Genomic DNA, 49,913 nt, shown 5'->3' on the forward strand with positions numbered 1-49,913 from the left:
AGCCAGGATTCATCCGTCATGGACAGCGCGTCAATGATCTTGCCTAGCAAGAGCGGGCCGACCAATCCAACACCAGTGGCGGCCATCAGCACCAGAGATGCCCGGATCAGGGCGGCATAGCGATCTCGCGCGAGGGCGGGAATTGAGTCACGGACAGCCTTCATTGAGGCCAATGCAATGGTTTCGGATTCCGGATGTTGACGGCTCATGAGTCGCTTAGCTCCGGTGACACAATTCGGCGATATTCACGGAGTCGTTCGGTAAGTTCCGCATGATGGCCAAGGTGGCGATTACCGTCGTGGTCGATAAAGATCACCTGATCAAGCGCCTGCAGCAAGGTGTCACTGTGGCTGACAATCAGCGTGGTTTGACCGTGGAGTGCCTTGAAGAACCGGGAAATAAACAGGGACTCGGTGTAGGCGTCGAGCGCGCTGGTCGGTTCGGTCAGTATGAGAATGTCAGGATTGGCGACCAGACACCGTGCCAGGGCCACGCGTTGGCGTTGCCCGCCGGACAGGGATTGTCCCCGCGTTCGGATGTGGCCATCGAGCCCGGGGCGTACGGCCAGCTCATCGGCAGCGACGGCCCATAGCGCTTCGGTGAGCGCCGAATCTGTGCGAGGTTGCGGCTGACCGGCCTGAAGGTTGTCGCGTAATTGCCCATGAAACAGGAACGCCTGAGTTTCGCTCAATAAGCTCAGATCCGGTCGTTGATGGGCCAGGTTCGCTTTGATTCGAGTAAGTTCAGGTTCCACTAGCGACGGATCGGCAAACACCAGTCCGGTTTGCCGCCCCAGCCAGTTAAGGTCGGACAAATGAGAATCGGAAGCTTGCGCCGGCTGCTTAGCCGGAGTGTTCAATGTGGTGCACAAGCGATTGGCGGCCGCCAGCGCCCGGGACCATTTATTGCCGACTTCGCCAAAGGTGGCCACCGGAACGACCAGAAAGCCTGCAAAACCAAAGGCTGTGATCAGTTCGCCGACGGACAAATGGCCGCTCAGAACCTGAAAACTGCCGACGGCGACAATAATGCTGACCAGAACACCGGGGATCAGTACGTTAAAGGCATCCCAGCCTGCGTCAAGCCGGGCCACATCGACTGCGGCATTGCGCACCACGCTGGCCTGTCGCCGATACCGGGCCAGGGCAATGGGTTCGGCGCCTAAGCCTTTGAGTATTCGAATGCCGCCGAGTAAATCGGCCGCCAGGGTAGTCAGGTGCGCCATCCGTCCCTGTTCATGCGTGGCTCGGGTTTCCAGCGGTTTCCACAACGGAACCATCAACAGGATCACGGGCGGTAAACCCAACAGGATGATCAATCCCAATGGCACAGAAATCTGCAACAGCAGAATGGCGACCACGATAAAGGTTACTACCGAAGCACTGCCGCGCAGCATTACATCCATGGCAACGCCAATCCGTTGCGCATCAAAGCTCAGATGGTTCATCAGCGTGCCGGGTGAAAACTGCTGTGTAATCTGACTGTTCGAACGCAGCACCCGGCTCATCAGTGTTTCGGTGATCAGGCGTTGGCTGTCGGCATAGAGCCGAACGGCCATCCAATGACGAAGCATACCGAACAGCGCCTCAGAAACGGCCAGACATGCAAACGCAGCTAACCAGAAGATAAAGGCGGCAGGATTAACGACGGCAATGGCGTCATCAATCAGTTGCCCCAGCACCCAGGGAAACAGCGCTTGTGACATCATCCAACCAGAACCCGCCAACATGCCGATGGGCAGTACATAACGGTGGGTACTGATCAGCCAGCGCATCAGTTGCCAGCCGTGGCAGGGCGACGATAAAGGCGCTGGGTAACGGGGAATGCGCTGTGAGGTGGGAGTAATGCCGGCGATCATAGGGTGACCGAAAGGTTATCAAAGCGGCAAGGCTAGCAGGGCGCCGAGCGTTAATCTACCGAAGTTCAGTTTTCTTCGGATGCCTGAGAGGCCTCCTGCTCTGTGGACGGTTTACTCTTTCGGGTCGACTTCACCCGATACATCGCGCGGTCTGCCTGCATCAATAACTGGTCGAGTGAGAGGGTGTCCGGTTCGGCCAGCGTCAGTCCGATACTGACACCGACATTGGCAACATGTTGTTCAACCTGTATGGGTCGTTTTACCGCCGACTCCAGACGGTCGCAAAGTTCATCGAGATCGGATGGGTGACCGGGTGCCGGGAAGACAATGACAAACTCATCGCCGCCAATGCGGGCAATGGCGTCGGTACTTTTCAGGCAGCCCTCAAAACGCTTGGCGATGATGTGCAGCACCAGATCGCCGATGGCGTGGCCGTACTGATCGTTGACCAGTTTGAAACCGTCGAGATCCAGGAACAGGCAGGCAATGGGGTGCTGTTGGTGGCACAGGTGCTGATACCGTTCACTGAGACCGATGCGATTGAGCAGGCCGGTTAATGGATCGGTGGTGGACTGGTTTTTCAGGTTGACCTGTTCAGTAATGTCACTAAGGCTGATCATTCTCAGTTCTTTTGGTGACGTAGAAACCAACGCGGTGCAGACATCAAAATACCGACCGGTCAGTTGAATGTTAGTCAGGCCATTGATGGTGCCCAGCCAACGATGAATGGGCGTACCGATCAGGTCATTCTCCGATTCATCCAGTAACAGGCATGCGGTTTTGTTCGCAAAGACAATGGTTTGCTGAGCATCAATCAGAAAAACACCTTCACGCAGATGTCTGGTCAGTTCCATGAGTTGTTGCTGGGTATGTTTAGTCAGTCGGTTGATGGCGGTCATCCGATAGAGGATGGCGAAAAAATTGATCAGCACGAGGACAAAGATGGATATCTGCGCGAGTCTCAGCCGGTTAATGTTGTTCAGTGAAATGTTTTGAGCATGAATGGTCAGGTCATTCATTAACTCGAGCAACTGGCGACTGCCGCTCGCCGCGAACTGCATCACTTTGTGGGAGTCAGGCACTTCACCCTTGGCAAAGCACTGTTCACAGTCGATGACCGGTTGCCAGATGGACCGGGCATCCGCAATCAGCTGTTGCGCATAATCGTCGGTCAGCGCGTCCAAAGTCACCGGTTTACCGGCGGCATCCAGTGTTTCTCCGCCGTTTTCAAAGGCGTCTAAGGTGTGTTCAAACAGATCAATGTTCGCAATGAGCTGTGTCCGGGAGGCATCGGTCAGCTCGGTATCGGCCATCGTGGTCAGAACGACGAGATCTTTCGCTATACGCTGACTGAGCATGCGCTGGCGACCGGCGAGATTGATCAGTTCAGTGTTGCTTTCCAGTCGTTGACTGAGCGTCAGGTTGATGAACAGCAGCGAAAAGTCGAGCACCAAGAAGGCGGCCACTAAGACAATCAGTGGCAGCTGAAACAGATGGCGTCTGCTGTTAATAAACATCACGGTTATCCCTGTGTTGATGGTTACGATCCGGTGGTGGCCGGCTAAGCCCTTGTTAGCCGGGGGTTTCCTCCAGTACCCGGGTAGTGAACTGATTGGGCAACAAAATCACTTCGATACGTCGGTTTTGTTGGCGTGTCTGAGCCGATGTTTCTTCCACCAAAGGTCTTGTATCGGCGTAACCTACCGCCTGCATTTGATCAGCCGGAATACCTTGCTTTAATAATTCACGAACGGCTGATGCGGCTCTGGCCGCGGACAGCTCCCAGTTGGTTGGGTATTTTTCTGCCGTGGCGGGCGCAATGGTTTGGCTGTCGGTGTGCCCCTGAATGCTGATCAGGTGATTTGGGAAACTGCTCAGCGCTGTCGCTAAGTTAGCCAGGGATTGTCGACCTTCGGCGTTAATGTCGGCCCGACCGGAAGCAAACAGAATGCTCTCAGGAAGTTTGATGGCGGTCGTGCCGTCTTCCAGTTGCGTGACGAGCTTTTCTTTTTCCTGATTCAGCTGACTCAGCTGTGTCTGCAACTGTGCCTCAAGGGCATTCATGGCCGCGGTCTCGGCCGCCATTTCCTGCCGCAGACGCTCGACGGTTTCACTGTAGGTTTCGTTTTCGGCCTGTTCCAATGCCAGTTGTTGACGCGCAGCGAGAAAGCGTTCCTCCGTGGTGGCCGCTTCGTCGAGTGCGCCCTGTTGCTCGGCGATGAGTTGGTTAGCGACCTCGAGATTGGTGTTGATTTCCTGAAGACGCGCTTCCGTTGCGGTCAAAGTGGCCTGAAGCTGTTCAACTTCCTGGTTTTTGGTACTGAGCTGCGCCTGGAGCTGAGATTGTTGGGATTGCACACTGTTTTGGGCGCTGCGCAGCTGATCGAGTTCATTCGTCAGTTGGTTGCGCGCCTGAGTCAGCGTCTGACGTTGCTGTTCCGCAGATTGCAACTGCGATCGTGTTTGTTCCAGTTGCTGTTCCAGACGTGAGACCCGGCTCTGGAGCGCCTGGTTTTCATTTTGTGTGTCGGTCAATTGCTGAGTCTGAGTCCAGTAGAACCAGCTCACTGCGGATCCGGCCACCAGCAGGATGAGACTCAGTGACCAGGCGATCCAGCCGCGTTGCGACGCATACTGCATGAAACACCCCGGAAAATTGGACTGAGATTTCAGTATAGGGGGGATTGGTTAAAAATGCAGCGCCTGTGTCCGGACGTTCGCCGTCTATTCTTTGTCGCAGGTCAGTTGTTCAGCCTTGCTTAACGCCTCTGGCGTGACCTCAGCACACTGACGACACAGGCAGCGGGCGTTGAGGTCGGCCTCCGGGATTTTCTGCCGTTGTGTCTCAGAGATGGTGACAGACATACACCAGCATTGAGTATCGCCCGTGCACTCGTTGGGCTGTTCACAAAGCGGACATTGTTGTTGAGTCATGGTGGTGTTGCCAGTCAGGTAAAACGGCAGTCCGACACGGGGCCGGACTGCCGTTGGATCACAATTGAAACGGGTATATAGAACCGACACCGGTCAGACGCGTCAGTTCATCCAGTGCGTTCCGGCTTTCAATTAACAACTGAGGGTCGGCCAGATCGGCTTGAGTCAATCGATCCCGATAATGACGGTCCACCCAATCGTTCAAGGTGCCATACAATGCGTCAGTCATGATGATGCCTGAATGCATGGCGGCAAATTCCGTCTCGTTGAGGGCGACTCGCAGGCGTAAGCAAGCGGGGCCGCCACCGTTGTTCATCGATTGTTTCAGGTCGAATACCTGTACCTCGTTGATCGGGTTGTCTGTCATGCCGATCAGTCGGTCGAGGTAGTCGGATACGGCGGGAATCTCGCGACACTCGCCGGGCACAATTAACGTCATACTGCCATCGGGCTGCGATAACAACTGACTATTGAATAAATAGGACCGTACGGCGTCGTGAACCGACACTTCGGCGGTGGGAACACAAACCGAAATCAGGTCAGCCCCAGTCAGCTTGCGGTTCAGCTCTTCCAGAACGCGATCGGTGTCGACAAAGGCTTCCTGATGGTAAAACAGCACGTTGCCATTGCCGACCGCGATGACATCGTTGTGGAATACGCCGGCGTCGATCGTTTCCGGTTTCTGCTGTGCGTACACCACGTGTTCGTCAGTGAGACCGTGCAGACGGGCAATCGCCTGACTGGCTTCGAGTGTCTGACGGGCCGGAAAGCGTGTCGGAGCCGGGCGACTTTCGTTGAATGCTTCTTTGCCATAGACAAAGAACTCGACTCCCGGCAGGCCATAACCGGCACAGAAGCGGGTGTGATTGGCGGCCCCTTCATCGCCGAAATAGTCAATGGCCGGCAGCGCCGGGTGGTGTGCAAAGTGGCGTTCATCACGGAAAATCGATTGCAGCATACGCGTGGTGGTTTCGTGCTCAATGGAGCGGTGAAACTTCGCGTTCAGGTTGGCCGCTGTGAAGTGCACCCGTCCGTCGGTCGTATCGGCACTTGGCGAGACGGTGCCGGCATTGGCGGTCCACATGCAGGACGCCGATGAAATGGCACTGAGAATGGCCGGGTTTTCTTTAGCAACTTTGGCCAGGATATCCGCGTCGCTGCCTGAGTATCCGAGCGACTTTAACGCCCAGATGGCGGGGCGTTCGTGCGGCAAGAGAATGCCCTGTTTAAACCCCATATCGGCCAGGGCTTTCATTTTCTGCAGCCCCTGCTTGGCCGCTTCTTTTGGGTTGGACACCGCCGCCTGATTGGACTTGGATGCAATGTTGCCATAGCTCAAGCCAGCGTAGTTGTGAGTCGGGCCAACGAGCCCGTCCAGGTTCATCTCAAAGGCGTTCATAGGTTCATCCCGGGTGACGTGTTGGCCGGCGCCTGCAGCGTTTCAGCTTCCATCGAGGCAACCGGGTAGGCGCAATAGTCCGCCGCGTAGTAAGCACTGGCGCGATGGTTGCCGGAGGCGCCGACACCGCCAAACGGAGCGGCGGAACTGGCTCCGGTGATCGGCTTGTTCCAGTTCACGATACCGGCACGGATGTCTTCCAGAAAAGTCTCGTAACGTTCACGCGAGTTCGACAATAAACCGGCTGACAAGCCAAAACGGGTGTCATTAGCCTTGTCGATCGCGTCTTCAAAGTCGTCGTATCGGTAGACCGACAACAGCGGCCCGAAGTATTCGGTATCGGGTACGTCGGTGGCATCGGTCAGATCAATGATGCCTGGTGTCAGTAAGGCCGTGCCTTCTTCCAATCGGGTCATTTCCAGCAGCATGTTGCCGCCTTTTTCAACCAGGTTTTGTTGTGCTTTCAGCAGTTGGTCGGCGGCGTGCAGAGACACCACGGCACCCATGTATGGCTGTTCTTCATCGTCGTATCGACCAACGGTGAGGTTCAACGTAGCGTCGATCAGTTTTTCCAGAAACGCATCGCCCTTTTCACCGTTCGGGATGAACAGCCGGCGGGCACAGGTGCAGCGTTGCCCGGCAGAAATAAACGCGGAGAACAGAACATGGTGCAGCGCACCGGCTTCGTCGATGTCTTCATCGACGATCAGTGGGTTGTTACCGCCCAGTTCCAGCGCCAGAATTTTTCCGGTATTGCCGCCATACTGTTTGTGAATCAGCTCGCCGGTGGGTACCGAACCGGTGAAGAACAGACCGTCGATGTTCGGGTGATTCGACAAGGCGATGCCGGTCTCGACGGCACCTTGAACCAGATTAATCACGCCATCCGGCAGGCCAGCTTCCGCCCACAGTTTCACGGTTTCTTCGGCCATTTTTGGCGTCTGTTCACTGGGCTTAAATACCACGGTGTTGCCGGCAATCAACGCCGGTACGATGTGACCGTTGGGCAGATGCCCCGGGAAATTGTAGGGGCCGAAAACGGCTACCACGCCGTGCGGACGGTGGCGCAGCACGGCTTGCCCGTCGGGCAGGTCGCTGGCCTTCGTGCCGGTTCGTTCGTGGTAGGCTTTTACCGAAATCTCGATTTTACCCACCATGGCACCGATCTCGGTGCGTGATTCCCATAAGGGTTTTCCGGTTTCACTGCCGATGACATCGGCCAGACGCTCGGTGTTTTCTTTCAACAGTTCGGCGAAGCGACGACAGATCGCGATACGCTCATCCAGGGAATGGCGTTTCCAGGTTTTAAATGCCTGACGTGCGGCTTTGATGGCCGCATCGACATCGTCTGCGGTGGCACTGGTGCCTTCCCAAACGGCCTGTTGAGTCACGGGATTCAGAGACTGAAAGGGTTCGCCGGCACCGGCAAGCCATTGGCCTGCGATGTATTGTGAAGGATGACTCATGATGCATTCTCCGTCGGTCGCAGCGATACCACGCGAACAGTATCGCCTTCGGTTACATTGAGGGTGGAGGCCTGTTTCTGCGTCAGCCAGAGGGTGTCGTCGCCGGCCGCACCGCGACTGACGAGCGTGACCCGAAAGTCGTCGAACTTACGGTTACTGACCAGCAGCAGGCCATGCTTATCGTTGAGATCCGGTAACGGGCCCCGTTCAGAAAGGCCGACTCGTTGGATGTGGCTTTCTTTGACGGCGCGAATGTCTTTGATCTTTGCCGACACGCTGGGCCCGGCATCGAAGATATCGACATAGCCGTTAAAATCGAAGCCTTCGCTTTTCAGCATGGCCAGCGCCGGCTCGGTATGCGGATGCACACGGCCAATGACCGACTGGGCTTCGTCGCTGAGCATGGGCACATAAATCGGAAACTTCGGCATCAGCTCGGCGATAAACGCTTTGTTGCCAAGCCCGGTTAAATAGTCGGCGTCGGAAAATTCCATCTGAAAGAAATGCCGACCGAGGCTGTCCCAGAACGGAGAGCGGCCTTCTTCATCGCTGTAACCACGCATTTCCGCAATGATGTACTCATCGAACAGCTCAGGAAATTCCGCCAGGAACAGATACCGGGAACGGCTCAGCAACTGCCCGTTCTGATCCTTCCGGTAGTCAGGCATCAGGAACAGGGTGGCAATCTCGGAACTGCCGGTCAGGTCGTTACTCAGATAAAGCGTTTGAGTGACTTTGTGCACGCCAATATCGCGTGAAGCGTGGACCGATTTACCGACATGAAAGTTGTACCAGACGTCTTCATGGCCGATGCTCGCTTCCAGAGCGCAGATGCCGGCCACGTCGTTGGTGTCTTCATCCACGAGTGCAAACAGATAGAGGCGATCTTCTTTGGCATTGCTTTGTTCGAAAGACATTAGCGCCTGTTCGAGCTTGGCCTGCATCTTTTGTTTGTTGTCCGGCAGCGAGGTCACGCCGACGCCTGAGTTTTTCGCCAGAATGGTCAGAGCGTCCAGATCGTGTCGCTGTACAGGTCGAATATACACGTCGCTCTCCTTACAGCGGTGAGTAGGCGATCTGATCGCCTTCACGGATGTTTAATGCTTGGCTGATGTCTAACGGCAAGCGGATGGTATCGCCGATACCGTCCACCAGCGTACCGATGACACAACGAAAATCGCTGGTCGATTGATTGCTGATCAGGTATTTCATGCCGCCAATCACCTCAGAAGGTTTGGCCTTTTTAAAGCGGATATTGCTGTAAGTATGGGTGTAGTTCAGCTGACCTTTGAGTACCGGCCCACCGTCAAACGGATCGATAAACTTGGACTTGTGGAAGCCTTCCCGATAGAGCAGCTGACAGATCCGGTTGGCGGCTTCGTGATTGCGTGCAATGTTGCCCGCCGCTTCAGCCGGCAACAGTGGTACGTACACCGGGTGCTGAGGAATCAGCTCGGACATAAAGGTTTTCGTTTTGACGGAGCAGTAGTAGTCCGCTGTCAGGAAATCGAGATCGAAAAACTTACGGCCGACCGCATCCCAAAATGGACAGACACCCTTGTCATCAAAAATGCCCTGAATTTCAACGATGAGTTCCTGATTGAACCGATCCGGGTCGGCGGCCATGTACATCAGCCGCGCACGAGACAGCAGTTCAAACCCGTCCGTATCACGCCACTGTGGATCAATTGAAAAGGAACGTAACAGTGTCCGTCCGGTCAGTTCGTGCGACAGAAACAACACCGGTACCTTGGATGAAATGTTCAGGTGATGCGACGCATGCACGACTTCATCGAGTCGGTAGTTGAAAAACGGATAGCCATTGCCCGCTGAGGCATCGATCCCCGAGGTGCCGACAACGGTGTTGCTGTCGGTATCTTCCAGCACAAAAAGAAAGGACGATGGGCCTTCGGCGCCACTGCGGAACGCGTCGTCAGACTCACTGATTTTCTCGGACAGTTTGTCGCGATCTTTCGGCAGCGTGGTCACCCGTGCGTCGGTTTCGTCGAGCAGACGCTCTATACCGGCCAGATCAACAAAGGTTGAAGGTCGAACGACGAGCATGTAATTTCCTTCTGATGATTAAAAGCCCCCGGCGTCAGTGCAGTCGACTGCATCGGACGTTGCCGGGGAAGTGTAGATGTCGTCAGGCAAGGTTGCGAAAGCGGATGCTTAGCGGCCCAGAACCTGAGCGATGGCGGCATCGAGCTTCGCCAGACCTTCGTCAATGTCCGCATCCGGAATGATCAGGCTGGGTGCAAAACGAATCACGTTCGGTCCAGCGACCAGCATCATCAAACCCTGCTCCAGTGCAGCGCCCAGGAAATCTTTGGCTTTGCCTTGCCATTCGTCCGTCAGTTCTGCGCCAATCAGCAGGCCCAGACCACGGATGTCTTTGAAAATGCCGTACTTTTCATTCAGGGCAGCCAGTCCGGCTTTATAGCGTTCAGACTTCGCCTGGACGGCGTCCAGTACCCCAGGCTTAGTCAGCTCGTCCAATACAGCCAGAGAGACCGAGCAGGCCAGCGGATTGCCGCCATAAGTCGATCCGTGCGTTCCGATGGCCAGGCTTGGGGCAACCGCATCGGTACACAGCATCGCGCCGATCGGGAAACCGCCGCCCAACGCCTTAGCGGTCGACAGAATGTCGGGTGTTACGCCGTAGTGTTCGTAGGCATACAGATGACCGGTTCGGCCAACGCCAGATTGCACCTCATCGAAAATCAGCAGGGCATCGTGTTCGTCACACAGCTGGCGAACCCCTTCGAGGTACTCTTGAGTCGCCGGAGTGACACCGCCTTCCCCTTGAATCGGTTCGACAATCACAGCCGCCGTTTTATCAGAGATCTGGTCGCGCAGCGCAGCGAGGTCGTTGTACGGTACATGGCTGATACCACCGGGTGTGGGTTCAAAGCCTTCTTTGTACTTGGCCTGGCCGCCAACGGAGACGGTAAACAGCGTACGCCCGTGGAACGAGCTGAGTGTGGAAATGATTTCGTGTTTGGCTTCGCCATGGTTGAGGAACGCGTGGCGACGCGCCAGTTTCAGTGCGGCTTCGTTCGCCTCGGCACCGGAGTTACAGAAGAAAACCTTGTCGGCAAACGTCAGGTCAGTCAGCTTTTTCGCCAGGGCAATGGCCGGTTCATTGGTCATGACATTCGACAGGTGCCAGAGCTTTTTGCCTTGTTCAGTGAGCGCATTGACCAGAGCCGGATGGGCATGGCCTAAGGCGTTGACTGCGATGCCGCCCGCAAAGTCTATGTATTCGCGGCCGTCCTGATCCCAGACCCGAGAGCCTTCGCCTTTCACCGGAATGATTTTCCCAGGGGCATAGTTCGGCACCATGACGTCATCGAATTGTTCGCGAGTATGTTCAGTCATCTGTAATTCTCTTTTCGAAAGTGGCTTTGCAGTCAAGGGCATCAGCGGACATTGACCGACTTGCCGTTATTCTAGGAAAAGGCGAATCGGAGTACTTACGCTGACGCGACAATCGATTATAGGCTAACGCCGGTCGATCTGTCCTGTGATCGTTTTTAGTGCAGTTCCCCGCCGGATTCCGGGCGATTGTGTCCGTTCGTGGTCATTAGTCAGAGGTTGAAGCCGCTCAGTTTGCGGAGGTTTGATCCTGAAGACAGGTTTTCAGGGCCGGAATGTCCAATGGCCGACTCCAGAAGTAGCCCTGGCCGTTGGCAATGTCGAGTTGGCGCAATGCTGCGAGCTCCGCCTGGGTTTCAACGCCCTCGACGACGACTTTCAAGCCGAGATCTTTGGCCAGGTTGGTGATGCCGCGCACCAGTGGTAACTGGTCCGGCCGTTCATGAATGTTCTGAATAAAGCTGCGATCGATTTTCAGCGTTTCGAACTGAAGCTTCTGCAGATGTCCGAGGTTGGAGTATCCGGTACCGAAATCATCCAGAAACAGGCCGAAACCGAGTTCGCGGATGGCCTCCACATTCTGGCGAAACGTGTCCATTGATTCGATGATCTGCGACTCCGTCACTTCCAGCTTGAGGTGCGGGGCAAGTTCGATGGCGCGCGGGGTCATGATTCGGCTGGTCAGTCCGGGAAAGCGCAGTTGCACCGGAGACAGGTTCACACTGATGTAGAAGTCAGGGTGAGCCGGCAGAATATCGGCCAGCAACGAGCAGGCTTCTTCTAGGACAAAGCGGGACAGGTCGTTGATCAGGTCGGATTTTTCTGCCAATGAAATAAACTGGTAAGGGGCAATCAGCCCCTTTTGCGGATGTTGCCAGCGAATCAGCGCCTCAGCACCGATGATCTGCTCTTGGTCCATTGAAACAATGGGCTGAAACTGAACCCGGAGCTGACGCTCGACAAGTGCCTGCTGCATGTCGTTCTGGAAGTCGACGCGGTCCTGCAGATCCTGCTCCATGTCCGGATTGTAAAAATGAAAACAGTTTTTGCCGCTTTCTTTAGAGCGATACATGGCGATATCGGCTCGTTTGACCGCCTCCTGGTAACTGTCTGCATCGGTCGGTACGACGACCATACCTATGGATCCGGAACAGTTGATTAATCGCTCATCGACCGTAACCGGCAAGGAAAGGTTGGCGCGCAGTTTTTCGGCAATGGTCACTAAATCGTCAATCTGTTTGATGTTTTCAAGAAACAGCAGAAACTCATCGCCGCCAATCCGGAAAATCTGATCGGTGGTACGCAGCGCTTCCTGCAGTCGGTCAGAGACCTGAACCAGGTACTGATCGCCAACATCGTGGCCTAAGGTATCGTTAACCTCTTTAAACTCATCCAGATCGATAAAAAAGACTGCGGCCAGTGTATCTTCCTGACGGCCCAGCCGTTTGGTCATGGCGTTGAACGCCATTTCAGCGCTCGTCCGATTCGGCAGTCCGGTCAACACATCGTGGTTGGCCAGATAGGTCATTTCCTGATGCGACTGTTCGACCTTGACAATCTCTGTCTGCAGGCCCTCCACCAGTCGGCTGTTGTCTCGAGACATGACATAGGTACCGAAGGCACACAGTAACAGGATGGCAATGATATCGAACGCCGATGATAAACTGTGGCTCGACAGCGACGGATTGAACCACGCGAGTTCACTCAGCCAGCCCATCAGGAATACGTTAAACAAGACGATGGCCACCAGTGGAAAGTAGTATCGATGCCCTCCGATCAGCGCGACAAAGACAAATAAACCCGGCAGGGCAACGACCGCATTATTCTTGATGCCACTGGATGTCCACATGATCAGAATGACCAAGAGGGTCAGTAGTATGGCGAAGACACCGGACGCTACTGTTTGGTGATTGTGACGGATCAGCACCGGAACCGCTGTGGCCAGCAGGCCGATAATGGTAATGAGAGCCATGTCCTGCGGGTCTTGTTCCAATATCCCTTTGCCCAGCATGACAACCAGCAGAAGCTCGGTGGCCCAGAACAGTTGAATAAGGCGGCGTCGCTGAATGTCTACAATGTGGAAAGTCATGGGCGGAGCGTTGTCTTCATCAATGTCATCCGGGAAAGTCTAGCTGAGGCCGGTGAGTCGGCAATTTACAGCGACTTTCGTTTACTTTTCGAGCTGCATTTTCTGATTCAGGCTGCGATCTTCAGAGGGGGTTAGCCCATACTGGTTACGGTAGGCCGTGGAAAAGTGAGCGCCGGATGAAAATCCGCAGCTCAGACCAATATCGGCGATGCTGTCATTGCCTTTAAACAGACGGCGTCGGGCTTCTTCTAAACGGATCTGCAGGTAATAGCGGCTCGGAACCGCATTCATGTGTTTTTTGAATAACCGTTCGAGTTGGCGACGGCTGATGGTGACATGAAACGCGATGTCGTCGGTCGTCAGTGGCTCTTCAATGTTGTTTTCCATCAGTTCGAGCGCTTCGGCCAGCTTTGGCTGTTCTGCCCGCGTTCGTTCACTGAGTTCACGCGGTACCGCCGAGTTCGGAACGCCGAGCCGTTCATTCACGAAATGTTTGGAAATGGCTTCTGCGGTGTCGGCGCCAACGGTTTTTGCGATCCACATCAGCATCAGATCCAAACTGGACGAACCACCGCGGCAGGTCAGGCGATCCCGGTCGATGCAGAACTGTTCACTCGCCAGTAAAATCGATTTGTGTTTTTGTAGCAGCTCATCATAAGACAGCCAGTGCACCACACCGCGATAGCCGTTCAACAAGCCGAGATGGGCAAGCGTGTAGCTGCCGGAGGCTAACCCGCCAAGTGCAGCAGTGCCCTCGCGGGCGAGCAAAAAGGCGTCCAGCTCGGGTGCCGGTGGATGGCGAGCCGGTGTTGTGCCGGCAATGATCCAGACGTCAGCCTTCGGGGCATCATCGAGGGAGTAGTTGGTGTCAATGGCGTTGCCCAGGCTGGACACCGTTTTCCGACCCGCCAAGGCGACCGTGAAGGTCTGAAAAACCGGTTCACCCATCAGCTCGTTACACATAAGCAACGGTTCCATGGCCGAGACATAGGTCATGGATGAATAGCCGGGCAACAGGATAAAACCAATAGACTGTGTCACGTTACAACTTCCTCGTTATTCAAACGTCCCGACTTTGGTCAGGTTGCCATCTTGCATGAACCATTGCCCACCAGCCATCACGCTCTGCAGGGTTAAGTCATCCGGGTTCAAAACCAACAGGTCGGCATCGGCGTTTTCGGCAATCCGGCCTTTGCTATCCAGCTTGAGTATCCGCGCCGGATTGGCGGTCACCGCCTTCAGCACTTGCGACAGGGGCAGCTGTTCGATGAGAACGGCATCGCGCACCTCGTCCAGCAGTGAAGTCATGGAGCCGACCTTCAGACTTTCCAAAACGCCGTCACTGTTGAAATGAGGCAGGCTGGCGTGACCGTCGGTGCTGAAGGTAATTTGTTCGTCGCTGACTCCCTGCTCCAGAGCGAGTTTAAAGGCCTGCGCACATTTCAGCTCGCCGCTGGCCAGAATTTCCGGGGTGCTGCTTGCGGTGAGGTCGAAGCTGCCGCCAAGCGCCGCAAAACGAACGGCATCGTTGAGCAACGCTGGACTGCGGTTAATGTGCGTCGGATAAAACTGACTGAGCGGAATGTTGCTGTGTTCAGCCACGTCAAACAGGGTGCTGAGCCGGTCATCGCCATCACCGACATGGACGCTGACGATTCCGGCTTTGCCCGAACAAAGCCCGCCTACGCGCGCATCGGCCGCTACCCGCGCCAGTTCCCGCCAGCTCATCTGACTGCCACGGTGATCGGCAATGGCAATTTCACCGATGCCGATGCATTCGTCGATGAGCATGATGTCTTGTTGCACCGAGCCGGTCAGCGTCTTCACCGGGTAATGATAGTTGCCGGTGTAGAAATAAGCCGATAAGCCTTCGTCCCGCAGAGCTTTGACTTTGGCGACCAGTTCCTGATGTGTGCGGCAGACCGCATCGGTACCCAAGGCGCCGGTGACGGTGGTCACGCCGCCTTTAACAGCGTCGCTGACCTGCATTTCCGGCGTACGGGTGGCAAAACCACCTTCACCACCACCACCGGTAATATGCGTCAGGGTGTCAACGAAACCGGGGCAGACGATGGCCTGCCGGCAGTCGGTTTCGGTAATCGGCAGGTTCTTTGGCGTTTGGATGTCAGGTGCAATGGCGAGAATGACGCCACCGCCGATCAGAATGTCCTGACAACCCAGGTCATCGGGTGCATAGACGCGCGCATTACGCAGCACATGCATAGTCATGAATCGGTCCTAGAATCTCTCTATCGGGGGCGGGGTATGGCCCCTCGGTATTATTATCGGGAAACAGGCCGCAGATCATAACAGGCCGGAGACAATAACCAAGCCAAGTGAGGCGTAAGGGCGCATATTTGTAGATGGATGTCTGTCAGCTGGGCAACCCGTTCAGCGAACGGGTAAGCCGTGTTGATCGGCCAGTGCACGCATGTCATCGGCGTGGGCCCGATCACAAAAGACGCCACGGACTCCCCAGGTCAGCAATCGCTCAAAGGTCACCGTGTCGTTCACGGTATAGCAATAGAGCGGCCAGTGCCCGATGACGGCCTTGGCCTGTGTTTCGGTTAAGCGGGACTGATCACAGTGGATGCTTTGCGGCTGAATGTCCTGCACGACGGTGGCGATATCGGCGGGTAAGTCTTCAAACAGAACGCCCAGCGATATCGCTGAATCGCACTGTCGCAGCAGAGCCAGAGCGCTCAGATCGAAGCTGGAAATCAGCAGACGGCTGTGTTTCAGGGGTTGATCGTTGAGGGTTCTCAGGACGGCATTGACCTGGTCTTCCGTGTCCAGATCCGGATGAACTTTAATTTCCAGATTAACGTTTAACGCCAGCTCGTCAGCCAGCTTCAGAAAATCGGCGAACAGGAGCAGGGGCTCACCGGCGAACGCCTTCGAGTGCCAGGAGCCGGCATCCACTTGCATCAGCTCCGCTTTGGTGAGTTCGGTGAGTGCTCGATCGGATTGGCCGAAACGAGACAGAGTGAGGTCGTGCATCATCACCAGCGTGCCATCACCGGCCATGGTGACATCGACTTCGATCCAGCTGATCCGGTGTTCTGCGGCACACCGTACGCTGGCGGCGGTGTTTTCGGGCGCCAACAGAGGGAGTCCTCGGTGGCCAATCAGGGCTGGCATGGGTTGAGACATCGGCAATCCTTTACGCTGTTAAAAATTGATACTAATGATGGTTTGTTAGTGGGAAAGTATAGTATCAATAGTCTCATTTTTCAGCCGTATCGAACGGCTTTGCATTCTGTTTGCACTTGCCTCAGTTTTCACGCCAGCTGGGGTTTGTCAGAGCCGTTAAGACGTGATCGGCCCATTCGCCGTCAACGCGCAGATAATCACGTGCCATGCCTTCGCGTACAAAGCCCAGTTTTTGCAAAACCCGCTCACTGGCGACATTGTCGGGGCGGTAGTTGGCCATCAACCGGTGCAGGTTGAGTGCGGAGAAGGCAAAGGCGACGATTTCTTCCAGGGCTTCGGTCATCAGCCCCTGTCCCTGACAATGCTCCGCCAGGTTGTAGCCAAGGTAGGCGGCCTGAAACGCACCACGAACGATGTTGCTGATCCCGGCAACGCCAATCAGCTGTTCCTCCTGTAACAGAAAAAACCGGACTTCCCGGCCCTCCTGAACCTGGGTCAGCCAGTTATCCCGAACCGCGCGCACTTCTTCCGGGGTTTCCGGTACGCGACCGCCGGCAAAACGCAGGTGTTCGCGGTTCAGGGTAAAATAGTCGATCAGGTCGCGGGTATTGATATCGCTGATACCAACAATTGTCAGCCGAGATGTGTGCAGCAGCAGGGAGTGTGTCATGATATTTTTAAAATATAGAGAAGATTGATGCGGAGAGAGTTTAATGTGGAATACACCCGATATCTGTGATGATTACCCGACTCAGGTGACCCCGTTGGCGCCACTTTACCAGAATTTTGGCGGCGTAAAAGCGTTCAGCGGCGAAGTTGAAACCGTTAAATGCTTTGAAGACAACTCGCGGGTTAAAGAGTTGCTGTCCACACCGGGGCATGGACGGGTGCTGGTGGTCGACGGTGGCGCATCGCTGCGCTGTGCATTGATTGGCGATCTGATCGCCGCCAGTGCCATTGAAAACGGCTGGTCGGGTATCGTGATCCGCGGCTGTTGCCGTGACGTGCATGAGTTACAGACGATGCCTTTTGGTGTTCGTGCACTGGCGTCGATTCCGCTGAAATCCACGCGTAAAGGCGCCGGAGAAAGTGGTGTGACGATCGATATGGATGGCGTCGAAGTGCGACCCGGCATGTGGTTGTATGCCGATGAAACCGGCATGCTGATCAGCGATGAATCGCTGCCGATCGAAACCGGTCACCGCGACTGATTTGGATGTTCAGGCCTTGCGCTTGGACAGCCAAACCCCTCCGATGATTAATCCGAGCCCTGCAAAGGTTTGCCATTGCAGAGGCTCTTTCAGTATCCAGCTGATCAGAAACAGGCTGATCAAGGGCGACAGGAAAATCAGCGTCCCGATTTGGGCCGCTCGCTGAGTCAGCGACAGGGCCTGTTGCCACAGCATGAACGTAATGCCCATTTCAAATAACCCGACATAAACCAGACTGAGCAGAGACGGCACGGTCAGGCTGAGGCTTTGACCGGTGATGATGAGCAGTAAGGCCAGAAACGGGGTGGCCAACAGAAAGTTGTGGAATAACTGAACCAGTGGTTCGACGGCACTGCGGGTGTTGAGAAGCCAGAACGCCGCCCAAAGCAGTGTGGAGATTAAGGCCAGCGTAAGACCAATACCATCGAGGGACCCGGTGATGTTTTTCCCGGCGATGGAAATCACCACAACCCCTGAGTAGCCCAACAGTAAGCCGGCCAGATCAAAGCGGGTTAACCGATGTTTTAGGATCGGTACGCTCAGTAACGCCAGTGTGATCGCCCAGGTGTAATTAACCGGCTGAGCGACTTGAGCCGGGAGTCGTCGGTAGGCTTCAAACAACACCAGATAATAGATCACCGGGTTGATGGCACCGAGCAGTGTCGTGGTTTTCAGATTGTGGCGCAGTTGGAACACGGCCGTTTTCAAACGACCCTGACGATACAGCGTGGCCGCAAGCGCCAGCAGAGACGTCAGGCTGGCGCCAAACAGCAGTGCTGGCACGCTGTTGTACTGCAATGCCAGTTTGAACGCGGTGGCAACCGTTGACCATAGCAGGACCGCCGCCAACGCAAAGAACAACGCTTTTCGTTCAGGATGCACACAAGACTCCGGCTGAGAAAATGACGTTCCGGCCCGGGGACCAGGCCGCAGAGCCCGACATCATAACGGGGTCAATGACAGCTGAACAGCCACCCCCGTTCGATGCAGGTGGCTGTTTATCTCAGCGGTTGTCAGAATTGAAGCTCGAGATAGAACCCACTCGAGAGTTTGTCAAAAGCACTGTCCGTTTCCAGGAACTTCCAGGTGAACATCCAGCCGATGTTCATGCCATGTGAGTTGGTTTTCAGGTTAACGGTCGCCTGTGGGTAGTTTTGGGATTGAAAGCTGCGCGGCGTACAGCCATCACAATCGGGTGCGACAATGCCCTGATAAGGACTGGCATCCACGTAATAAAGCATGTTCTCCACCGTGATGCCCCGATTTGCCCACAGCCGATACCCCATACCGATGCCCAGCGTTTCATAGGTTTGTTTGCTGTTGTGCACGTTATCGTGGTTGTCGCCGATGCCCAGTCGATCGATGCCCTGGAAGACACTGAATCCAACCCGGTTGTTGGCCCAAAGCCCGGCTCCCCAGCGCTTACTGCTGATAGCCAGCGCATCGGTGGCCGCTTCGTCGTTACCGTCCCAAGTGTAAAACAGGGTGACATCCATGACATCCGGATCCGAGCTGACTTTTTTATTGCTGTCTTCAGCGCGGTTTGATTCAAGCTCGTCCGCAGAGGTGGTGGACGTTTCTGGCTTGACCGGCGGTCGGTCCCAGCTGCGGTGCAGGGTAATGGACGCGTTATCAACGTCGTCATCGACCAGTTCAAAGTAAAATGTGCCATCGGCGGTCACATCTAGATAGCGGTCCTGGAAACGGTCGCGTTGCCATCCCTCAAAATCGACATAGCGAAAGGTCAATGTATCGATTGAACCATGCGTAGCGGAGAGCTTAACGCGAAGCTGATCGGCGGCTTGCCCGACAATGTCGGACCAGCACAGGTCACTGCTCTTATTGTCCGGACAGCGTGCCTCAAAGACCCCTGAAATCGACTTTTCCTGACCGAGCAGTACATGTGCCTCATGGATTGGTTGAGCGGTCCAGGTACCGGTGACCTCACAAATGGTCTGATTGTCGACGCCCGGACGCCGTTTCTGTTCACTGGACTCGAGCGTCAAGCGGAACGCTTGGCGAAAATGCTCCCGGGCTTGCAAGTTTGCTTCGTCCTCGGCCCGGGTCATCGCATTGAGGCAGGCGTTGTCGGGGTTGGCGTGTTCGTCGCTGGCTTTAACCGTGGTACGGAATGGCGGTGTTTCCGTGGACTCTGTGGTCGCGCCCGCCGCGGCCGTGAAAACGCTGAAAGCAATGAAAATCGCAACAGTCAGCCGTGTCATGATGGTTCTCCCTGTTATCTGCGCAGACAGCTTACGTCTGCGAAGCTGAACCTATCGTGAACCGCGGGACCGGGACAGTGCCATCGGTCCTGAAATGGTGTCGGTTACCGAGTCGGAATCGTGCGGAAATGGGACCCATTCTCACGATGTTCGAGTCCGACGTTCAAGAAATTGAAAATGAATAACAAAAAAGGCGCTCAGCGCTTTTGAAAAGATGGAAATGAGTGCTATTTTTGTTTTCGGGTGATCGGCTTGAAAGTGTTGATTTATAAGGCTTTACGATAATTAGCTAATGCTCATGTAGGTGCAAAGTGATTTGAGTCAATTTTTCATTTTGTAGTTTTCTTACACTTTCCTCGTACCCCGATTTTGGTACACCCCAGTGCGGTTTGACCGCTGCTCTAATCACAGAGTCTCGCTCAAAACACACCTCGGTCTGACAGGATCCAACACACTTTGTTCTGTCACCCGATAGCCCTTTTCAACTTACTGGAGGTAACACCATGACTAACCAAGCGAATCCCGTCCTTGTGGAACTGGACGCCTTAGTCGAACGCGTGAAAGCAGCGCAGAAAATCTACGCCAGCTTCACTCAAGAACAAGTCGACGCGATCTTTCGCGCTGCAGCCCTGGCGGCTGCCGATGCCCGTATTCCTCTGGCCAAAATGGCTGCTGAAGAATCTGGCATGGGTGTCGTAGAAGATAAAGTGATTAAAAACCACTTTGCATCTGAGTACATCTACAACAAGTACAAAGATGAAAAAACCTGCGGCATTCTGGAAGTCGACGACGAGTTCGGTACCATGACCATTGCGGAACCAACCGGTATCATCTGCGGTATCGTTCCGACCACCAACCCAACGTCAACCGCGATCTTCAAAGCGCTGATCTCTCTGAAGACCCGTAACGGCATCATCTTCTCGCCACACCCACGCGCCAAGAAAGCAACCTGCTATGCAGCGAAGCTGGTATTGGACGCGGCGGTTGCTGCGGGTGCACCGAAAGACATCATCGGTTACATCGAAGAGCCATCAGTCGAAGCGTCTAACGCCCTGATGAAGCACGAAGACATCAACCTGATTCTCGCCACGGGTGGTCCGGGTATGGTGAAAGCGGCTTACTCTTCTGGTAAGCCAGCAATCGGTGTTGGTGCTGGTAACACCCCGGTTGTGATCGACGAAACTGCAGACATCAAACGTGCCGTTTCTTCTATCCTGATGTCGAAAACCTTCGACAACGGTGTGGTCTGTGCATCTGAGCAAGCCGTTATCGTTATGGACGAAGTTTACGATGCCGTTAAAGAGCGTTTCGCAAACTACGGTGGTTACATTCTGTCTAAAGAAGAAGCCGACAAAGTACGTCGCGTCATTCTGATCAACGGCGCTCTGAACGCGAAAATCGTTGGTCAGTCTGCAATCACCATCGCGGAAATGGCCGGTATCACTGTTCCTCCATACACCAAAGTTCTGATTGGTGAAGGTGCGGAACTGAACGAAGCTGAAGAATTTGCTCACGAGAAACTGTCCCCAACGCTGGGTATGTTCCGTGCCAGCAGCTTCGAAGACGCCGTTGAAAAAGCCGTTAAGATGGTTGAGATGGGCGGTATTGGTCACACCTCATGCCTGTACACAGACCAGGATGCTAACGACGACCGTATCCGTCTGTTCGGCGACAAGATGAAGACCGCGCGTATTCTGTTGAACACGCCAACCTCTCACGGTGGTATCGGTGACCTGTATAACTTCGCATTGGCACCGTCTCTGACGCTGGGTTGTGGTTCCTGGGGTGGTAACTCCATCTCTGAAAACGTTGGACCAAAACACCTCATCAACAAGAAAACCGTTGCGAAAAGGGCTGAAAACATGCTGTGGCACAAACTTCCGAAGTCAATCTACTTCCGTCGTGGTGCAATGGCGGTTGCCATGGACGATCTGGCCGACAAAAAACGTGCCTGTATCGTTACCGACAAGTTCCTGTTCAACAACACGCCTTACATTGATGAGCTGACTCAGCTGCTGAAAGACAAAGGTATTGAAGTTGAAGTGTTCTACGAAGTAGAAGCCGATCCAACACTGAGCATCGTGCGCAAGGGTGCTGAAGTTCTGAAGAGCTTCCAGCCAGACGTTATCATCGCTGTTGGTGGTGGTTCACCAATGGACGCCGCGAAGATCATGTGGGTTATGTACGAACACCCAGAAGTCGCCTTCGAAGAACTGGCACTGCGCTTCATGGATATCCGTAAGCGTATCTACAAGTTCCCGAAAATGGGTGCCAAAGCCGACATGGTGGCGATTACCACCACTTCCGGTACCGGTTCTGAAGTGACACCATTTGCGGTTGTGACTGATGACGCGACTGGCATGAAGTACCCACTGGCGGACTACGAACTGACACCAAACATGGCGATTGTTGATGCCAACCTGGTGATGGATATGCCGAAAGGTCTGACAGCCTTCGGTGGTTACGACGCCGTGACCCACGCGATGGAAGCTTACGTGTCTATCCTGGCGAACGAGTACTCAGACGGACAGGCGCTGCAAGCCCTGAAGATCCTGAAAGAGTATCTGCCGAGCTCATACAAGAACGGTTCTGCCGATCCGGTAGCGCGTGAGAAAGTCCACAACGCTGCGACCATCGCCGGCATCTCGTTTGCGAACGCGTTCTTGGGTATCTGTCACTCCATGGCGCACAAACTGGGTGCGGAGTTCCACATCCCACACGGTCTGGCGAACGCTCTGTTGTTGACCAACACTATCCGCTTCAACGCGACGAACCTGCCAACAAAACAGGCAGCATTCTCGCAGTACGACCGTCCGAACGCTCTGCGTCGTTACGGTGAAGTGGCGGCACACCTGGGCTTCAATCAGGAGCACACCGTGGACCGAGTCGAAGCCATGCTGGTTTGGTTGGATGAACTGAAGAAAGATCTGGACATCCCGATGTCGATCCGCGACGCCGGTGTTAACGAAGCCGACTTCCTGGCGAAAGTTGACAAGCTTGCGGAAGAAGCATTCGACGATCAGTGTACTGGTGCGAACCCGCGCTACCCGCTGATCAGCGAGCTGAAGCAGATCCTGATCGACTCTTACTACGGTCGTCCGTATGTTGAGAGCTACGAGCGTGATCAAATCGAAGGCGCGTTGAAAGAAGACGCACCTAAGAAAGCGACTAAAAAAGGTAAAGCGAAAGCCTGAACCTGAGTCGGTTAAAAGGTTACCGGAATAGTCGACGGTAACCTGACCCTGAAAGACCATCTAAGCAGATGGTCTTTTTTTTGCCCGTAATTTTTTACACCTGCTCATCTTTTAATTCTGGCGGTTGAGGTTTAATAACCAACATTCAGGCTATCAATAAACATGAGTGTCTACACCGCCTTCAGTTCATAACGACCCGATATTGAGAATCATTGTTGAATAAACCGATTCAGTGCGTAGAAGAGTTTCGCTTTCCTGCGATTCACTGTTAGTGGTAGTGCCTTCGTTCTGCTGAGAGTCGGAACGAAAACCTGAATACAAACACAATAAAAAGCAAAAGGTTGTTCAATGAAACTACGCACTTTGGCGAGCGCCGTCGCGCTTGCGTCTTTATCCGTCCCTGTGTTCGCCGCGGATGACCTGGCATCGTTCTGGGAAGAATCCACTCTGGATCTGACATTGCGATCCGCTTACGTGAAGCTGGATCCGAATGATGTCGAGATTGATACCGAATACGATCTGGCCACCGCCGCCGGACTGTTGGTTCAACTGAGCCCAGCTCAGGCGGCAGAGGTCATCACCAATGCTCAAAATGCCGGTTACGCTGGTGGAACGAATGCCTCCAATCCAGCCGATGTTGCGGCGGCTATTAATTACCTCGATACCAACTTTACCGGTGGCGCAACCCTGGCCAATGTCAATGCCGGGATCAACAGCGGACTGGAAGACGCCGTTGAAGCCGGTGGCGCCCTCGATCAAGCCGGCAGTGCTGCCTGGCTGCAGTTTGAATCAGCGTACCTTTTTGACGTGATCGGTTTTGATTTCGGACTGCAAGGCGCCGTCGCCCATTTCAAAGAAGACGAGTCAGAGAATCTGATCATCGCCAGTCAGGACGATGACAGTTATCAGCGCATCAGTACGGCCCGGCTAAAATTGCGTTATGGCAGTGATGACCTCTATGCCAAAGGGTATTACGGCCGGTTCAGCGACGCGGACGAAACTGACTATCTGATGGATACCACCGACATGGGCTATGGCGTCAGTGCACACGCCGGCGGTATCAGCCTGAGTTATGACGTCGTGACGGCCTCGGCCGGTAAAACCGAAAGTGATTTGACGGATTACGATACCAATGAGGAAACCATCGAGCTGGCTTATGACAGTGACGTGGGTAACGCCAGCTATACCTTTGATTTGGTGCGCGACGTCAGTCAGAAGCACAGTGTCACTGCCGCGTCCGGCGTGCCGTTATCAATGTTAGGTCTGCCGGTCTCAGCCGATAAAAACATGGACTATCTGTTGCTGGCTCAGGTTGATTGGGCTCAGGAGACTCTGGAAAGTAACGAGGACTACACCGGGCAACAGTACGAGCTGACGCTGGCCGCGAAGCTTGATGGCATCGTTCTGGCGTTCTCGTATAACCAGGCGGGTGAAGACGGTGGCGCTGATGTTGAGAATCTGGTCGATAATGCCTTAATCAACGATTACGACCTGCCGTCTCAGCGGACGCTGACATACGTGGCACGGTTAGACAGTGCAATGCTCGGACTGAATGGCCTGACCATCAGTGCGGTGCATCTGAACAGTTCCAATATCGACATGGATGCAACGGAAACGAACTATCAGCTGACCGGTGATGACAGCTTTACCGAGACCTTGGTCGATGCGCGATACACCTTTGGCGGCGACACCCTGCTCAATGGTCTGTCGATCCGCGGGATTTATGGCATGGAAACCAACCAGGCCAATGTGTCTGGCTTCGGAGCCTATCTGGACTACAAACGCTCGTTTTGATGGTTAAGTAATAACCTTCTTATCCTGAACAGGGCGGTCGTATTGGCCGCCCTGATTGGCATTCGCCCGGAGTCGGGGTAAACTTCGCTCACCACTCACCAATAAAAGGAGCTCCACATGCAGTCCGCTGCAGTTATGTGTGTATTAAGTTACGCATACCATCTTGGAGACCCACGCTCAGCAATTCTGGCCGCTTAACGCACAGAGTTCGCTGAATCTCATATCACTTCTCAGTGTTCATCTGTGCTTCGTATCGAATTGCACACAGGTGAGTTATGTCTTTAATTTCTTTGTTTGACGTGTCCTATCAGGCGGGCACTAAAGCACTTTTTTCTCAGTTATCCGTTTCAATTGAACCCGGTGACCGTATTGGTCTGGTGGGGCATAACGGTTCTGGTAAATCGACGTTGCTGGCATTGATGGCCGGTGACATCGCGCCCGATGATGGTCGGGTACAGCGCCAACGCGGGCTGGTGATTGGTCGGGTCGAGCAGTTTCTACCCGATGCCTTACTTGAGTTCCGGCTGTTGGATGCGGTGACAGAGGTGTTGCCGCCTTCCCGGCGTTTGAGTGAGCAGTTTCGGGTTGAAAGTCTGCTTTCAGAGTTGGGGTTTACCGAAGCACAATGGTGCTTGCCGATGCAGAGTCTCAGTGGCGGGCAGAAAAACCTCGCCCTCTTTGCCCGTGCCGTGCTGCTGGAACCGGAGTTGTTGCTCTTGGATGAGCCCGGTAACCACATGGACAGTTCTGCCATGTGGGCACTGAAAACCTACTTACAGAAACCGGATGTCCCGGGGTTTATTATGATTTCGCACGACCGGGATCTGCTCGACAGCGTGACCGATCGGACCTTGTGGCTGCGGGATGAGCGTATTTACAGTTTTAACCGCCCCTACAGTGACGCCAAAATCCGCTTGGCGGAACAGGACGAGGCGGCAGCCCGAACACGAAAAGCGGAAGAGCAGCAGATCGATAAACTGCAACGCAGTGCCAAGCGTCTGGCGCACTGGGGAAAGGTCTATGACAACGAAGACCTGGCCCGTAAAGCCAAGACGATGGAAAAACGCATTGATCGTCTGGAAGCGGAAAAAACCTTTGTTTCGCAGGGTTCCGGACTGTCCCTGACGGTCGATGCCGAACTGCTGAAAGCCCGGCAGATGTTTATTCTGGAAAATGAATGGGTGACGGCGCCCGACGGTTCTGAGTTGTTTCGTATTGATGAGCTGCTGTTGAAACCCGGGGATCGGGTGGCCTTACTCGGGGTGAATGGTGCCGGTAAATCGAGCGCGATCCGTAAGTTGATTCACGCGCATCAGACGCCACAGGATCAGCAAACCACGACGCGGTTTAATCCGAATGTGCGGCTTGGCTACTTTGATCAGGAGTTGGAGCGGTTCGAGACCGATCAGTCGATACAGGACTGGGTGCGGGAGCAAACCGCAGCCGGTGACGACGATATTCGTCAGTCGCTGATTCACTGGGGGTTCCCGTACCTTGACCATGGTCGGTCGGTGCGGGTCCTCAGCGGTGGGGAAAAAGCGCGACTGTTGTTGCTGACCTTTCAGTTGGATCAGCCGAACCTGCTGATTATGGATGAGCCGACCAACCATATTGATTTGCAGGGCAAAGAAGAGTTGGAAGCGGATCTGACCCAGTCTGGATTGACGCTGTTGTTCACCTCTCACGACCGTCGCTTTATCGAGCGGGTCGCGACCCGGTTATGGTGGATTCATCAGGGGCAGCTGTTGGAAATCCATGATTTGAGTCGTTACGATGACGCCTTTGCCGCGTCAGCCAATGCTTCAATGTCGCAGCCTTCAACCGGGCAGCCAGTGGTCAACGGAGGTGAAGCGGCGTTGTCGGAGGACCACCCCGATCGCCTCTTAGAACGGATCGTTGAACTGGAGCAGTTGCTGGCAGACGATCAGGCCCGTAAGCCGAAGTTTCAGAAACCTCAGCGGCAGGCGCAATGGCAGGCCGAAATTGATCAGCTGATGCGTCAACTTGATCACTAACCCTCGTGGGCCGATCTCAGGGTCGGCCCACCAGTGACCGACTTTGGGAGATATTATGATTTGGACGGTTTATTTATCCGGTGAAATACACACGGATTGGCGCGAACAGATTATTCAGCAGTGTGCCGAACGGGAGTTGCCGGTGGAGTTCACCTCCGCGGTGACGAATCATGAGCGCAGCGATGCCGCGGGCGATTGTCTGGGACCGGAAGCGTTGCCGTTCTGGCGGGATCACAAGTCAGCAAAAGTGAATGGCATTCGCACGCAAACCTTACTGGAAACCTGTGATATCGCTGTCGTGCGCTTCGGTGACAAGTACAAGCAATGGAACGCCGCCTTCGATGCCGGTTTCTGCGCGGCCATGGGCAAGCCTTATATTACCCTGCACGATGAAGACCTTGTGCACCCGTTAAAAGAAGTCGACGCGGCCGCAATGGCCTGGGCCAAGAGTGTTGACCAGGTCGTTGATGTTCTGGCCTATGTGACGTCATCTCGTTGAACCCGCCCTACCGGTGACCTCCGGGTCACCGCCATCTCTCGCCCTTCCCCTGTTAAGTCTTGATGCTGCCGGCCGATACCTGAGAAACCAGTCTAAACTTTTCTGTTGAAAGTATGACGACGGGTTCTGCTCGGAGGGAAGCAAATGAAAATCAAAACTCAGGTGTCAGCCAGTCTGACGGGAATCGTATTGTTGCTCGTTATTGTGGCCGGCGGTGGCTACCTGGCCACATCCGTGGTGAACCAGGCCGGGTCGGTATTGGGTACCGCTCTGGTACCCGGTGTGCAGGGGTATAACAACCTGCGCTATGAGACGCTGGAAATCGCACTTCAGGCGTTTCGGGGCGACATTGACGGAGTTCAGTCTCAGGCCGCACCGCTGATTCCGAGAATCGAAGCTTTCATGGTCACCCAGCCAGACAGCCCGTTTTATGGTGATCAGGTGCTTCAGGAAGGACTGACGTACATCGGTGATACGTTGCTCGCCGTGGTCAGAACAGCATCGTTGCAACAGGCGGGTCAACCGCCAACGCCGGAGTTTGTGGAAGCGCTGAGAGCGCTCGAGGCCATGGAAGTCCGTGCCGCCGAGGTGATTCAGTATTTGGTGGATTCAACGATGGCGAGAGTGAATGGGGTCATCGCCACCAGTGTCCGGATTCTGATCATTGTCAGCCTGATTGCCGTTTTGATTGCCATCGTCGTGGGAACGTTGCTGACCCGTAAACTGAATCGTGGTTTGGTCAGTTTGAATGCCTCATTCCGGCAAATCAGTGATGGCGATCTGACCGTGCAGGCCGATGATTCTTCAAAAGATGAGTTTGGGGAGATTGCTTCCTACTTTAACGGGTTGGCGTCCAACCTGAAAAATACGGTCGGTGAACTCGGTCAAATGATGTCGACTCTCTCAGAGCTGAGTACCCGTTTCCGCGACAGCGGCGTTCGGTTCCAGGAGCGCGCGACGCAGACCTCCGATGAAACCCAGCAGGTGGCCACTGCCATGACGGAAATGGCGGCAACCATTCGGGAAGTGGCTCAGAATGCCGAAGCGACCTCAGGTCAGGCGCAAAACGCCTCGACGCAGGCGCGCGATGCCCGCGGACTCGTGGCAACCAGCGTGACTAACTCGCAGACTCTGCAAACGCAGATGACCGACATTTCCGGACAAGTCTTGCAGTTAAAAGACAAAACTGAATCCATCTCATCGGTGATTGACGTCATACAGGGCATTGCAGAACAGACCAACTTGCTGGCGCTGAACGCGGCCATCGAAGCGGCGCGTGCCGGCGAACAGGGTCGGGGCTTTGCCGTTGTTGCCGATGAGGTTCGAACCCTGGCAACGCGAACCGCCCAGTCTACGCAGGAGATCATCGATGTGATTCAGGCATTGCAGAGCATGTCGGAAAGTACGTCTCAGCAGATCACCAAAGGCCGGGAAAGTGTCGAAGCCAACGCTGAAGCCATTGCCGCCATCGAGAGCAGCCTGACCACGATACTGGACAATATTTCCTCGATATCGGACATGAACCATCAGATTGCGACGAACTCGCAGGAGCAGTCTCATGTCGCGGAAGAGATGAACACCAACGTCGTCCGCATCAGCGATCTGTCTGAAGACAATGCAGCCCAGACTCGACAGATTAATGAAGACATCGGCACCATTGATGAGCTGGTTACGTCCGTTCGGGAACTGATTTCCCACTTCCGTTATTAATGCGGTTGGCTGCTGGCCATCAGCGACGCTGTCTGGCCAGCAGAAAAATAAAGAACGGTCCACCGATGGCCGACACGAAGATACCGGCCGGCAGATCTCGGGGCAAAAACAGGGTTCGTCCGGCAAGGTCAGCCAATAGCAACAGATTGGCGCCGATCAGAGCACAACCGATCAGTTGACCGGGTAAGTGCTTCGGCAGCAGTTGACGGGTCAGATGCGGGGCCAGTAAGCCGACAAACCCGATGGCGCCGGCAAAAGAGACCGCCAGCGCCGCCATCGCGGCACTCAGGCATAGAATCAGCAACCGGATGGGCAGTGTGGACAGGCCCAGGCCGACCTGTTGTTCATCGGACAGTGCCAGCACCGCCAACTCGCGTTTCAGCAACAGACACCCCAGTAGTGCCACCACCGTGGCCGGTATCAGCCAGTGATTGACGGCGCTGTTGGCGCCATAAAGCGTTCCGGTCAGCCAGGTGTAAGCCATCGCCGAGGTTGTGGACTCGGACATGACCAGCAGTAAGGTCGTGATGGCGGCAAAACCGCTGTTCAGGCAGATGCCGACGAGGACCACTCGCGTGACGGACAACCGTTGTTTCCAGGTCAGACCCAACAATGCAGCGGCTGCCGTCAGGGCGCCAATAAATGCCCAGATCGGCTGCCAAAAGGGTGCTGCGCCTGCGGCCACGACAATAAACAGGACGGCACCGACCGAGGCACCGGAGGTAATGCCGACAATGTCCGGCGACGCCAGCGGGTTACGCAGCAATCGCTGCAGCAGGAATCCGGACAGTCCCAACAATGCGCCCACAGAACAGGCAAGCAGGCTTCTGGGCAGGCGCAGAGTTTGGACAATAAAGTCCTCGTTGAGGCCCAGCATTGCCGGTATGACTCTGTCCAGCGGCAGCCGGGAGTGGCCGATGGCGACGGACATGACCAGAATCGCCAGGCTGATGATCATCAGCAGGGCTAAGCGCAGATGAGAGGGCCATTTAGTTGATGGCATGGGAGCATTGGTGGAGGCTTGTGTCATAGCGCCACCTGTCGTCGGGTAACCAGAACAAGGAACACCGGAATGCCAATGGCGGCTGTCATCACGCCGATCGGCATTTCCTGAGGTGGGATGATAAAGCGCGACAAGGTATCGGCCAGTAACAACAAGAGCCCGCCGATCAGCGCGGAAACCGGAACGAGCCGGCGATGGTCGGTGCCAACCAGGCGTCGGGCGGCATGGGGCACAATCAAGCCGATAAAGCCGATCAGTCCGGCAACGGCGACCGAGCCGCCGGCGAGCACAATGACCGCCAAGCCAGCCATCGGGCGCACGCGATTGACGGACTGACCCAGGCCAGCGGCCGTTTCGTCATCCAGCAACAGCAGGTTCAATAACCGACTGCTGAGCCAGACCAGTATGGTGACCACCAGAACCCAGGGCGCAAAGGCACCCACTGCTTCCAGCGATCGTCCGGCCACCGACCCACCGAGCCAGTAGACCAGCCCGGACAGGGTGGCCTGATCGGCGATCAGAATGCCCTGGGTAAGCGCCGTAAACATCGCCCCGCAGGCGGCACCGGCCAGAATGATGCGCAGTGGTGACAGCAGCCCGCGTTGCCAGGCCAGCAGGTACACCAGCGCTGTTGCCACGGTCGCACCGAGAAAGCCGAGCAGCATGTAACCAAGCAGGCTGGACAAGTTCAGCCAGGTGAAGCCAATGGCAATGAACATCAGGGCGCCAGCATTAATCCCCAATAGACCGGGTGAGGCCAGGGCATTGCGGGTCAGGGTCTGGCTTAATACTCCGGCGACGGCCAGTGCCGCCCCAATGACCAGCGCTGTGGCCGCACGGCTCAATCGGTTGATGCGCACCACGGTGTGTTCGACCGAGGTGGCATCAAAAGCCGTGAACGCCTGCCACAGGTCCTGTTGCGAAATGCGTGTCTGGCCGAAGCTGAGGCTCATCCAAAAGGCTGAAAACACCAGCAGAATGAGCCCCAGCAACAGCGGTTTAGTCGAGACCATAGTGGCTTCGGATGTCCTGCAGCATCTGGCGGGCCGCCAGCGGGCCGCCGGCCATGTTCCAGGCGACCTGATCGACCCGGTAAACCGCATCGTTCTGCACGGCATCAAGGGTTTGCCACAGCGGGTGTGCGGTCCATTGCTGATAAGTCTGTTGTACCGCGTCGTCGTCTTCCATGAAGACAAAGGCAACGTCGGCATTCATCGACGGAATCGATTCTTTGCTCGTCAGTTTCATGCCCCAGGTGTCTTTCAGATGGTCAGCCGGGCGTTCAAAGCCAAGATCCGCCAGCACCTGACCGGAGAAACCCTGAAAGTAAATACGGGCATGGTCAGCGCGGAAGTTCAGCATGGTCACCTGTTGTGGCCAGTCGTCCTGCAGTTGTTCAGCAATGTCGGCCTGGAATGCGTCGGCGTCCGCCTGCCATTGTGCCAGCCAGGCGTCAGCAGCATCGGCTTTGCCGGTGACTTCAGCCACGAGTTCGAGCGTTTCATCGAACATAAAGACGGTTTCGTGGGCCACGGTCGGGGCAATTTGACTGAGCTGGTCGTAGACTTTTGCATGACGAACTTCGGATGCGATGATCACGTCCGGCTGCAGTGCCGCGATGGCTTCCAGATTGGGTTGGGTTTCCAGACCGACCAGGGTGGTGTAATCCAGCTCACCGCGCAGGTATTGGTAAATCGGTTTTTCGACCCACGACTCAACCGCGCCAACCGGTTCAATGCCCAGCGCAATGGCGGCGTCGGTGGCACCTTGATAAAGGGTCACAATCCGAACGGCCGGCTCTGGCAGCGTGGTGGTGCCGAGGGCGTGGTTGATGGTCAGTTCGGCATACGCCGAGGGCAACATCAGGGACATCGCCGTGACGGCGAGTAAGCGGGAAAACTTAGGCAGCATAAAGGTGTCCTTGTACTTCGTTTTGTGTGGATGATCGTTGAGGGACAGGGCTCAGGCAGAGAGCGACTGTCGCAGAGACTGTTGTAATCGTTGCTGTTGTTCTTCGGGCTTCAGCAGCACACAGGTGGCGCAGTAATCGCGATCGTCGGCGGTGTAAAGTCGACAACACCCACCGCGAATCCGGTAGCTTTGTTCGACCTGCACTGGAGCCTGATCTTTTCCCGGCACCCAGACCGAGACCCGGGTGAACCCGGTTTGTTTGTTACGCAACGGCGAGGGTTCTGCCGCGAGGATGTCCATCGCGCGAGCTTCCGCCTCGGCTTCGTTGTTGAGGGTGCGACCGACCATCTGCCAGGCGACGGCGACTGAGTCAGAGATCAGCCGCCATTGCGCCGCGGCATTCAGCCGGCTGGTGGTCTTTACCGGGCCGATAAACGCCGACATCAGGTTGATCAGCATTTCCCGAAGTGTCGCGCTCGAGACGGCTGCCAGATCGACCGACGTCAGCCGGAGCCTTAGTTGCTCGTCTTCTTCCCTGAGCCATAGGTTGGTTGAGGTTAACGGCGGTACCTGACCCAGGCTCAGATCACACGCCGCCAGAATGGTGGCGAAGATGTAAGAGACACGGCCAACGGCAAAGGCGCCCTGGCCGCGTTGGTCCAATCCCGGATAGTCAGTTGCGAAGCGCTGATATTTCTGCGCTAACCAATCACTTTGCAGGGCTTCATCCAGGCGATGCCAGGAAGGATCAACCGGTCCGATATCGATATGAAACAGCCGGTTGGCATTCAGTTCAGCAAAGATGGCATCCAGGGCATGACTCATCGGGCAACTCCGTGGGTTGGCTTCAGCGACGCGCGTCTGCGATGGTGTCCGGGTCGCCGTCGAGTGCGGCTTCAATCATCGGCACCATTTTGTCAAAGGCGTAAGACAGGCTCAGCAGTGAGGCAAACGAAAACGCGCCGGTCACTTCGGTGCCGAGGAACACTTCGCGGTTTTCTTTCACCACATCAAGATAAGGCCGCGCTGGCACATCCATGATGTTGCTGAAGTCATCGGTCGAGGTCACCCACATCAGCAGATCGGTATCGATGGCGGAGAGGTCTTCCATCGAGAAGGTGACCCAGAACTCGTTGGTGTCAATGGCGTCGTCAATCACCTGTGGCGTCACGAAGCCCAGCTCGGACATCAGCAGCGGCCGGATATCATTTGAGGTGTAAGCGCCCACCGCATCCTGCCAGCGATTGGCAATGGCAATGGTTTTACCGTCCCAGGACGGGTGCGCGTCAGCAATTCCGGCCAGTTGCTTTCGGATGGCGTCGACACGAGCCTGTGCTTCGGCTTCTTTGCCCAGTACACGTCCGGCGGTCAGAGCCTGTTCGTCCCAGCTCATGGCATAGTCGCCTGTGCCTTCGGGGACCGCGACGACCGGGGCGATTTTGCTGAGTTTGTCATAATCTTCCTGCGTGATGCCGGACCAGATGGCAATAATCACATCGGGGTTCGCGGACGCAATCTGCTCGAAGTTCAGGTCGCCCTTAAGTACTTCCGGCTCGGTCGTCAGGGCCTCTTGCGCCCATGGCCAGACCACTTCCGGGTAGTCGCCATACCAATAGCGGATGACCACCGGTTGCACACCCAGTGCAAGCAGGTTGTCTGCGCCATTAAAGTCAACCGTCGCCACCCGTTCCGGGGCGCTTTCGATGACGGTGGTGCCGAACTTGTGATCAATGGTCAGCGGGAAGGCCTGAGTCAGGCCCGCGACGAACAGAGTCGCCAGAGCTAGCAGTTTTCGCATGTTATCTCCTGAAGGTCAGTAAAGCGGTGTCCGCAACGGCTGTTGTGGACATGAGGTTAAGAAATCCAATCACAGTGACGGCCTCGGTCTGAGCATCAACCAGATAAAGACCGGCGCGCCGATTAATGAGGTGACCAGTCCGGCCGGTAGTTGTATCGGGTCGAACAGCACGCGCCCGGCCAGATCGGCGATCATGACCAGCAGGCCGCCGACCAGAGCCGTCAACAGTAAGAAAGTGGCCGGGCCGGTGCGCAGAATCTGGCGGGTCAGATGCGGTGCCAGCAGCCCGACAAAGCCCAGCGGTCCGACGACCGCCGTGGCCAAGGCCGCGGCCATGACCGCACTGAGTAACTGAACCCGACCGACGCGTCGCAGCGGAACGCCGAGCCCGGTGGCCGTTTCATGGCCCAGCGCCATCGGTGACAGGGCCCGTGATTGCAGCAGATACAGGACGATCAGTACGCTGCAGGCTATCGCAAGTATGCGTACGTCTGACCAGTTGGCGCTGTTAACACTACCGGCCAGCCAGGCCAGTGCCGACATGGCTTCTTCGATGTCGCCATAGGTCAACATGGCCGACGTTAACGCCGTGATGAAGGCGGCGACGCCGATCCCCATCAGTATGAACTTCAACGAATGGCCTTCACCCGAGACCAGGCGAATCAGAGCGGCCACGCCGAGCGAGCCGGAAAATGCCGCGACTTCGCGCCATTCGTTACCAAACTCAGGAAAGACCACAATCAACGCCACCACCGCCAGGGCCGCGCCCTGTGAAATACCAATCAGACTCGGGTCGGCCAGCGCATTGCGCGTCAGGTTCTGCAGCATGGCTCCGGACAAGGCAAACAGCGCCCCGCTGAACACGGCGACCAGCGTGCGGGGTAAGCGGAACTCCCAGACCACCAGTCGATGTTGCGCATCGGCCAGCGGGTTTTGCAGCGCCTGCCAGACATCCTGTGGCGAGAGCTCAAAACTGCCGCTGAGCAGACTGATGACCAGCGTCAGCAGGACCAGAGCGACGGCCATGCCCAGCGCCAGCAGGCCGGAGGGTTGCAGCCGGAACGAAATCTGATCCTGAAACAAACGGACGACAGTCATGATGAGCCTCAGTTCAGCCGCGAGCGGACGAGATAAATCAGCAGCGGTGCGCCGAGCATGGCCGTGATCAGCCCGGTTGCGATTTCCTGCGGACGAACCACCAGGCGGGCGATGACATCGACACCCAGCAGATAGGCCGCCCCGAACAGCGCCGAATATGGAATAATCCAGCGATAGTCTGACCCGATGAACAGGCGAACCAGGTGGGGAATCACCAAACCGATAAAGCCCAACGGGCCGGCCATGGCGACCGATGATGCGGTCAATACCACCACACACAGCAGCAACTGAGCCTTGCGCCGGGTTATTGGGATGCCCAGGCCGGCCGCCTGTTCATCGCCCATCGACAAGGCCGTAACTGAGGGCGCCAGAACGATGGCCGCAGCCAAACCGATGAGCATCCAGGGCAGGGACCAGATCAGCTCAGAGAGATCGCGACCGGCAACTGAGCCGACCAGCCATCCGCGCAGCGCATCGAAGGTTTGTTGATCGAGTAAATGCAGTACGGAAATGATGGCGGCAAAAAAGGCCGACAGGGCCGCACCGGACAAGGTTAACGACAAGGGCGTGGCACCGCCGGGTGCCCGGCTGGCAACGGTCCAGACCAGAATGGCCGCAAGTAAAGCACCGACAGCCGCAATAACCGGCAGTAACGTCTGAGATTGCAGATCGAAAACCGAAAGTGCCAGTACGGCGGCCAGTGAAGCACCGGCCATTAAGCCCAACAGGGCTGGATCGGCCAGCGGGTTCCGGGTGACACCCTGCATCAGCGCCCCGGCCACGGCCAGCGAGGCGCCAACCAGAGCCGCAATGAGGGCCCGGGGCAGACGCAGGTCACGCACAATGATGTGATTAAACTGCCCTTCATCGAAGTGCAGGAAGGCCTCAAGTACGGTACCGAACGGCAGGCTTTTCGCGCCGACGCTGAGGTGCCAGACCATTGCCACGAGGACAATGCCGAGCCCCATCAACAGTCCGCTGGCTGAATACGCCTGAGTGCGATTCACGGTTGCACGACCTCCGCCAGAGCAATATCGGCCGCTGGGGTTGTGTGGTGAGGCACCTGAGTGGGCACGCACATCAGGCGGCCGCTGTAAGGGTCGCGGAGAATCTGCGCATCCAGATTGAATACCGACTTCAGATTGTCGCGGGTGAAAATCTCATCCGGATGCCCCTGCGCCTGCAAACGACCGTCTTTCATCATGATCAGATGATCGGCAAAGGCGGCGGCCATGTTCAGCTCATGCAGCACTACGACCAGTGTGCGTCCGTGATCGTGCGCCAGAGACGTGAGCAGATTGAGCAGATCGACCTGGACCCGCATGTCGAGAAAGGTGGTCGGCTCATCCAGCAGAATGACCGGGGTCTGTTGCGCCAGAACCATGGCGATCCAGCAACGCTGACGTTGACCGCCTGACAGAGCCGATACCGGCCGGTCGGCCAGCTCAACAGTGTCCGTCATGCTCAACGCTTCCTGAACCGCAGCTTCGTCTTCTCGGCTCCACTGCTGGAAGAGAGACTGGTGTGGGTAGCGCCCCTGAGCGACCAGTTCACGAACCGTCAGACCTTCGGGTGCAATCGGGCCCTGCGGTAGCAGCGCCAGTTGTCGGGCAACATGACGGGTTGGCTGGTCGTGCAGGTTGGCGTTGTTCAGAATAACCTGACCCTGATGAGGTTTGAGAATACGGGCCATGCATTTCAACAGCGTCGACTTGCCGCAACCGTTCGGTCCGATCAGGGCCGTCAGTTTGCCGGAACCGATATGAAAGTTGGCGTCGAAGACGACAGGATCCTGGTAACCGGTGGTCAGTTGGTCGACCCGCAGCAGAGTTTCAGGCAGGTGGGTCATAGACAGTTCTTCAGAGAATTTTAACCTGAATGATAATCGTTGTTATTTGCAAGTCAATACACAATTAAGAATCATTATTGATTTGGCGCAAGAGATGCGCAGATTTGAGCAGGCGTGAAGTCTTGACACAGGTGCTTGAACGTAGGAGCTCGGGCGGGTGAGGCAGGGTCAGCGGTGACCAAAAACTGATCACCGGTGACCCTGTGTGCAGATGTCAGCGGAAGCGTTGGATCAAAACGGATTGTTTCTCAGCCTGGTCGGTTAACCGATCACTGAACTGCAAAGTGTGTTCTGCACTGTCCGACAGCTCTTCGGTGAGGCCCAGTACGGCTTCAGAGTTTTTCGAGATTTCATCGCTGGCGACCGCTTGTTGATTGGACAGATCGGCAATGGTTTCAATGTTCTGCGTCACACGATCAATGGCGTCCGCGAGATCATGGATGTACTGCTGGACCGTATCGATTCGTTTCTGTGTCCGGCTTGTCATCTGATGCCCTTCATCAATTGACGCCACCGTTTTTTCAGTCGCTGCCACCAGGGTGTTGATGATATCGGAGATGGTCTCGGTGGAATCCTGCGTTTTACTGGCCAGAGAGCGGACTTCATCCGCCACCACGGCAAAGCCCCGCCCCTGTTCACCGGCTCGGGCCGCTTCAATGGCGGCGTTCAGTGCCAGCAGATTGGTTTGTTCGGCAATCCCGCTGATGACGGAAATCACCGAACGAATCTGTTCGCTGTCTTTCGCTAATTGATTGACTACATCAACCGTTTGGCTCATGGAGTTCACCAGCTGCTGAATCTGTTCACTGGCTGCCTTAAGCTCACTGAGCCCCTGCTGCGCCTGCTCATTAGCCTGTTGTGCGGCGCTGGAGGAGTCGGCGGAGTTGCCGGCGATTTCCTGCACGGAATGGCTCATTTCCTGAACCGCCGAGGCGACACCATTCAGCTGATCTTTGGCCTGCGCAATGGCGCCAAACTGTTGCTGGGAACGATCATGGTTATCGGCGGACAGAGAGGTCAGTAAGTCGCCCTGTTGATTCATTCGTTCCAGCACCGTGTGCAGATGCCGTTCGTGAAAAGACTGCAGCATCTGCAGCCGGCTTCGCGGCGTCAGATGGCCGGTGAAAATGTATTGGGTGATGGCATCATCGTTGAACTTGCCCAGATATTGATTGATTTGCGGTTGCAGATCGGTCATCCGTTGCAGCAGCCAGGTCAGCACAAACAGCAAGACACCGACCAGCCAGCCCCATTGTGGCGTGACCCATGAGGCTGCGACTAATCCGATGACGGCAACGACGGCCGGACGCAGCCAGTGCAGATTGCTCTCAATCAGTCGGGGATACCAGGGTAAGGGTGGTTTGCCGGCATTCAGGTTGGCGTAAACCTGTTCCGCTCGCTCGACCCAGGCTCTTTCTGGTTTTTGACGGACCGACTCGTGGGAGACGATGGTGTTGTTTTCGTAAGACGGGGTGACATAGGCGTCCACCCAGTAGTGATCGCCGTTTTTGCAGCGGTTCTTCACGATGCCGCGCCAGGGGCGGCCGGCGTCGATGTTGTCCCACAGCAGTTGAAACGCGGCTTGCGGCATGTCCTGATGACGAACGATGTTGTGAGCCTGACCAATCAGCTCATCACGGGTGAAACCGGCAATGCGGCAGAACGTCTCGTTCGCTTCGGTAATGACACCTTTTGGCGTCGTCGCACTGACAAGCTGATCATCATCGGTCAACGGTACTTCTACCTGAGTGACCGGTCCTGTTTTCCGCATAATATGAAACCCTTACTCGACTGCTTTACTTCAGAGGTATCGTCGGCTCTGGATGAATCCGTGGTATTGATCTTGTTATCGGATGTTTGAGCGACAAGTCTGTCAATATAGATGGCTATCGGCAATTGTACAGCAAGCTTGAGGGCAGGCAGGGACAAGGGGCCCACAGGCCCCGGACATCAGGCGTCTTTGGTTTCGGCTGAAGCCGTAGAGGATCGGCGGAACAGTTTGACCACAGGATGGTTCATCAGCCCATCGAGGAAAACCTGCTGCGCCATTTGTCGCAACGCATCGGCGTAGGTCGGGTAGGGATGAATGACGCCCTGCAGTTTGCTGAACTTCATGCCCAGAGATTTCATGACCTGCACTTCGGCGATCAGCTCGCCGGCCCGTTCGGCCAGAATGTGGGCACCCAGCACGCGACCTTTGAGGGTAATCAGTTTAATGTGCCCGATATCCCCGGCCTTGGTCTTGGCCCGATCCAGTTTGTCCGCCATGTCATATTCAAAAACGCGGATACGGTCACCATATTGTTCGCGCGCTTCGGCTTCGGTCATCCCGGCGCGAGCAAACTCCGGATCGGTAAAGGTGGTCCAGGCCACATGTTCGTAATTGGCTTTGCGGTTGATCGGCAGAATGGCGTTCATTGCCGCAATTTTAGCCTGAAAGTTGGCCATATGGCTGAGCTGATAAGGTCCGGCGACGTCACCGCAGGCATAGACGCCCTTCGCTGTCGTCTGTAAATGCGCGTCGACCACAATGCCTCGATCGGCTTTAATGCCGGCCGCGTCGAGGTTCAGTGAACCGATGTTGGCTTTACGACCGAGTGCCAGTAACAGGGTTTGCGCTTCGATCTGCCCGGATTCGCCGTCTTTTTCAGTGCTCAGGCGTATCCCGGTTTCAGTTTTCTCAACGCCAACGGCCTTGGTGCCGAGCTGAAATCTGACGCCTTCTTTCACTAACCGCTCACGCAGGATGGCTGCATAGGCGGGCTCCTCGCGGAACATGATCTCGGGCATCATTTCCACGACCGTCACCTCGACGCCAAGTCGGTTCATGGCTTGTGACAGTTCCATGCCGATGGCACCGGCCCCCAGCACGATGATCGATTTCGGCAGGGTTTCCTGCTCGAAAAAGCTTTCGTTGGTCAGGAACGGCACCTCATCCAAACCGGGAATCGGTGGCACCAGCGGACTTGAACCGGTGGCAATGATGATGCGTTTGCCACGATAGGTTTCCTGGCCCACTTTGAGAGTTTTTGCATCGACAAACGCGGCCTCACCCTGAACAAAAACTGCGCCGGCTTTTTCAAGCACTTCCGGCGTTTCGTGTTCGTAAATGGCCTCACTGACACCGCGAACCTCTTGCAGCAACGTGCGCGTGTCGATGTCAAAGTCGGCAAACTTACGGGCGGTGTGAACGTCCTTGGCGCGATTGATCAGCCCCTTGCTGGGGACACAACCCGACCAGGTGCATTCGCCGCCGGGACGGTCTTTTTCAATGATCAGGACTTTTTTGCCAAAGCCGAGTGCGGTGAAGGCTGCTGTGAGCCCGGCCGCGCCGGAGCCGATGACGATCAAATCGTATTGGTTCATACCATTCTCTGCTGTTCAGGTGAGTGAGAAGTCAGACCTATTGCTGCTTATAAAGTTCAGTCAGGGTTTCGTATCGCGTTCGGTTCAGCCCGAGGTCGGAGCGACCGGCACGGCTGGCCGAGCGGAAGTGAACGACCTGATTGTCTGTGTCGAGCCAGAATTCCGCGTCATCGTGGTATTTCATCAACGATGTGGTGAACACAACATACAAATAGGTGTCCGTTTCTTCTTTAATCTCGCCGCCACCGTATGCTTCAACCGCACGTTTGATGGCAAACATCGTATTTTCGGTCGTGTCTTTGAACGGCAGTGGTTCGACTTTTTTCTCCGCCACATCGGTTTGCGTTGAAACGTTATTGGGTTTGCTGCTCAATGGGGCGAGTTTGCCATCTCTGACACCCAGGTTAGGGACCTGAGCGTTCTGCCAGTAAATCGCCGCGAAGGCGAGGACAATCAGGACGGCAATAATGATCAGTAGCGTCGACATAATAGATTTCCTGTTCTGGTTGGTATTTAGTTTGTGCGCAAAATAATGCAGCATTGCATTTGACCTGTCAATGGTTTGTGCGCAAACTATAGCAGTTTTTCGAGACCCGAGTGTGAGCCCATGTCCAACCCCAAACTGAAACTGGAAAACCAGATCTGCCATTCACTGTATTCGGCGACCAACGCCCTGGTTCGGGCTTACCGTCCGTTGTTGGAAAAACTGGATCTGACCTACCCGCAATATCTGGTGATGTTGGCGCTGTGGGAAACCGATCATGTGGCCATCAAGGATCTCGTTCGTCGCACCCGATTCGATGCTGGTACGCTGACGCCGATTCTGAAGCGCCTCGAAGCCAAGGGAATTATTCAGTTGGTTAAAGATGATGGGGACTCGCGTCAGAAATCGGTGGTGGTCACCGAGGCCGGGCGGGACATGGCCGTTATTGCTGAAGCGGTGCCGGATGAGTTGACCTGTCAGATCGATATGACGGCCGAAGATGCCATACAGTTAAAACTCCTGGCGGAGAAGCTTTATTCCCGGTTGTCGTAAGTCGGAACCGGTGGTGGGATAAAAACGTCAGGCACAAAAAAGGCAAGCCGTTGGCTTGCCTTTCTGTTTGAGCGATTAAACGCCGGTGCTTAGATAGCAACGATGTTCTCAGCTTGTGGGCCTTTCTGGCCTTGAGTTACAGTGAACTCAACTTTCTGGCCTTCAGCCAGAGTTTTAAAGCCGCTGCCGGTGATGGCGCTGAAGTGAGCAAAAACGTCAGGGCCGTTCTGCTGTTCGATGAAACCAAAACCTTTCGCTTCGTTAAACCATTTAACGGTGCCGGTAACTGTAGACATAATTTTATATCCTGTAGAGATAAATAAGTTTGTGTTGTTCACCGTGGTGGACAACTGGATTTAGCATTGAAGAATAAACTGGTATTTAGAATCTACAGAACGAAGTACTACGGGTGCTACGACTAAGACTTTAAACGAGAGCTATACTTTCTAGCTGCGTGCACAGTATAGAGCGCCTCACCCAGAGTCAACGTTTATTTTCACTCGGGGCGCGCTTTTTCGGGAGTCATCTTGGCGAGAGCCATTCCAGCAACGCCTTTTCGATCTGTGGGTGCCCCAGCAGGTCCAGATGGCCGCAGTCCGGAATCCTCAGCTTATCGGAGTCGGCCAACGGCAGGCTTCTGTCCGGATCGCGATGTTCACCGAGCGCACTTTGCACCGGTACCAGCCCATCGCCGTTGTCGCCGGTCAGGGACGCGGCCACCGCGAGCATTCGGACACCCTCTGGCAGCTGACTCGGGTCTGGGTGGTAAGGGCGCGGCTCGGGCCCGACCAGACGCCCATGGCGAAGATCTTTTATGCCCTGACTGCGCAGTTTCGCCAATCGTGCAAACGGGGCGCTGTAAGGCGTTTTTTCCAGCAGACGTTCCAGCAGGGCTCCGGCTTGCGCCAGAGGTGCTCCAAAGTGCGGGGTGCCCAACGTGATGACGCTGTCGAGGTGGTGCACCCAGGGGTGCTGTGCTTTCTGAGCGGTATAACAGGCCCGGCGGGCCACTAAGCCGCCCATGGAATGGCCAATCAATATGAGCGGTGGCGTTTTGTCGGGTGATGCAAACAGTCTGTTGAGCTGCTGACTCAGTTCATCGCCATTGTCGAGAATGGATCGACCGGAGTTGTAGTGCAGGTACAGAACCCGAAGATTCAGGGTCTGAGTCAGTGCTTTTGGATAATTGCAGGCACGTGTAGACCAGTGTTCATCGTGCATACACAGGCCGTGGATAAACAGAACGACCGGTGTCGTCGAGTGCTGACCGAGGGGTGCCAGAGCCTCGTCGGTCACAACCTGTCCGTTTTGACGGAAGGTCATCGGGATCGCCAGTGGACTGCCTTGCTGTTCGAGGTAATCCCCGATGACACCGTTCAATGCCGCCCGCAGATGTCGCTGAACCGGGCTGGGGGTCTTGCTGTCAATCAGGTTATCCAGCTGCCCCAGTGCCTGTTCCGCGGAACGACCGCTAAGTGTGGCCACGCGCCGAACATTGCGATAAACCATCCCGGTTATGCCCCGGGTTCGGTGGGGGGCGGAGGAAGACCCCGACACCGGCTGGGTAATCGTGGCGTGCAGACTTTCCACCAAATCCGTCATGGCCACGACGGCCTCGCGGGTTAAACGGCTGACGGCTTTCAGGGGCAGGCGATCGGCAGACATAGTGAACTCCACCCGGGGGCTGGTCGGTATCCCGGAGAGGTGAGCAGGTGACCAGTCGGTTTAGCTTGCGCCTGCCGGACAGCCGGCGCAAGTGAAATCGGCGATGCAGGTCAGTAACCGGTGTACGGCGCCTCGGCCTGAGCGATGGCGTCCTGCAGGGCTGCCCATTGTTCGCGCAACGCCAGTAAGTGCTCACTCCAATAGCGTGCGGAACCATACCAGGGAAACGCCTGAGGAAAGGCAGGATCTTCCCAGCGCCGTCCGATCCACAAGGCGTGACGGACCATGTGAGCCGTTCGCAGCGGTTCAATCAGTTTCAGTTCCCGTCGGGGAAAACTCCGGAACTGTTCATAACCTTCTTCCAGCTCGTTTAACTGTAGCTGCTGATCCGCCGGCGATCCGGACAGCAGCTTCCAGATGTCCTGCATGGCCGGGCCGGTGACGGTGTCATCGAAATCCACAATCAGCATCCGGTCGTCGCGGGTCAGGATGTTGCCGGGATGAAAATCGCCGTGAATGCGGAACCGGGTGCAGTCCGCCAAGGTGTTTTCAAATGGGGTTAACAGGCTTTGCAGGTTGGTCAGCGTGTCCAGATAGTTGGCTCGGATGTCCTCCGGGATCAGATCGCTGTCAGCAAAAAACGCCAGCGCCTCGTTGACCGGTTGCAGTAGTGACAAGGATTGTCGGTGTTTGAACGTACCGGCTTCGCCAACATTGTGCAGCCGGGCCAGTTGCTGACCAATGCGATAGAGTTTATCGGGGTTGTCGAGTTCGAATGCGTGGCCGGCTTTCATCGGGAACCCGGCGAGCAGGAAGCCGTCGCGTTCGAACAGGCGCTCGCCATGAATGTCAGCCGCCGGGATGACGTCGAGATCGGCTTCGGCCAGTTCGTCAATAAAGTTCAGTTCTTCTTCGACCTGGGCACGGTTCCAGCGACCGGGGCGATACACCTTAAACACCATGGGCGCGGCGTCTTCAATGCCGACCCGATACACCCGGTTTTCAAAACTGTTCAGGGGGTAGATCCGGTAGTCGGTATCCAGTCCCAGAGATTCCAGCCAGTCAATCAGGGTGTCCTGAGTCAGGCGGGCATAGGGATGTGTCACGCTCATAAAGATGTTCACTTCGACAGTCGGATTCGGGCGGGAGTATACCAAGGGTTGTCATGAAAAATTCGTTTTAATATATATGAATATTCATATATATTGCGCAGCGTATATGAAGAGGAACGGCACGATGACGCCAGAACAGTTTTTTAAATGCCTTGCAGACGAAACCCGCTGCCGGTGCCTGTTGCTGATTCAACAGGAGCTCGAGCTCTGTGTGTGTGAGTTGATGGCCGCGCTGGACGAGAGTCAGCCGAAAATCTCCCGCCATTTGGCGCAATTGCGCAAATGCGGGTTGCTGGAAGATCGCCGGCAGGGGCAGTGGGTGTTTTACCGTGTGTCGCCGGAGTTGCCGGCCTGGATGGTGTCTGTGCTGCAGCAAACGCTGACCAGTAATGCCGACTATCTGCAAACAAATCTGACGCGTTTGCAGGCCATGGGCGATCGCCCGGAACGGGTGAATGCCTGCTGTGCATAAGTAATAAAAAACTAAGTAAGGCTTCGACAATGAGGCCTGAGCCAGAGAAGGTTCTGGAAACCCGCGATAAACACATCCCTGTGCGCTCGCCAACAACGTCCTGTTGTTGGACGGTTTCCAGAACCTTCTCTGACCCAGTCTTTGCAGCCAACTTTAATATTGGAACTTTTTAAACTTAAACGACGTTAACGAGGGGTCTTTCGATGACAATTCGAGTGGGTATTAATGGTTTTGGCCGAATGGGGCGTCTGTCTTTCCGTGCCGCCTACGACTGGCCTGAGGTTGAGTTCGTACAGATTAACGATCCGGCGGGTGATGCGGCGACGCTCGCGCATCTGGTGACCTTCGATTCCGTTCATGGTCGTTGGCACCACGAGGCGAACGCTGTGGAGAATCAAATGGTGATTGGCGAGCACAAGATTGCCGTCACCCAAAACAAAACCATCGGTGAAACGGACTGGTCGGGTTGCGATGTCGTCATAGACGCCAGCGGCAAGATGAAGAGCAAGGCGGTGCTGCAGGCGTACCTCGATCAGGGTGTTAAGCGCGTTGTGGTCACTGCGCCGGTTAAAGAAGAGGGCGTGTTGAACGTCGTAATGGGCGTGAATGATCATCTGTACAATCCGGCCGAGTATCCCATTGTGACGGCCGCGTCCTGCACCACAAACTGCCTGGCGCCGGTGGTGAAGGTCATCCACGAAACCTTTGGCATTGAGCACGGCTCGATGACCACGATCCACGACATTACTAACACCCAAACCATCATTGACGCACCCCATTCAGACCTGCGTCGCGCGCGGGCCTGTGGCAGCAGTCTGATCCCGACGACAACCGGCTCGGCGACCGCAATTACTCATATTTTCCCGGAACTGAAAGGGCGTCTGAACGGGCACGCCGTACGTGTTCCGTTAACCAACGCCTCGCTCACGGACTGTGTCTTTGAACTGAAACGGGCGGTCACAGAAGATGAAGTCAACACGGCCTTAAAAGCCGCGGCCGACGGCGCACTGAAAGGGATTCTGGGGTATGAAGAACGACCGCTGGTGTCGATTGATTACCGCACCGATCCACGCTCCAGCGTGATTGATGCGCTGTCGACGATGGTTATCAATGGCACCCAGTTGAAGCTCTATGCCTGGTACGACAACGAATGGGGCTACGCCAACCGAACCGCCGAACTGATGCGTAAAGTCGGTCTGGCGGATCAAGCCTGATGATCGAGCGGTTGTCGCGATTGCCGGCGCCTGTCCGGCAGTATCTGATCGTCACCGGGAACTACTGGGCTTTTACCCTAACCGATGGCGCGCTACGGATGCTGGTCGTCCTGCACTTCCATCAGCTGGGGTATAGCCCGTTGCAGGTGGCGATGTTATTCCTCTTTTATGAGATTTTCGGGGTCATCACCAATCTGGTCGGCGGCTGGTTGGGCGCGCGTATTGGCCTGAACCGGACGATGAACATCGGTCTGTTCCTGCAGATTGCCGCATTGTCCATGCTGTTGGTGCCGCCGTCGGCGTTAAGTGTTGTTTGGGTCATGGCGGCACAGGCCATCTCCGGCATCGCCAAAGACCTCAACAAAATGAGTGCGAAAAGTGCGATTAAAACGTTGATTCCAGCCGATGCACAGGGGCAGCTGTATCGCTGGGTGGCGCTGTTGACCGGATCGAAAAACGCATTGAAAGGCGCCGGTTTTTTCCTGGGTGGCCTGTTGTTAACGCTGTTCGGGTTCCGGTTGGCCATGTTGATCATGGCGGTGGCGCTGTTTTGGGTTTGGTTGCTCAGTCTCCGGTTCCTTAAAAAAGATCTGGGCGTCGCAAAGAACAAGCCCAAGTTTCAGGACATTTTTTCTAAAAGCCGTGCCGTGAACATTCTTTCGGCGGCCCGGATGTTCCTGTTCGGGTCGCGTGATGTCTGGTTTGTAGTTGCCTTGCCGGTCTACCTGTCCGTCGCGCTGGATTGGCACCATTGGACCATCGGCAGTTTTATGGCGCTGTGGGTCATTGGCTACGGCATCGTACAGGCCAACGCGCCCAAACTTACACAGCGCGGAGCGCAGTCACCGGACGGCCGCCATGCTCTGGTGTGGGCTTTGGCGTTGTTCCTGTTACCCGTGCTGATCGCACTGGCCATCACCTTGGATTGGTACCCGACAGAAATACTGCTAGGCGGTTTGCTCGTGTTTGGCGCCTTGTTTGCGCTCAACTCATCACTGCACAGCTATCTTATTGTCAGTTATGCCGGCGAGGATGGTGTATCACTGGATGTCGGCTTTTACTATATGGCCAATGCCATGGGCCGGCTGATCGGCACGGTTCTTTCGGGATGGATCTTTCAGCGTTGGGGGCTGGCCGCCTGTCTGTGGGTGTCGGCCGCGTTTATTGGCCTGACGGCACTGATTTCGGTTGCGTTACCGAGAGGCCACTCCCAAGAAAGCGCCTCCTGACGACCGCCATTAGCCCAGTCGGGTTAACAGGTCGGCTCGTCGGATTCTGGCGTTAGGCTAAACAATGGATGGGTATCACCGGACCATTGATGACGTCAGTTCATTTGAAAACGATTTCAATTGCCTGGAATGGGGGTTTCGCTCTATGTTTTTCTAAAAACAACAATCGAGTGAATCATGTCGTCCCCCGTGCTGAAAACCTCTACCCGTGCCGCCTATGGTCTATCCGATCTGGGGGTCAACATCCTTGTTATTGCTTCTATCCTGATCACCTTTACCTACCTGACCACGGTTCTGGGCGTCGCGCCGGGAATCGCCGGGTCGCTGTTGCTTGGTGCAAAGGTGTGGGACGTCATTTCCGATCCGCTGATCGGCCGCTTCAGTGATCGTACCCGCAGTCGTTTCGGGCGTCGGCTCCCGTGGATGGCCGTCGGTGCGGTTATCATGGGGCTGGGTTTTGCCGGGATGTTTGCCGCGCCGCTGACATCGGCATCGCCAACACTGCAAGGTGTGTATTTTGTCGTGGCTTTAATGGTCACCTACACCGCCTTTACCATGGTCGGAGTTCCTTATGGCGCCATGACACCGGAACTGACCGAGGATTACGATGAGCGGTCCAGCCTGACGGCCTGGCGAATGGGGTTTGGCTCGATTGGTCTGTTGTTAGGAGGTGCCGGGGCACCGGCTCTGATTTCGCTGTTTGGCGGTGGCATTGAAGGGCACCGTATCATGGGATTGATTTTCATACCGCTGGTGGCACTGCCCACCCTGATGACGGTCTGGGCGCTGCGACGACAGCCGTTGCAATCCACCGAGGTTGTCGACATTGATCTCAACCAACAGTGGCAACTGGTGAAACAGAATCGGCCGTTCGTCCGGCTTGCTCTGCTTTACATGGTGCAGGCAGGCATGATGGCGCAGGTGACGGCGGGTCTGCTCTTGGCCTGTGCTTATCTGTTTGATTCGGCCGACCCGAATGCGCTGCTGACCCAGATGTACCCCTTGTTTGTGCTGACCACCATTGTGTCGTTGCCGATCTGGCTGAAGCTTTCCGCTCGCACATCCAAGCATCAGGCGTTTGTTCTGGGTGGTCTGGTGTTTACCATCGGCAGTTCTCTCATGGTGCTGATGGGACCGGATACCGTGCCCGCCGGTTTTGCTTTGATGGTCATCATCGGGCTCGGTTATGGGGCTTACATGATTTTCCCGTGGGCGATGATGGCGGATGCCATCACCCATGCTCGGACCTATACCGACATCTCGTTGGAAGGCGTTTTTAATGGTTGGTGGACGGCGCTGCAGAAAGTCGGCATCGCGCTGGGACCCTTTGTCATTGGCTGGATGCTGCAATTGGCCGGCTTTCAGTCGTCGACCGATGGCTCCTTTCCCGAGCAATCGGAATCCGCTTTGCTAGCCCTTCGGTTAGGCGTCTCCGTGGTGCCGGCCGTGATCTTCGCACTGACGCTGATCGGCATCCATCGCTGGCCATTGGGGCGTTCGTCAACCGAAGTGTCGATTGAGTCAATGGATCTGGTTGCCAAGTAGGGCGAGATTGAGCCAGAAGCAAAGGTTCATGGTTGCATGCAATCCGGTACAGATCAGTATCGACCTCGTGTGCTGCCAAACCTGGCCGAGAATCAACGATGGGAAAAAGACCAGCCATCCGACTGGCCCCTGATGAAATCCGTGCAGCCACGCAAATAACAGGGAAGCACTCAGGTTCGCCACCAAAGCCCCCTGGTTGATCGCCAGTTTGCGGGTCAAAGACTGCTGGATGAGCCCCCGAAACACAGTCTCTTCCAGCAGAGGGATCAGCATCAGAAACCAGACCCAGTCGGCACCGCTGGGTTTGGGTAAAGTGCCGTAGAGTGACTGTAGCGGCAAGAACAGACCTGACAGCGGCGACAGATACAGCAGGGTTTGCCGTACCTGAAGCCGTTCAACCTGCCGACTGAACATCATCCGTGACGAAACAGTTTCCGCAAGCCATACAAACCGCTCAACGCCAGCAGCACGATCAACGATAAATCACCGCCGCCGCCCGGACCGGCATAGGTACAGCCTCCAGCAGCCGGTGCGGTACGCTTTTTGAGCTCGGTGACGGTTGTTTGTTGGTTGTCTGGTTCCCGATCATCGTGAAAGTAGAGGGTGATTTCATTGGTATCTGACAGTGCGGAGGTTGGCACCTGATACTGATCGTTGGCGTCGGCCGCGACCTCTTCATCATTGACCAGAAGTTTGTCGATGATGACAGTGTCCCCGTTGCCGTCTAACAGCTCGGGCAAGATAGTAATGGCCGTTCCGTCGGGGTCAAATTCCGTAATGAACTCGCCGTCCTGCAGAAACTGGAGATTCGCGATCGGGGCGATGTTGACCTGCGCGCGGTAATGGTCTTGATCGATGCCTTTGTCACCGGCCGTCAGGGCCAGCACCAGATGATCATCAATGACATCCATGTTTTCCGGAGCAAAGGTCACCAGGTTGGTGTCGAACGTCCAGTCGCCTTTGCCCCAGCGGGTGTTGTCCATGGTGCTGAAATCGTCGCGCCAGCTGAACTCATACTCACCGTCCTGCCATTCGTGATACTCAATCCAGTCAAACACCTGATACAACGGCAGGGTACTCTCATCAAACACCCCGACCCAATCGACGACTTCGGATACCCAGACATTCGCCCGATAGGTTTGCGGTGTGTCACGTAAGTCGACGATCTGTTGAGAATCAGTGGCAAAATCTTCCCGGACCGTCACGCCATCAACCTGCCAGCGCACGACATCCGGTGTCCACTCCAACGTGTAGGTGTGAAACCAGTTGATGTGTTCAATGGTCGAGTGATCCTCTGACATCACCTTGTCTTCGGAATGACCGGTAATGATATTGGTCTGCATCAGGTCGGGTTCGGACCCGATGACCTCAATATCAATTTCGCGCCAGGGGATCTCATTGCCCGCCCAGGATTGGTTGTCGTAGGTAAAGAACGATGACACGACCCCCGGTGCGGAGAGCAGTCGGGCGCGGAAAACAAACTTTCCGTATTGCACTGTCTCAAAGCTGAAGAGTTCTGCGCCATAGAGAGGCTCTGAGGCGGTGTTGGTGGTTGGATCATCTGCGATCGCGTGAGCCGTCAGACCGATGGTCATCAAGCTCATCAAGGCTAAGTTTTTGGTCATGTGGAGATACCTGTTCATGTAATTGTTGTTTGGAACCGGTTCCAAAAAGATGGAAAATTTTTTGGAAT

The 49,913-nt window shown here is 55.6% G+C and carries 44 protein-coding genes; 11 read left to right on the forward strand and 33 right to left on the reverse strand.

Going from position 1 to position 49,913, the window contains the following annotated elements:
- From MED297_RS22325 to MED297_RS13650, 15 genes are all read right to left on the reverse strand, one after another.
- On the reverse strand, positions 1-209 hold a 209-nt coding region (locus MED297_RS22325), incomplete at its 3' end, for a hypothetical protein (protein ID WP_008045846.1).
- Complete coding sequence (locus MED297_RS13590; protein WP_008045847.1) at positions 206-1,858, reverse strand: ABC transporter transmembrane domain-containing protein; 1,653 nt, start codon at positions 1,856-1,858, stop codon at positions 206-208. The genes MED297_RS22325 and MED297_RS13590, both read right to left, overlap by 4 nt.
- Before the next feature lie 65 nt (positions 1,859-1,923).
- Complete coding sequence (locus MED297_RS21405) at positions 1,924-3,375, reverse strand: diguanylate cyclase domain-containing protein (protein WP_008045848.1); 1,452 nt, start codon at positions 3,373-3,375, stop codon at positions 1,924-1,926.
- Positions 3,376-3,430: 55 nt separating this feature from the next.
- Complete coding sequence (locus MED297_RS13600) at positions 3,431-4,498, reverse strand: OmpA family protein (RefSeq protein ID WP_008045849.1); 1,068 nt, start codon at positions 4,496-4,498, stop codon at positions 3,431-3,433.
- Positions 4,499-4,582: 84 nt separating this feature from the next.
- Complete coding sequence (locus tag MED297_RS21910) at positions 4,583-4,792, reverse strand: cysteine-rich CWC family protein (protein WP_083779434.1); 210 nt, start codon at positions 4,790-4,792, stop codon at positions 4,583-4,585.
- Positions 4,793-4,850: 58 nt separating this feature from the next.
- Positions 4,851-6,191, reverse strand: a complete 1,341-nt coding sequence (gene astB, locus MED297_RS13605) for an N-succinylarginine dihydrolase (protein WP_008045850.1) — start codon at positions 6,189-6,191, stop codon at positions 4,851-4,853.
- A complete protein-coding gene (gene astD / locus MED297_RS13610; RefSeq protein WP_008045857.1) occupies positions 6,188-7,657 on the reverse strand; it encodes a succinylglutamate-semialdehyde dehydrogenase in 1,470 nt (489 codons plus the stop codon). Before astD ends, astB begins: the two co-directional genes overlap by 4 nt.
- The gene (astA, locus tag MED297_RS13615) at positions 7,654-8,703 is read right to left on the reverse strand and encodes an arginine N-succinyltransferase (RefSeq protein ID WP_008045859.1); all 1,050 of its coding nucleotides are present in this window, start codon (positions 8,701-8,703) and stop codon (positions 7,654-7,656) included. The genes astD and astA overlap by 4 nt, the downstream gene beginning before the upstream one ends.
- A gap of 10 nt (positions 8,704-8,713) precedes the next feature.
- Positions 8,714-9,721 carry an arginine N-succinyltransferase gene (locus tag MED297_RS13620; RefSeq protein ID WP_008045861.1) on the reverse strand — a complete coding sequence of 336 codons (1,008 nt, stop codon included), beginning with the start codon at positions 9,719-9,721 and terminating at the stop codon, positions 8,714-8,716.
- 108 nt (positions 9,722-9,829) lie between these two features.
- Positions 9,830-11,038, reverse strand: coding sequence for an aspartate aminotransferase family protein (locus tag MED297_RS13625; RefSeq protein WP_008045863.1), 1,209 nt, complete (start codon positions 11,036-11,038; stop codon positions 9,830-9,832).
- Between the two features lie 226 nt (positions 11,039-11,264).
- The gene (locus MED297_RS13630) at positions 11,265-13,124 is read right to left on the reverse strand and encodes a putative bifunctional diguanylate cyclase/phosphodiesterase (RefSeq protein WP_008045864.1); all 1,860 of its coding nucleotides are present in this window, start codon (positions 13,122-13,124) and stop codon (positions 11,265-11,267) included.
- A gap of 81 nt (positions 13,125-13,205) precedes the next feature.
- Entirely contained in the window at positions 13,206-14,165 is a 960-nt protein-coding gene (locus MED297_RS13635) for a GlxA family transcriptional regulator (protein WP_008045866.1), read from the reverse strand.
- 15 nt (positions 14,166-14,180) lie between these two features.
- Positions 14,181-15,353 (reverse strand): beta-aspartyl-peptidase, encoded by a 1,173-nt coding sequence (iadA, locus tag MED297_RS13640; RefSeq protein WP_154650945.1) that lies wholly within the window; start codon positions 15,351-15,353, stop codon positions 14,181-14,183.
- A 162-nt stretch (positions 15,354-15,515) separates the two neighbouring features.
- On the reverse strand, positions 15,516-16,277 hold the full coding sequence (locus MED297_RS13645) for a glycerophosphoryl diester phosphodiesterase (RefSeq protein WP_008045870.1): 762 nt from the start codon (positions 16,275-16,277) through the stop codon (positions 15,516-15,518).
- Between the two features lie 121 nt (positions 16,278-16,398).
- Entirely contained in the window at positions 16,399-16,947 is a 549-nt protein-coding gene (locus MED297_RS13650) for a GNAT family N-acetyltransferase (protein WP_008045872.1), read from the reverse strand.
- A 43-nt stretch (positions 16,948-16,990) separates the two neighbouring features.
- On the opposite strand from MED297_RS13650, the gene rraA reads away from it, so the two are divergent.
- Positions 16,991-17,488 carry a ribonuclease E activity regulator RraA gene (gene rraA / locus MED297_RS13655; RefSeq protein ID WP_008045873.1) on the forward strand — a complete coding sequence of 166 codons (498 nt, stop codon included), beginning with the start codon at positions 16,991-16,993 and terminating at the stop codon, positions 17,486-17,488.
- A gap of 9 nt (positions 17,489-17,497) precedes the next feature.
- Here the strand turns inward: rraA and MED297_RS13660 are convergent, their stop codons facing one another.
- The gene (locus tag MED297_RS13660; RefSeq protein ID WP_008045876.1) at positions 17,498-18,370 is read right to left on the reverse strand and encodes a DMT family transporter; all 873 of its coding nucleotides are present in this window, start codon (positions 18,368-18,370) and stop codon (positions 17,498-17,500) included.
- A 131-nt stretch (positions 18,371-18,501) separates the two neighbouring features.
- The gene (locus tag MED297_RS13665; RefSeq protein ID WP_008045878.1) at positions 18,502-19,710 is read right to left on the reverse strand and encodes a hypothetical protein; all 1,209 of its coding nucleotides are present in this window, start codon (positions 19,708-19,710) and stop codon (positions 18,502-18,504) included.
- Positions 19,711-20,213: 503 nt separating this feature from the next.
- Here MED297_RS13665 and adhE point away from each other — a divergent pair.
- From adhE to MED297_RS21410, 5 genes are all read left to right on the forward strand, one after another.
- Entirely contained in the window at positions 20,214-22,904 is a 2,691-nt protein-coding gene (gene adhE / locus MED297_RS13670) for a bifunctional acetaldehyde-CoA/alcohol dehydrogenase (protein WP_040557247.1), read from the forward strand.
- Between the two features lie 348 nt (positions 22,905-23,252).
- Positions 23,253-24,698 carry a hypothetical protein gene (locus MED297_RS13675; RefSeq protein ID WP_008045883.1) on the forward strand — a complete coding sequence of 482 codons (1,446 nt, stop codon included), beginning with the start codon at positions 23,253-23,255 and terminating at the stop codon, positions 24,696-24,698.
- Positions 24,699-24,973: 275 nt separating this feature from the next.
- A complete protein-coding gene (locus MED297_RS13680) occupies positions 24,974-26,713 on the forward strand; it encodes an ABC-F family ATP-binding cassette domain-containing protein (RefSeq protein WP_008045888.1) in 1,740 nt (579 codons plus the stop codon).
- 55 nt (positions 26,714-26,768) lie between these two features.
- A complete protein-coding gene (locus MED297_RS13685; RefSeq protein ID WP_008045889.1) occupies positions 26,769-27,212 on the forward strand; it encodes a YtoQ family protein in 444 nt (147 codons plus the stop codon).
- 144 nt (positions 27,213-27,356) lie between these two features.
- Complete coding sequence (locus MED297_RS21410; protein ID WP_008045890.1) at positions 27,357-28,922, forward strand: methyl-accepting chemotaxis protein; 1,566 nt, start codon at positions 27,357-27,359, stop codon at positions 28,920-28,922.
- A 19-nt stretch (positions 28,923-28,941) separates the two neighbouring features.
- On the opposite strand, the gene MED297_RS13695 is transcribed toward MED297_RS21410, so the two are convergent.
- From MED297_RS13695 to MED297_RS13745, 11 genes are all read right to left on the reverse strand, one after another.
- Entirely contained in the window at positions 28,942-29,952 is a 1,011-nt protein-coding gene (locus MED297_RS13695) for a FecCD family ABC transporter permease (protein ID WP_008045891.1), read from the reverse strand.
- On the reverse strand, positions 29,949-30,938 hold the full coding sequence (locus tag MED297_RS13700) for a FecCD family ABC transporter permease (RefSeq protein WP_008045892.1): 990 nt from the start codon (positions 30,936-30,938) through the stop codon (positions 29,949-29,951). The genes MED297_RS13695 and MED297_RS13700 overlap by 4 nt, the downstream gene beginning before the upstream one ends.
- Positions 30,925-31,836 carry an ABC transporter substrate-binding protein gene (locus MED297_RS13705; protein ID WP_008045893.1) on the reverse strand — a complete coding sequence of 304 codons (912 nt, stop codon included), beginning with the start codon at positions 31,834-31,836 and terminating at the stop codon, positions 30,925-30,927. Before MED297_RS13705 ends, MED297_RS13700 begins: the two co-directional genes overlap by 14 nt.
- A gap of 51 nt (positions 31,837-31,887) precedes the next feature.
- Positions 31,888-32,661: a (2Fe-2S)-binding protein gene (locus MED297_RS21415; RefSeq protein WP_008045894.1), complete on the reverse strand. Its 774-nt coding sequence runs from the start codon at positions 32,659-32,661 to the stop codon at positions 31,888-31,890.
- Between the two features lie 22 nt (positions 32,662-32,683).
- Complete coding sequence (locus MED297_RS13715; RefSeq protein ID WP_008045895.1) at positions 32,684-33,634, reverse strand: ABC transporter substrate-binding protein; 951 nt, start codon at positions 33,632-33,634, stop codon at positions 32,684-32,686.
- A gap of 69 nt (positions 33,635-33,703) precedes the next feature.
- Complete coding sequence (locus MED297_RS13720; protein ID WP_008045896.1) at positions 33,704-34,732, reverse strand: FecCD family ABC transporter permease; 1,029 nt, start codon at positions 34,730-34,732, stop codon at positions 33,704-33,706.
- Between the two features lie 8 nt (positions 34,733-34,740).
- On the reverse strand, positions 34,741-35,739 hold the full coding sequence (locus MED297_RS13725) for a FecCD family ABC transporter permease (protein ID WP_008045897.1): 999 nt from the start codon (positions 35,737-35,739) through the stop codon (positions 34,741-34,743).
- Positions 35,736-36,581, reverse strand: coding sequence for an ABC transporter ATP-binding protein (locus MED297_RS13730; RefSeq protein ID WP_008045898.1), 846 nt, complete (start codon positions 36,579-36,581; stop codon positions 35,736-35,738). The genes MED297_RS13725 and MED297_RS13730 overlap by 4 nt, the downstream gene beginning before the upstream one ends.
- A 214-nt stretch (positions 36,582-36,795) precedes the next feature.
- Entirely contained in the window at positions 36,796-38,352 is a 1,557-nt protein-coding gene (locus tag MED297_RS13735) for a methyl-accepting chemotaxis protein (RefSeq protein WP_008045899.1), read from the reverse strand.
- Between the two features lie 179 nt (positions 38,353-38,531).
- A complete protein-coding gene (locus tag MED297_RS13740) occupies positions 38,532-39,947 on the reverse strand; it encodes a dihydrolipoyl dehydrogenase family protein (protein WP_008045900.1) in 1,416 nt (471 codons plus the stop codon).
- Between the two features lie 37 nt (positions 39,948-39,984).
- Complete coding sequence (locus tag MED297_RS13745) at positions 39,985-40,434, reverse strand: DUF1499 domain-containing protein (protein ID WP_008045901.1); 450 nt, start codon at positions 40,432-40,434, stop codon at positions 39,985-39,987.
- Positions 40,435-40,554: 120 nt separating this feature from the next.
- On the opposite strand from MED297_RS13745, the gene MED297_RS13750 reads away from it, so the two are divergent.
- Complete coding sequence (locus MED297_RS13750; RefSeq protein ID WP_008045902.1) at positions 40,555-40,983, forward strand: MarR family winged helix-turn-helix transcriptional regulator; 429 nt, start codon at positions 40,555-40,557, stop codon at positions 40,981-40,983.
- Between the two features lie 89 nt (positions 40,984-41,072).
- On the opposite strand, the gene cspE is transcribed toward MED297_RS13750, so the two are convergent.
- The 3 genes from cspE to MED297_RS13765 form a co-directional block, all read right to left on the reverse strand.
- Positions 41,073-41,279 carry a transcription antiterminator/RNA stability regulator CspE gene (gene cspE, locus MED297_RS13755; RefSeq protein ID WP_008045903.1) on the reverse strand — a complete coding sequence of 69 codons (207 nt, stop codon included), beginning with the start codon at positions 41,277-41,279 and terminating at the stop codon, positions 41,073-41,075.
- Positions 41,280-41,505: 226 nt separating this feature from the next.
- Positions 41,506-42,648, reverse strand: coding sequence for an alpha/beta fold hydrolase (locus MED297_RS13760; protein ID WP_008045904.1), 1,143 nt, complete (start codon positions 42,646-42,648; stop codon positions 41,506-41,508).
- Positions 42,649-42,758: 110 nt separating this feature from the next.
- Positions 42,759-43,760: a serine/threonine protein kinase gene (locus MED297_RS13765; protein ID WP_008045905.1), complete on the reverse strand. Its 1,002-nt coding sequence runs from the start codon at positions 43,758-43,760 to the stop codon at positions 42,759-42,761.
- A 124-nt stretch (positions 43,761-43,884) separates the two neighbouring features.
- Here MED297_RS13765 and MED297_RS13770 point away from each other — a divergent pair, with 124 nt between their 5' ends.
- The 4 genes from MED297_RS13770 to MED297_RS13785 all read left to right on the forward strand — a co-directional run bounded on the left by MED297_RS13770 (position 43,885) and on the right by MED297_RS13785 (position 48,220).
- Entirely contained in the window at positions 43,885-44,232 is a 348-nt protein-coding gene (locus MED297_RS13770) for a metalloregulator ArsR/SmtB family transcription factor (RefSeq protein WP_008045907.1), read from the forward strand.
- Between the two features lie 203 nt (positions 44,233-44,435).
- A complete protein-coding gene (locus MED297_RS13775; protein ID WP_008045908.1) occupies positions 44,436-45,446 on the forward strand; it encodes an ArsJ-associated glyceraldehyde-3-phosphate dehydrogenase in 1,011 nt (336 codons plus the stop codon).
- Positions 45,446-46,675 (forward strand): organoarsenical effux MFS transporter ArsJ, encoded by a 1,230-nt coding sequence (arsJ, locus tag MED297_RS13780; protein WP_008045910.1) that lies wholly within the window; start codon positions 45,446-45,448, stop codon positions 46,673-46,675. The genes MED297_RS13775 and arsJ overlap by 1 nt, the downstream gene beginning before the upstream one ends.
- A 177-nt stretch (positions 46,676-46,852) precedes the next feature.
- Positions 46,853-48,220 carry an MFS transporter gene (locus MED297_RS13785; RefSeq protein WP_008045912.1) on the forward strand — a complete coding sequence of 456 codons (1,368 nt, stop codon included), beginning with the start codon at positions 46,853-46,855 and terminating at the stop codon, positions 48,218-48,220.
- On the opposite strand, the gene MED297_RS21420 is transcribed toward MED297_RS13785, so the two are convergent.
- A complete protein-coding gene (locus MED297_RS21420; protein WP_008045914.1) occupies positions 48,197-48,637 on the reverse strand; it encodes a JDVT-CTERM system glutamic-type intramembrane protease in 441 nt (146 codons plus the stop codon). The genes MED297_RS13785 and MED297_RS21420 overlap by 24 nt on opposite strands.
- Complete coding sequence (locus MED297_RS21915) at positions 48,634-49,845, reverse strand: family 16 glycosylhydrolase (protein WP_086004887.1); 1,212 nt, start codon at positions 49,843-49,845, stop codon at positions 48,634-48,636. The genes MED297_RS21420 and MED297_RS21915 overlap by 4 nt, the downstream gene beginning before the upstream one ends.
- Between the last annotated feature and the right edge of the window lie 68 nt (positions 49,846-49,913).

Source organism: Reinekea blandensis MED297, assembly GCF_000153185.1.
Taxonomy (GTDB): domain Bacteria; phylum Pseudomonadota; class Gammaproteobacteria; order Pseudomonadales; family Natronospirillaceae; genus Reinekea; species Reinekea blandensis.

Excerpts from the sequence above, each read along its gene's own strand:
- iadA (WP_154650945.1), bottom strand. The coding sequence starts at position 15,353 with ATGACTATGCATGTGCTGCGTAATGCGCGCGTCTATGCACCCGATGAC.
- adhE (WP_040557247.1), top strand. The coding sequence starts at position 20,214 with ATGACTAACCAAGCGAATCCCGTCCTTGTGGAACTGGACGCCTTAGTC.
- MED297_RS13675 (WP_008045883.1), top strand. The coding sequence starts at position 23,253 with ATGAAACTACGCACTTTGGCGAGCGCCGTCGCGCTTGCGTCTTTATCC.
- MED297_RS13760 (WP_008045904.1), bottom strand. The coding sequence starts at position 42,648 with ATGTCTGCCGATCGCCTGCCCCTGAAAGCCGTCAGCCGTTTAACCCGC.
- MED297_RS21420 (WP_008045914.1), bottom strand. The coding sequence starts at position 48,637 with ATGATGTTCAGTCGGCAGGTTGAACGGCTTCAGGTACGGCAAACCCTG.
- MED297_RS13700 (WP_008045892.1), bottom strand. The coding sequence starts at position 30,938 with ATGGTCTCGACTAAACCGCTGTTGCTGGGGCTCATTCTGCTGGTGTTT.
- cspE (WP_008045903.1), bottom strand. The coding sequence starts at position 41,279 with ATGTCTACAGTTACCGGCACCGTTAAATGGTTTAACGAAGCGAAAGGT.
- MED297_RS13630 (WP_008045864.1), bottom strand. The coding sequence starts at position 13,124 with ATGACTTTCCACATTGTAGACATTCAGCGACGCCGCCTTATTCAACTG.
- MED297_RS13625 (WP_008045863.1), bottom strand. The coding sequence starts at position 11,038 with ATGACTGAACATACTCGCGAACAATTCGATGACGTCATGGTGCCGAAC.
- MED297_RS13715 (WP_008045895.1), bottom strand. The coding sequence starts at position 33,634 with ATGCGAAAACTGCTAGCTCTGGCGACTCTGTTCGTCGCGGGCCTGACT.
- MED297_RS13695 (WP_008045891.1), bottom strand. The coding sequence starts at position 29,952 with ATGACACAAGCCTCCACCAATGCTCCCATGCCATCAACTAAATGGCCC.
- rraA (WP_008045873.1), top strand. The coding sequence starts at position 16,991 with ATGTGGAATACACCCGATATCTGTGATGATTACCCGACTCAGGTGACC.
- MED297_RS13785 (WP_008045912.1), top strand. The coding sequence starts at position 46,853 with ATGTCGTCCCCCGTGCTGAAAACCTCTACCCGTGCCGCCTATGGTCTA.
- MED297_RS13735 (WP_008045899.1), bottom strand. The coding sequence starts at position 38,352 with ATGCGGAAAACAGGACCGGTCACTCAGGTAGAAGTACCGTTGACCGAT.
- MED297_RS13750 (WP_008045902.1), top strand. The coding sequence starts at position 40,555 with ATGTCCAACCCCAAACTGAAACTGGAAAACCAGATCTGCCATTCACTG.
- MED297_RS13775 (WP_008045908.1), top strand. The coding sequence starts at position 44,436 with ATGACAATTCGAGTGGGTATTAATGGTTTTGGCCGAATGGGGCGTCTG.
- MED297_RS13720 (WP_008045896.1), bottom strand. The coding sequence starts at position 34,732 with ATGACTGTCGTCCGTTTGTTTCAGGATCAGATTTCGTTCCGGCTGCAA.
- MED297_RS13620 (WP_008045861.1), bottom strand. The coding sequence starts at position 9,721 with ATGCTCGTCGTTCGACCTTCAACCTTTGTTGATCTGGCCGGTATAGAG.
- MED297_RS13645 (WP_008045870.1), bottom strand. The coding sequence starts at position 16,277 with ATGTCTCAACCCATGCCAGCCCTGATTGGCCACCGAGGACTCCCTCTG.
- MED297_RS13590 (WP_008045847.1), bottom strand. The coding sequence starts at position 1,858 with ATGATCGCCGGCATTACTCCCACCTCACAGCGCATTCCCCGTTACCCA.
- MED297_RS13740 (WP_008045900.1), bottom strand. The coding sequence starts at position 39,947 with ATGAACCAATACGATTTGATCGTCATCGGCTCCGGCGCGGCCGGGCTC.
- MED297_RS13650 (WP_008045872.1), bottom strand. The coding sequence starts at position 16,947 with ATGACACACTCCCTGCTGCTGCACACATCTCGGCTGACAATTGTTGGT.
- MED297_RS13680 (WP_008045888.1), top strand. The coding sequence starts at position 24,974 with ATGTCTTTAATTTCTTTGTTTGACGTGTCCTATCAGGCGGGCACTAAA.
- MED297_RS13745 (WP_008045901.1), bottom strand. The coding sequence starts at position 40,434 with ATGTCGACGCTACTGATCATTATTGCCGTCCTGATTGTCCTCGCCTTC.
- MED297_RS13770 (WP_008045907.1), top strand. The coding sequence starts at position 43,885 with ATGACGCCAGAACAGTTTTTTAAATGCCTTGCAGACGAAACCCGCTGC.
- astD (WP_008045857.1), bottom strand. The coding sequence starts at position 7,657 with ATGAGTCATCCTTCACAATACATCGCAGGCCAATGGCTTGCCGGTGCC.
- MED297_RS21405 (WP_008045848.1), bottom strand. The coding sequence starts at position 3,375 with ATGTTTATTAACAGCAGACGCCATCTGTTTCAGCTGCCACTGATTGTC.
- MED297_RS13665 (WP_008045878.1), bottom strand. The coding sequence starts at position 19,710 with ATGACACGGCTGACTGTTGCGATTTTCATTGCTTTCAGCGTTTTCACG.
- MED297_RS13765 (WP_008045905.1), bottom strand. The coding sequence starts at position 43,760 with ATGAGCGTGACACATCCCTATGCCCGCCTGACTCAGGACACCCTGATT.
- MED297_RS21915 (WP_086004887.1), bottom strand. The coding sequence starts at position 49,845 with ATGACCAAAAACTTAGCCTTGATGAGCTTGATGACCATCGGTCTGACG.
- MED297_RS13600 (WP_008045849.1), bottom strand. The coding sequence starts at position 4,498 with ATGCAGTATGCGTCGCAACGCGGCTGGATCGCCTGGTCACTGAGTCTC.
- MED297_RS21410 (WP_008045890.1), top strand. The coding sequence starts at position 27,357 with ATGAAAATCAAAACTCAGGTGTCAGCCAGTCTGACGGGAATCGTATTG.
- MED297_RS13705 (WP_008045893.1), bottom strand. The coding sequence starts at position 31,836 with ATGCTGCCTAAGTTTTCCCGCTTACTCGCCGTCACGGCGATGTCCCTG.
- MED297_RS21910 (WP_083779434.1), bottom strand. The coding sequence starts at position 4,792 with ATGACTCAACAACAATGTCCGCTTTGTGAACAGCCCAACGAGTGCACG.
- MED297_RS21415 (WP_008045894.1), bottom strand. The coding sequence starts at position 32,661 with ATGAGTCATGCCCTGGATGCCATCTTTGCTGAACTGAATGCCAACCGG.
- astB (WP_008045850.1), bottom strand. The coding sequence starts at position 6,191 with ATGAACGCCTTTGAGATGAACCTGGACGGGCTCGTTGGCCCGACTCAC.
- MED297_RS13685 (WP_008045889.1), top strand. The coding sequence starts at position 26,769 with ATGATTTGGACGGTTTATTTATCCGGTGAAATACACACGGATTGGCGC.
- MED297_RS13730 (WP_008045898.1), bottom strand. The coding sequence starts at position 36,581 with ATGACCCACCTGCCTGAAACTCTGCTGCGGGTCGACCAACTGACCACC.
- arsJ (WP_008045910.1), top strand. The coding sequence starts at position 45,446 with ATGATCGAGCGGTTGTCGCGATTGCCGGCGCCTGTCCGGCAGTATCTG.